This window comes from Rhodospirillales bacterium, from assembly GCA_023898785.1.
GTDB lineage: Bacteria > Pseudomonadota > Alphaproteobacteria > Micavibrionales > Micavibrionaceae > TMED27.
In genome coordinates this window covers 747,847-804,605 of sequence record CP060239.1, presented here as the reverse complement: position 1 = coordinate 804,605, position 56,759 = coordinate 747,847, and the positions used below count along the sequence as shown (strand labels likewise).

Annotated in this window: 58 protein-coding genes, 1 tRNA gene and 1 pseudogene; 26 read left to right on the top strand and 34 right to left on the bottom strand. The window is 49.7% G+C overall.

Features of this window, described 5'->3' with window-relative positions:
• Positions 1-542: 542 nt before the first annotated feature.
• Positions 543-971, top strand: a complete 429-nt coding sequence (gene tnpA, locus H6859_04200) for an IS200/IS605 family transposase (GenBank protein USO06394.1) — start codon at positions 543-545, stop codon at positions 969-971.
• A 51-nt stretch (positions 972-1,022) separates the two neighbouring features.
• Here the strand turns inward: tnpA and H6859_04195 are convergent, their stop codons facing one another.
• Both H6859_04195 and H6859_04190 read right to left on the bottom strand, forming a co-directional pair.
• Positions 1,023-1,466 (bottom strand): hypothetical protein, encoded by a 444-nt coding sequence (locus tag H6859_04195; GenBank protein USO06393.1) that lies wholly within the window; start codon positions 1,464-1,466, stop codon positions 1,023-1,025.
• Between the two features lie 73 nt (positions 1,467-1,539).
• Complete coding sequence (locus H6859_04190; GenBank protein ID USO06392.1) at positions 1,540-3,399, bottom strand: cobaltochelatase subunit CobT; 1,860 nt, start codon at positions 3,397-3,399, stop codon at positions 1,540-1,542.
• On the opposite strand from H6859_04190, the gene H6859_04185 reads away from it, so the two are divergent.
• Positions 3,398-3,877 (top strand): hypothetical protein, encoded by a 480-nt coding sequence (locus H6859_04185; protein ID USO06391.1) that lies wholly within the window; start codon positions 3,398-3,400, stop codon positions 3,875-3,877. The two genes, H6859_04190 and H6859_04185, sit on opposite strands and share 2 nt — an antisense overlap.
• On the opposite strand, the gene H6859_04180 is transcribed toward H6859_04185, so the two are convergent.
• Positions 3,874-4,887, bottom strand: a complete 1,014-nt coding sequence (locus tag H6859_04180; GenBank protein USO06688.1) for an AAA family ATPase — start codon at positions 4,885-4,887, stop codon at positions 3,874-3,876. The genes H6859_04185 and H6859_04180 overlap by 4 nt on opposite strands.
• A gap of 49 nt (positions 4,888-4,936) precedes the next feature.
• On the bottom strand, positions 4,937-5,542 hold the full coding sequence (locus H6859_04175) for a J domain-containing protein (protein ID USO06390.1): 606 nt from the start codon (positions 5,540-5,542) through the stop codon (positions 4,937-4,939).
• A 94-nt stretch (positions 5,543-5,636) separates the two neighbouring features.
• On the opposite strand from H6859_04175, the gene H6859_04170 reads away from it, so the two are divergent.
• Complete coding sequence (locus H6859_04170; protein USO06389.1) at positions 5,637-5,897, top strand: BolA family transcriptional regulator; 261 nt, start codon at positions 5,637-5,639, stop codon at positions 5,895-5,897.
• A gap of 89 nt (positions 5,898-5,986) precedes the next feature.
• On the top strand, positions 5,987-6,463 hold the full coding sequence (locus H6859_04165) for a ribbon-helix-helix domain-containing protein (GenBank protein USO06388.1): 477 nt from the start codon (positions 5,987-5,989) through the stop codon (positions 6,461-6,463).
• Between the two features lie 32 nt (positions 6,464-6,495).
• Here the strand turns inward: H6859_04165 and H6859_04160 are convergent, their stop codons facing one another.
• Both H6859_04160 and H6859_04155 read right to left on the bottom strand, forming a co-directional pair.
• Entirely contained in the window at positions 6,496-7,446 is a 951-nt protein-coding gene (locus H6859_04160) for an acetyl-CoA carboxylase carboxyltransferase subunit alpha (protein ID USO06387.1), read from the bottom strand.
• Between the two features lie 141 nt (positions 7,447-7,587).
• The gene (locus tag H6859_04155; protein USO06386.1) at positions 7,588-8,580 is read right to left on the bottom strand and encodes a site-specific tyrosine recombinase XerD; all 993 of its coding nucleotides are present in this window, start codon (positions 8,578-8,580) and stop codon (positions 7,588-7,590) included.
• Between the two features lie 310 nt (positions 8,581-8,890).
• Between H6859_04155 and H6859_04150 the strand changes: the two genes are divergently transcribed.
• The 4 genes from H6859_04150 to H6859_04135 all read left to right on the top strand — a co-directional run bounded on the left by H6859_04150 (position 8,891) and on the right by H6859_04135 (position 12,146).
• Positions 8,891-9,118 (top strand): hypothetical protein, encoded by a 228-nt coding sequence (locus tag H6859_04150; protein USO06385.1) that lies wholly within the window; start codon positions 8,891-8,893, stop codon positions 9,116-9,118.
• An 86-nt stretch (positions 9,119-9,204) separates the two neighbouring features.
• Positions 9,205-9,705, top strand: a complete 501-nt coding sequence (locus H6859_04145; GenBank protein ID USO06384.1) for a shikimate kinase — start codon at positions 9,205-9,207, stop codon at positions 9,703-9,705.
• Positions 9,706-9,729: 24 nt separating this feature from the next.
• Positions 9,730-10,902, top strand: a complete 1,173-nt coding sequence (locus H6859_04140) for a 3-dehydroquinate synthase (protein USO06383.1) — start codon at positions 9,730-9,732, stop codon at positions 10,900-10,902.
• Positions 10,875-12,146 carry an HlyC/CorC family transporter gene (locus H6859_04135; protein USO06382.1) on the top strand — a complete coding sequence of 424 codons (1,272 nt, stop codon included), beginning with the start codon at positions 10,875-10,877 and terminating at the stop codon, positions 12,144-12,146. The genes H6859_04140 and H6859_04135 overlap by 28 nt, the downstream gene beginning before the upstream one ends.
• Here H6859_04135 and H6859_04130 read toward each other — a convergent pair.
• From H6859_04130 to secA, 4 genes are read right to left on the bottom strand one after another with little or no spacing between them, the layout of a single operon-like run.
• Positions 12,124-12,891: an aldo/keto reductase gene (locus H6859_04130; GenBank protein USO06381.1), complete on the bottom strand. Its 768-nt coding sequence runs from the start codon at positions 12,889-12,891 to the stop codon at positions 12,124-12,126. The two genes, H6859_04135 and H6859_04130, sit on opposite strands and share 23 nt — an antisense overlap.
• Entirely contained in the window at positions 12,873-14,036 is a 1,164-nt protein-coding gene (locus H6859_04125) for an FAD-dependent oxidoreductase (protein USO06380.1), read from the bottom strand. The genes H6859_04130 and H6859_04125 overlap by 19 nt, the downstream gene beginning before the upstream one ends.
• Before the next feature lie 50 nt (positions 14,037-14,086).
• Positions 14,087-14,974, bottom strand: coding sequence for an alpha/beta hydrolase (locus H6859_04120; GenBank protein ID USO06379.1), 888 nt, complete (start codon positions 14,972-14,974; stop codon positions 14,087-14,089).
• 38 nt (positions 14,975-15,012) lie between these two features.
• Positions 15,013-17,745 carry a preprotein translocase subunit SecA gene (secA, locus tag H6859_04115; protein USO06687.1) on the bottom strand — a complete coding sequence of 911 codons (2,733 nt, stop codon included), beginning with the start codon at positions 17,743-17,745 and terminating at the stop codon, positions 15,013-15,015.
• Between the two features lie 163 nt (positions 17,746-17,908).
• Here secA and H6859_04110 point away from each other — a divergent pair, with 163 nt between their 5' ends.
• The 3 genes from H6859_04110 to H6859_04100 all read left to right on the top strand — a co-directional run bounded on the left by H6859_04110 (position 17,909) and on the right by H6859_04100 (position 20,221).
• Positions 17,909-18,943: a peptidylprolyl isomerase gene (locus H6859_04110; GenBank protein ID USO06378.1), complete on the top strand. Its 1,035-nt coding sequence runs from the start codon at positions 17,909-17,911 to the stop codon at positions 18,941-18,943.
• A 68-nt stretch (positions 18,944-19,011) separates the two neighbouring features.
• The gene (locus H6859_04105; GenBank protein ID USO06686.1) at positions 19,012-19,458 is read left to right on the top strand and encodes a (deoxy)nucleoside triphosphate pyrophosphohydrolase; all 447 of its coding nucleotides are present in this window, start codon (positions 19,012-19,014) and stop codon (positions 19,456-19,458) included.
• Positions 19,459-19,468: 10 nt separating this feature from the next.
• Positions 19,469-20,221 (top strand): methyltransferase domain-containing protein, encoded by a 753-nt coding sequence (locus H6859_04100; protein USO06377.1) that lies wholly within the window; start codon positions 19,469-19,471, stop codon positions 20,219-20,221.
• A 17-nt stretch (positions 20,222-20,238) separates the two neighbouring features.
• Here the strand turns inward: H6859_04100 and H6859_04095 are convergent, their stop codons facing one another.
• Entirely contained in the window at positions 20,239-21,294 is a 1,056-nt protein-coding gene (locus H6859_04095; protein ID USO06376.1) for a homoserine O-succinyltransferase, read from the bottom strand.
• Between the two features lie 71 nt (positions 21,295-21,365).
• Here H6859_04095 and H6859_04090 point away from each other — a divergent pair, with 71 nt between their 5' ends.
• Positions 21,366-22,307 carry a prephenate/arogenate dehydrogenase family protein gene (locus H6859_04090; GenBank protein USO06375.1) on the top strand — a complete coding sequence of 314 codons (942 nt, stop codon included), beginning with the start codon at positions 21,366-21,368 and terminating at the stop codon, positions 22,305-22,307.
• On the opposite strand, the gene H6859_04085 is transcribed toward H6859_04090, so the two are convergent.
• From H6859_04085 to H6859_04065, 5 genes are read right to left on the bottom strand one after another with little or no spacing between them, the layout of a single operon-like run.
• Complete coding sequence (locus H6859_04085) at positions 22,228-23,769, bottom strand: 1-acyl-sn-glycerol-3-phosphate acyltransferase (protein USO06374.1); 1,542 nt, start codon at positions 23,767-23,769, stop codon at positions 22,228-22,230. The genes H6859_04090 and H6859_04085 overlap by 80 nt on opposite strands.
• 3 nt (positions 23,770-23,772) lie before the next feature.
• Positions 23,773-24,381, bottom strand: a complete 609-nt coding sequence (locus tag H6859_04080; protein ID USO06373.1) for a YdcF family protein — start codon at positions 24,379-24,381, stop codon at positions 23,773-23,775.
• A gap of 12 nt (positions 24,382-24,393) precedes the next feature.
• Positions 24,394-25,353, bottom strand: coding sequence for a permease (locus H6859_04075; protein USO06372.1), 960 nt, complete (start codon positions 25,351-25,353; stop codon positions 24,394-24,396).
• Positions 25,353-26,051 (bottom strand): cell division ATP-binding protein FtsE, encoded by a 699-nt coding sequence (gene ftsE / locus H6859_04070; protein ID USO06371.1) that lies wholly within the window; start codon positions 26,049-26,051, stop codon positions 25,353-25,355. The genes H6859_04075 and ftsE overlap by 1 nt, the downstream gene beginning before the upstream one ends.
• 17 nt (positions 26,052-26,068) lie before the next feature.
• The gene (locus tag H6859_04065; protein ID USO06370.1) at positions 26,069-26,812 is read right to left on the bottom strand and encodes a hypothetical protein; all 744 of its coding nucleotides are present in this window, start codon (positions 26,810-26,812) and stop codon (positions 26,069-26,071) included.
• A gap of 105 nt (positions 26,813-26,917) precedes the next feature.
• On the opposite strand from H6859_04065, the gene H6859_04060 reads away from it, so the two are divergent.
• The gene (locus tag H6859_04060; GenBank protein USO06369.1) at positions 26,918-27,751 is read left to right on the top strand and encodes a zinc-ribbon domain-containing protein; all 834 of its coding nucleotides are present in this window, start codon (positions 26,918-26,920) and stop codon (positions 27,749-27,751) included.
• 3 nt (positions 27,752-27,754) lie between these two features.
• Here the strand turns inward: H6859_04060 and H6859_04055 are convergent, their stop codons facing one another.
• Positions 27,755-30,199: a DUF4175 family protein gene (locus H6859_04055; protein USO06368.1), complete on the bottom strand. Its 2,445-nt coding sequence runs from the start codon at positions 30,197-30,199 to the stop codon at positions 27,755-27,757.
• Between the two features lie 81 nt (positions 30,200-30,280).
• Positions 30,281-31,552, bottom strand: a complete 1,272-nt coding sequence (lysA, locus tag H6859_04050; GenBank protein USO06367.1) for a diaminopimelate decarboxylase — start codon at positions 31,550-31,552, stop codon at positions 30,281-30,283.
• A gap of 361 nt (positions 31,553-31,913) precedes the next feature.
• Here lysA and H6859_04045 point away from each other — a divergent pair, with 361 nt between their 5' ends.
• On the top strand, positions 31,914-33,212 hold the full coding sequence (locus H6859_04045; protein ID USO06366.1) for a pentapeptide repeat-containing protein: 1,299 nt from the start codon (positions 31,914-31,916) through the stop codon (positions 33,210-33,212).
• A gap of 102 nt (positions 33,213-33,314) precedes the next feature.
• Positions 33,315-33,851 (top strand): hypothetical protein, encoded by a 537-nt coding sequence (locus H6859_04040; protein USO06365.1) that lies wholly within the window; start codon positions 33,315-33,317, stop codon positions 33,849-33,851.
• 10 nt (positions 33,852-33,861) lie between these two features.
• On the opposite strand, the gene H6859_04035 is transcribed toward H6859_04040, so the two are convergent.
• From H6859_04035 to H6859_04025, 3 genes are read right to left on the bottom strand one after another with little or no spacing between them, the layout of a single operon-like run.
• Positions 33,862-34,791 carry an electron transfer flavoprotein subunit alpha/FixB family protein gene (locus H6859_04035; protein ID USO06364.1) on the bottom strand — a complete coding sequence of 310 codons (930 nt, stop codon included), beginning with the start codon at positions 34,789-34,791 and terminating at the stop codon, positions 33,862-33,864.
• Between the two features lies 1 nt (position 34,792).
• On the bottom strand, positions 34,793-35,557 hold the full coding sequence (locus H6859_04030) for an electron transfer flavoprotein subunit beta/FixA family protein (protein ID USO06363.1): 765 nt from the start codon (positions 35,555-35,557) through the stop codon (positions 34,793-34,795).
• Between the two features lie 27 nt (positions 35,558-35,584).
• A complete protein-coding gene (locus H6859_04025; protein ID USO06362.1) occupies positions 35,585-35,785 on the bottom strand; it encodes a twin transmembrane helix small protein in 201 nt (66 codons plus the stop codon).
• Positions 35,786-35,912: 127 nt separating this feature from the next.
• Between H6859_04025 and H6859_04020 the strand changes: the two genes are divergently transcribed.
• Entirely contained in the window at positions 35,913-36,131 is a 219-nt protein-coding gene (locus H6859_04020) for a hypothetical protein (GenBank protein USO06361.1), read from the top strand.
• 6 nt (positions 36,132-36,137) lie between these two features.
• Here H6859_04020 and ubiG read toward each other — a convergent pair whose 3' ends face one another.
• Positions 36,138-36,863, bottom strand: coding sequence for a bifunctional 2-polyprenyl-6-hydroxyphenol methylase/3-demethylubiquinol 3-O-methyltransferase UbiG (gene ubiG / locus H6859_04015; protein ID USO06360.1), 726 nt, complete (start codon positions 36,861-36,863; stop codon positions 36,138-36,140).
• A gap of 58 nt (positions 36,864-36,921) precedes the next feature.
• Between ubiG and H6859_04010 the strand changes: the two genes are divergently transcribed.
• The 8 genes from H6859_04010 (at position 36,922) to H6859_03975 (ending at position 46,537) form a co-directional block, all read left to right on the top strand.
• Complete coding sequence (locus H6859_04010; protein USO06359.1) at positions 36,922-38,154, top strand: aspartate kinase; 1,233 nt, start codon at positions 36,922-36,924, stop codon at positions 38,152-38,154.
• A gap of 18 nt (positions 38,155-38,172) precedes the next feature.
• On the top strand, positions 38,173-39,000 hold the full coding sequence (locus tag H6859_04005) for a DUF4115 domain-containing protein (GenBank protein USO06358.1): 828 nt from the start codon (positions 38,173-38,175) through the stop codon (positions 38,998-39,000).
• Positions 39,001-39,019: 19 nt separating this feature from the next.
• On the top strand, positions 39,020-40,084 hold the full coding sequence (prfA, locus tag H6859_04000) for a peptide chain release factor 1 (protein USO06357.1): 1,065 nt from the start codon (positions 39,020-39,022) through the stop codon (positions 40,082-40,084).
• A 26-nt stretch (positions 40,085-40,110) separates the two neighbouring features.
• Entirely contained in the window at positions 40,111-40,965 is an 855-nt protein-coding gene (prmC, locus tag H6859_03995) for a peptide chain release factor N(5)-glutamine methyltransferase (protein ID USO06356.1), read from the top strand.
• 186 nt (positions 40,966-41,151) lie between these two features.
• Positions 41,152-41,562: a DUF4167 domain-containing protein gene (locus tag H6859_03990; GenBank protein USO06355.1), complete on the top strand. Its 411-nt coding sequence runs from the start codon at positions 41,152-41,154 to the stop codon at positions 41,560-41,562.
• A 134-nt stretch (positions 41,563-41,696) separates the two neighbouring features.
• Positions 41,697-44,324, top strand: a complete 2,628-nt coding sequence (gene clpB, locus H6859_03985; GenBank protein USO06354.1) for an ATP-dependent chaperone ClpB — start codon at positions 41,697-41,699, stop codon at positions 44,322-44,324.
• Between the two features lie 114 nt (positions 44,325-44,438).
• Positions 44,439-45,125 (top strand): hypothetical protein, encoded by a 687-nt coding sequence (locus H6859_03980; protein USO06353.1) that lies wholly within the window; start codon positions 44,439-44,441, stop codon positions 45,123-45,125.
• A gap of 59 nt (positions 45,126-45,184) precedes the next feature.
• Complete coding sequence (locus tag H6859_03975; protein ID USO06685.1) at positions 45,185-46,537, top strand: UDP-N-acetylmuramate--alanine ligase; 1,353 nt, start codon at positions 45,185-45,187, stop codon at positions 46,535-46,537.
• 3 nt (positions 46,538-46,540) lie between these two features.
• On the opposite strand, the gene H6859_03970 is transcribed toward H6859_03975, so the two are convergent.
• The 11 genes and pseudogenes from H6859_03970 to gatC form a co-directional block, all read right to left on the bottom strand.
• Complete coding sequence (locus H6859_03970; GenBank protein ID USO06352.1) at positions 46,541-47,962, bottom strand: leucyl aminopeptidase family protein; 1,422 nt, start codon at positions 47,960-47,962, stop codon at positions 46,541-46,543.
• A 27-nt stretch (positions 47,963-47,989) separates the two neighbouring features.
• Positions 47,990-48,082: transfer RNA gene (locus H6859_03965), tRNA-Ser, on the bottom strand.
• Between the two features lie 274 nt (positions 48,083-48,356).
• Positions 48,357-49,462, bottom strand: a pseudogene (locus tag H6859_03960) (IS3 family transposase).
• Positions 49,463-49,501: 39 nt separating this feature from the next.
• Positions 49,502-49,714 (bottom strand): hypothetical protein, encoded by a 213-nt coding sequence (locus H6859_03955; protein USO06351.1) that lies wholly within the window; start codon positions 49,712-49,714, stop codon positions 49,502-49,504.
• Positions 49,714-49,947, bottom strand: a complete 234-nt coding sequence (locus H6859_03950) for a hypothetical protein (GenBank protein USO06350.1) — start codon at positions 49,945-49,947, stop codon at positions 49,714-49,716. The genes H6859_03955 and H6859_03950 overlap by 1 nt, the downstream gene beginning before the upstream one ends.
• Positions 49,944-50,171, bottom strand: a complete 228-nt coding sequence (locus H6859_03945) for a DUF4177 domain-containing protein (protein USO06349.1) — start codon at positions 50,169-50,171, stop codon at positions 49,944-49,946. Before H6859_03945 ends, H6859_03950 begins: the two co-directional genes overlap by 4 nt.
• Positions 50,168-50,983, bottom strand: coding sequence for a TerD family protein (locus H6859_03940; GenBank protein USO06348.1), 816 nt, complete (start codon positions 50,981-50,983; stop codon positions 50,168-50,170). Before H6859_03940 ends, H6859_03945 begins: the two co-directional genes overlap by 4 nt.
• A 4-nt stretch (positions 50,984-50,987) precedes the next feature.
• Positions 50,988-52,439 (bottom strand): Asp-tRNA(Asn)/Glu-tRNA(Gln) amidotransferase subunit GatB, encoded by a 1,452-nt coding sequence (gene gatB / locus H6859_03935; protein USO06347.1) that lies wholly within the window; start codon positions 52,437-52,439, stop codon positions 50,988-50,990.
• A 36-nt stretch (positions 52,440-52,475) separates the two neighbouring features.
• Positions 52,476-53,189, bottom strand: a complete 714-nt coding sequence (locus H6859_03930) for a hypothetical protein (protein USO06346.1) — start codon at positions 53,187-53,189, stop codon at positions 52,476-52,478.
• A 17-nt stretch (positions 53,190-53,206) separates the two neighbouring features.
• A complete protein-coding gene (gene gatA, locus H6859_03925) occupies positions 53,207-54,691 on the bottom strand; it encodes an Asp-tRNA(Asn)/Glu-tRNA(Gln) amidotransferase subunit GatA (GenBank protein ID USO06345.1) in 1,485 nt (494 codons plus the stop codon).
• Between the two features lies 1 nt (position 54,692).
• The gene (gatC, locus tag H6859_03920) at positions 54,693-54,989 is read right to left on the bottom strand and encodes an Asp-tRNA(Asn)/Glu-tRNA(Gln) amidotransferase subunit GatC (protein USO06344.1); all 297 of its coding nucleotides are present in this window, start codon (positions 54,987-54,989) and stop codon (positions 54,693-54,695) included.
• Between the two features lie 113 nt (positions 54,990-55,102).
• Between gatC and ruvX the strand changes: the two genes are divergently transcribed.
• Together ruvX and H6859_03910 are read left to right on the top strand one after the other, a co-directional pair.
• Positions 55,103-55,564 (top strand): Holliday junction resolvase RuvX, encoded by a 462-nt coding sequence (gene ruvX, locus H6859_03915; GenBank protein ID USO06684.1) that lies wholly within the window; start codon positions 55,103-55,105, stop codon positions 55,562-55,564.
• A 61-nt stretch (positions 55,565-55,625) separates the two neighbouring features.
• Positions 55,626-55,937, top strand: coding sequence for a hypothetical protein (locus tag H6859_03910; GenBank protein ID USO06343.1), 312 nt, complete (start codon positions 55,626-55,628; stop codon positions 55,935-55,937).
• Between the two features lie 54 nt (positions 55,938-55,991).
• Here the strand turns inward: H6859_03910 and H6859_03905 are convergent, their stop codons facing one another.
• A complete protein-coding gene (locus H6859_03905; GenBank protein ID USO06342.1) occupies positions 55,992-56,690 on the bottom strand; it encodes a M48 family metallopeptidase in 699 nt (232 codons plus the stop codon).
• Positions 56,691-56,759 lie beyond the last annotated feature (69 nt).

Genomic DNA, 56,759 nt, shown 5'->3' with positions numbered 1-56,759 from the left:
TCAAGCACAATGTTCTTGTTGCTTTTGCCAACATCGCCCAGCGCGCCAAGCAATTTTGGCAGAGTACCGTTTGTAGCCTTAAAGACGGACACAGTACCCTTTATTCCTCCCGGGGTAACGTCAGGCATAGAAAGCATTTTGTCGCCATAGCTCTTAATTTGTCGAGCAAAATATTTGGTACCCGTATGAGGTGTGCGCGGTCTAAAAGCTGTTCCTCCCGATGCGGATTCTGGATCCAGTGAAATGAAGGTGTTTGTTTTTTCATTGTAAAATATCATTTTACTGCCATCAGCGCTGGCAGCAAATCCTCGTGTTTCTGGATCGTTTAATGTATCAATAATATGATTTTTTAAATCTTCATGTGTTTCAATGCCCAGAACGAGGCCGTTTTTTTCTTTATTAAAACTGCTAAAATGCTGTTGTTCATCAGAATGATGAATAATTTTGTTAATAAGTTCGTTTTCTTTATGCGGTCCGTAGGACAGAACACCACGGGTTTACCCGTGGATGAATGAGCCCGGAGGCGGTATGTTGTTTCCGTTATGGAAGTTATTACGACTGGGCACAGCGCTTACCGCCTCGAATATCACGTGGTTTGGGTCTGCAAATACCGCCGGAGGGTCCTGAAGCCTGGTGTCTGTGCATACGTGCACAGGGTTCTTCTCAAGCTGTGTCGAAGTATGCCCGGCGTCACGATAGAGACGATTGGCTTTGGTCAGGATCACCTGCATATGGTCATGGTGATACCCCCGAAATACGCAATAGCGTCTGTTATGGGCACGATGAAAAGCCAATCGGCGAGCGCCTTGCACAAGCGGTTTGATTTTCTTGCCAAAGTTTACTGGAAGGAAAATATTGTGTGGTCGCCGGGCTACTTCGTAAGCAGCGTAGGCGTTGATGAGCACGTTATTCGCCGTTATGTAGAACGTCAAGGACACCGGGATTCAGGTCAATTCCGCGAGGAATTGTAATGCGCAAAGCGCGGCGCAGCCCCATAGAACCACGGGTTTACCCGTGGGTATCTATGTTGGGGGTGAGGGGATCGCTTCATTGCGAATTTTCCACATTTGATCCACCATCTCTTCAGCCTTTTCATCTGTGATGCCTTTTTCAAGCAATGAAGGGAAGTGATCTTCCATACACATTACATCTGAAATGGTTTCTAAAAGCATGGAAAGGTGCCGGAGATTTTTTTCTGTCAGGGTAATGTGAACAGGTTCATTTGTACCATCATTGTTGTTGTTTCGCAGCTCTGCAATGAGTTCGTCAAAAGAACCGGTAGGGGGGGTATCGTTCATCCCCACAGCATCATCTAACGCATAGTCATTCTTGTCTTTGGCAGCACCGATGATCAGAAAAATGTCATTAAGTATTTGTTGTGGCATAGAAATCACCACATGCTTTTTGTCTGGTTTAATATCTATAAGCCGCATTGCGAATGTTTCTCTTAGATTTTCTTGTCCCATTTTTGACCCTCGCGTCTATTCTAAGGCATAGAATACCAAAAAACCGTTAATGAAGGAAATAACCGGGCAGGGGCTATTTGCTCTCCTCAAACAACCCTTCAAGCTGGCCGATCAGCGCTTTGGCCAGTTCATCCGCATCGGCAATTGTCATCGCTCTGGTATAATAGCGTGTTACGTCATGGCCAATCCCTATCGCGCTAATTTCAATATCACTTTTCTCCTCAATCCAGCCGATCACATTGCGCAAATCCGCTTCGAGAATATTCGATGGATTCACCGACAAGGTCGAATCATCGACCGGCGCGCCGTCGGAAATCACCATCAAAATCTTGCGCGCCTCAGGCCTGCGCGCCAGCCGGTTATACGCCCAGACCAGGGCTTCGCCATCAATATTCTCTTTTAAGATGCCCTCTTTCAGCATCAGCCCGAGATTTTTACGCGTCCGGCGCATCGGCGCATCGGCCGCCTTATAGATGATATGGCGAATATCATTCAGCCGCCCCGGTTCCGGTGGACGGCCCTGATCCATCCATAATTCCCGCGCTTTACCGCCTTTCCACGCCCGTGTCGTAAAACCGAGGATTTCAGAACCCACCCCGCAACGCTCTAACGTGCGTGAAATAATATCTGCACTCATAGCCGCCAGCGCAATCGGGCGCCCGCGCATAGAGCCGGAGTTGTCGATCAGGATTGTAACAACGGTATCACGAAAATTTGTCTCTTTCTCAGCTTTGTATTGCACCGGCACAGTCGGATTGGCAATAATGCGTGCCAGCCGCGACGGATCAAGAATGCCTTCATCCAGTCCAAACTCCCAACTTCGGCGCTGTTGCGCCATTACCTTGCGTTGCAGCCGGTTGGCTAGCTTGGTGATAATCGCCTGATGCGCGCTGAGCTGCGTATCGAGCATCTGGCGCAGGCGCGTAAGCTCACCCGGATCAGCCAGTTCCGCTGCATCAATTTCTTCATCGAACTGCGTAGTATAAACATGGTAACGTCCGCGCGCGCCTTCCAGAAAATCTTTGCGCTTTTGCAAGGCTGGATCGCTTTGCTCCTGCCCGTAATCATCGGGCACGTCATTCATCTCGCCCATGTCATCGCCGGGGCCATCGATATCCTGCGGCTTATCGTCACCTTCATAGGTATCATCCATACCGGCCTCGGCGCTGGACTCCTCACCCGCTTGTTCCTCGCCGTCTTCATCCTGTTCCTGATCTTGCGGTTGATCGGCTTGGGGCGCACTTTCGGTTTCTTCGCCGTCTTCACCGGGATTATCACCGCGCCCATCCACCGGCATATCGAGAGTTTCCAAAAGCTGCATCGCTTGCGCGGCAAAGACACGCTGATCATGAAGATTGTCTTTCAGTACTGTGAGCGTTGTCTGCACTTGCGACGATTGTAGGGTTGGCTCCCAAAGCTTCACCAATGTATCCGCAGAATGCGGTGCATCTTCACCGCTGAGCGCCAGCCGCGCCAGCACATGCAGCGCATCACCGAGCTGGGCTTGGTCTTTACTGGTCAGCGTATCAAACCCGGCGCGTTTGCATTTTTCATCCAAAACAGCCGACAAATTGCCTGCCACCCCGCGCATCCGTGCCATCCCCAGCGCCTCGCATCGCGCCTGTTCCAGCGCGTTAAATGCTTCTTGTGCCTGTGCATCACGGAGGCTAAGGCGGCGGTGTAGAGCCTCATCATGATGGGCGATATACAGCGCCTGCGCATCCGCACACCCGCGCAATAGACGCTTTTCCGCTGGCGGCAGATTATGGCCCGGCTCCGGAAGACGGGGATGCCCGCCCAGCGGCGCTTTACCGACAGGTTTCTCCGCTGCGGAATAGGTGACCTCTAAATCCTTTTCCCCGGCCAGTGTGCGCAAAGCCGCCGCTGTGATTTGTTTAAAGGTTTCGTTATCGAGTGTCGGGTTGTTATTCATGAGTGTTTTTACCACAACGTCATTGCGAGGAGAAGCTTCAGTGTCGACGAAGCAATCCAGTGCGGTGTTGTGGATTGCTTCGGGTGCTATACACCCTCGCAATGACAAAGGGGGCAAAATACTTCATTTTTTCATAATTGCGTGTTACCGTAAATTTGGAGAAACAAAAATGACCAAAGAAAAGATGTTCCGGGTTATAGGTGCTAAAGGTGAAATACCTTGGGAATTAATTGCACCCCATGAAAGACAGGCGCAAATAAATCACGGCCAATCCTTAGAGCGACTGAATGGTAGAGGTGGTTTGAATCCTGAAGAAATGGTTGCTGTGCTGGAGGATCGGCCTTGGAGACAAATGAACTCAAAAGAAGCGATCAATCGGATAAATGAACTCTGGGATGAGTTTGAAGCGAGGAAAAAGCCAGCCCACGATTTTCTTGGAAGATCGCCTACTGGTTCCACGACAGACGGGCCAGCCTAACTCACCGCCACATTCCGTATCGCACTGGCGGGCAATTCAACATCAAAACAGCGCTGGTAATACTCTGCAATCAAAGGGCGCTCGGCTTCGTCACAGCGGTTCATGAAGGAAAGCTGAAACGCAAAATCGCGATTGCCGTCAAAAATCAAAGTGTTTTCAATCCAGGCCAGCACGGTGCGCGGGCTCATCAATGTTGATAGATCGCCGTTTATAAAGCCCTCGCGGGTAAGATCAGCCATGCGCACCATTTTATCGACCATATCACGGCCTTCACCGGTTTTAAGCTCAGGGAATTTGGCCAGCATAATGTTCATCTCATCATCATGGGGCAGGTAATTCAGCGTTACACAGATATTCCAGCGGTCCATCTGCGCTTGGTTGATTTGCTGCGTCCCGTGATAAAGCCCGGACGTATCGCCAAGCCCCACCGTGTTGGCTGTCGCAAACAGTCGAAAAGCCGGGTGAGGGCGGATCACGCGGTTCTGGTCGATCAGGGTCAGCTTTCCTTCTTGCTCCAGAATACGCTGGATCACGAACATCACATCCGGGCGCCCCGCATCATATTCGTCAAACACCAGCGCCACAGGGTTTTGAATCGACCACGGCAGCAGGCCTTCTTTCCATTCGGTAATCTGTTTGCCTTCTCTCAAAACGATGGTGTCTTTGCCGATTAAATCGACCCGGCTGACATGCGAATCGAGGTTGATCCTCACACACGGCCAGTTCAGCCGTGCCGCAACCTGTTCAATATGTGTGGATTTCCCCGTCCCGTGATACCCTTGAACCATTACGCGGCGGTTATGGGCAAAACCTGCCAAAATCGCCAGCGTCGTATCGTGATCAAACTGATAGCTCTTATCAATCGCCGGTACATTGGCGCTATCCTCGCTAAATGCCGGAACTTGCCAATCAATATCAAGGCCGAATACATCACGCACATTAACCTTAATATTCGGAATTGAGGAATATTTGCCCTCTTTGGCCTTGATCGTCGTGATGTCGAACGACATCCCGGCGGCTTCTTTTTCCTTATCCAGTTCTTCTACTGATTCCATGATGTTAATTTCTTTCCGGCAAATTCTCAAATTTCTCATAGGCGAGTTTAAGAATGGTATAGGCCATATTGATCTGTTTGAGAAGCTCTTCGGATTTCAAGCAGCCCTTATTCAAATCCGGGTGGTGCTTTTTCGCCAGCAGTTTATAGCGCGCCTTAATCGCGCTCAGCGTAACGGGAGGCTCCAGCCCCATAATCACCAAAGCTTCATATTCCGGGGTGAGGGCGCTGGGTATGTCTTTGCGTGCGCGGTCCTTGCTACGTGGTGGCGGTTCGTTATCGCCGTTATACATTTGCCAGGCCTTACGATATAAAGCCTCCTGCGCATCACCATTAACCCCATACTGCCAGGTAGGCCGATCGCCATACAGGCTATTGATCATGTGTTCTTCAACTTCGCATGCAGCCATACCTTCAAAAAAATTCCAAGCCTTGTTGTATTCGCGGATATGATCCTGACAAAACCAGTAATGCGTTGATAAGGACCGGTCTTTGGGTGCACGGAAACCACCTTCCTCTCGGCATCCGGGCATATCACAGCGATGATGACGCGTCTGAGCCTGATGGTCTTGAAATTCAGGCGATTTGGGCCGTAAAGAAATTTTTGGCATTAAAGTCTATCAATAATGTAAATGTTAACCCTATATAATCATGATACAGAATTTCTTCACAAAGTGCCATGAAAGGGCAGGTAAGGACTAAGTTATGCATATGGATGAATTGATCAAGCGTCTTGTTGAAGAAAATTTACACCCCACCCATATGGAGTTAATCAACGAAAGCCATAAACATGCAGACCACGCCGGTGATAATGGTTCAGGTCAAACACACTATAAACTCATAATTGTGTCTGAGGCCTATAAGGGTTTGTCCAGAATAGAGTGCCATAGAATAACGATGGTTATATTAGATGAAGCTTTTAAAGATGGATTACACGCGCTATCCCTAAAGTTATCCACCCCTTGAATAAAATAGCAAAAAATATATTTGCACCCAGAAGTTGCATTGATATATACCATAGGGTGTATTAAGTGACGTAATGCAATTTGAAAAATATGGGGGATGTTATGCAAAGCTCTTTTGTTAGATCAAACGTTACGGAAGAACGTACGCTCAACAGTGAGGCTAAAAGCACGTTGTTGAGCCGCAATATCACAGTAGCAGGACGGCGTACATCCGTACGTCTGGAGCCGGAAATGTGGATGGCGCTTAAAGAAATTTCAAAACGTGAAAAATGCACCATGCACGATATTTGCAGTTTAATTAATGCTCGCAAAAATCAAAATACTTCATTAACTGCGGCAATTCGGGTGTTTCTGATGCTCTATTTTCGTGCATCATCCACGGAAGATGGGCATAGCCGTGCTGGACATGGCGATTTTGAACATATGAAAATACGTGCAAAAATTATGATCAAACCCGCAGCGAATGCCATGGGGCAGGGAGGCAAGAATATTGATTATGAAAGAATACAGCTTGAAACGAATAAAATACCTGATGAGGATAGCCGCCACATGGAGCGGGCGCTATAGCGCCTTGTAGGGATTCACAAAATTAAGCTGAATTATAAGGATTCACGCCCGAACGCAAGGAATTTCTGGCGTCTGGCTTTGATCAGTTCGGCGCCATCCCAGGGTGTAAGCTCTTTCAAGCCTTGCTGCAGTTGTCGTCCAACGCTGGCTGTTGTTTCTTCGTGATGCCGATGTGCGCCGCCTAGCGGTTCTGCAATAATAGCGTCAATCAACTTCAGTTCATACAAATCTTGTGCCGTAAGTTTGAGTGCGCTGGCTGCTTCTTGAGCATAATCACCGCTCCGCCAAAGAATAGAAGCACACCCTTCCGGAGAAATAACGGAATAAATAGAATGTTCCAGCATGTAAATCCTGTCTGCCACGGCAATGGCCACCGCGCCGCCGGAACCCCCTTCACCAATCACCACAGATATGATCGGCACATCGGTGCGCAGGCATGATTCAATCGACTTGGCAATCGCCTCGGATTGACCGCGTTCCTCTGCGCCCATACCCGGATATGCGCCAGCTGTGTCAATGAACGTCAAAACAGGAAGCTGGAATTGTGAAGCCATAGCCATAAGGCGCTGGGCTTTACGATAGCCTTCCGGACGCGCCATGCCAAAACTATGATAAATACGGCTTTCGGTATCATGGCCTTTTTCTTGTCCTAAAATTACACAAGGCCGCCCCTGAAAACGTCCCAGCCCCCCTATCAGGGCATGATCATCGGCAAAGTTACGATCACCGGCCAGTGGCGTAAAATCCGTAATCAACGCATCGAGATAGTCCTTAAAATGCGGACGGTTTTGATGCCGGGCAACTTGCACTTTTTGCGCCGGATTAAGCTTGGCATAGGCCTGCTGAAGCAACTTCGAGGATTTATCCTGCATCCGCTTAACTTCATCGGCAATATTTACTGCGCTATCGCTGCTGACATTGCGCAATTCCGCAATTTTTGCTTCTAGTTCCAAAATGGGTTTTTCAAATTCAAGCTGACTCATATGAGTATTCCATGTTTGGTGCGCACGTAATGATGCGCTCATTTCATTATTGTGGGACTTGATAGCAAATCAGGCGCCCAAGTTCAATGAAGAGTGTTCAGTGAACATCGGTCGCCTGATGGAAATTTGGTTAGAAATTTCTTACTTCGCGCCGGCTTTTTTCGACAGAGGATGCTTGTCTTTAACGGTCTTTTTAAGGTTTTCACCAACAATATGCGTGTAAATCTGAGTAGTAGCAATATCCGCATGCCCCAGCATTTTCTGCACACTGCGCAAATCAGCGCCGCGGCTCAGCAGGTGCGTCGCAAACGCGTGACGCAAAATGTGCGGGCTAACACGGTCTTCGTCAACTTCAGCATTACGCGCCAGATCTTTCAAAAGCTGTGCAAAACGCTGACGGGTCAGGTGACCGCTGTCAGATGTGCGTGATGGGAACAACCACTGTTCCTGATTGGCTTGACTTTCCGTTCCAATGAAACGCTTGCGTGTGTCCATGTAATTTTTTAACGCTTCTTGCGCAGGATCGGACAAAGGCACCATGCGCTCGCGCCCGGCTTTCCCGGCGACAGTCAAAAACTCACTGTCTTCGCCAATTGCCGACATCGGCAAGCCCACAAGCTCGGAAACACGCAAGCCTGTAGCATAAAGCATCTCCAGCAGACAAACTAGACGAACACTCTCCGGAGTACCCGGCTCAGCCGCAGTCGTGATCAACTGTGTCACCTCAGCTTCGCTGAGTGTTTTTGGCAAAGTGCGTCCCTGTTTAGGACTCTCAATTGTTGAAGTGGGATCATCGCTGCGTGTCCCTTCGGACACCATAAAGCGGTAGAATTGACGCAGGGCCGACAAGCGCCGCGCTACGGTACGCACGGCGATCTTGGATTTGTTTGCGCCTTTAATGTGCGTCTTCTCACTCAGATCTTTAAGATACGCTTTCAGTTGATCGGTCGTGGCTCTGTCGATGTCGCTGTTTTTACTGTTACGCAAATACGAGCTGACATCAGCGAGGTCACGCCAGTAAGCTTGACGGGTGTTAAGCGCCGCGCCGCGTTCCGTCGTTAACATATCTAAAAATGCATCCACAGAAGGGTGGAGGTTTGGTTTGGGCATTGCTGGACGGCCTGGACGTGCCATAATATTTCTCCTTTAAATTCTATTGTCTTAAAGCCTTGGTAGGCATCAAGAACATCTTTATCCCACACAGTACGTACCTCTAGAGGCCTCACGCAACGATCTGGTTTTTCCTTAAATTCAACCTTAGTATGCGTATTTTGCAAAACTTCATAGCAGCTTTTTAAAGCCAGACCCACATTAAAATGGAGTTTAGAAGTTAGGCATTACATAATACACAAGCCACTTGAGCGTCAAGCATTTTCATAAATTATTTCTGTTTTGTCAATGCGGTGACTAATATTGACATAATTATCATTAATAAAGGTATTTTATGATGCGAAAACACTATAATCCGGTAGCTGGAACTTCGATGATGACTGGTTCCTGTTCGATAGTGACAGGTACAAAAGCCAAAAAAATGAATCCCCCGAAAATAAGCAAAGCAAATAAAACGCCAAGTGAGAGTAAAAATTTTGACATCGTTTGGGATTTCTCCGTTAATGTTGAAATTTGGAACGACAATAAGGGCTTACTCTGGGCGTTGCAATGCAAAAAATGAAAAATGGACTATAGACGTTGGCTGTTGAGGAAAATTTAAAGTCTGGCATTCTTTCAAGTCTCACAAAGCCCATAGCATTGGTTGGCATGATGGGAGCAGGCAAAAGCCACGTTGGCCGAGAACTTGCTGAAATCCTGGGGCTAAAGATTTACGATTCCGATAAAGTGATTGAAGACAAGGCAGGTCAAAGCGTTGCTGATATATTCAAGAATTTCGGTGAAAAAAAATTCAGAGGCGCCGAGCACAATACGATCATTGAATTACTGCAGCGCGGCCCATGCATAATAGCCACAGGCGGCGGCGCACTGAGCAATCCCGAAACGCTCGAAGTTTTGAAAGAGGGCAGTATCATGATTTGGCTGGACGCGGATTTTGAAACGCTGTGGGAGCGCGTACAAAAGTCGCAAACACGTCCGTTGTTACAAACAGATAATCCCGAGAAAAAACTGAAAACCTTGATGCAAGACCGCCATCCGCTCTATGCGCAGTCTCACATTCATTTCAAAATGAATGCCGGGAGCCAGCAACGGGCCCATGAGGCGTTGATAAAAGCATTGTATGAATATCTGAATATCGATAAGGTTTGAGGCTGTTTTATACGCGAAGAAGGCATGGAAACAAAAATCGTTACGATCAATCTGGATGCAAGAGCCTATGATATTTTCATTGGCCATTCGCTGCTGTTCAGAATAGGAGATTTTATTCCTCAGAACCTTGAAGGCCGTAATGTCTTTATCGTTACCGATAAAAATGTTGAGCCTTATGCGGCGCGTGTGCGCAGTCTCATCGCTGACAGCGGCACGGGAATCTGTGATCTTAAGGTTTTGCCCGCTGGCGAAAAAACTAAATCTTTCAAACATGCTCAGGAGGTTTGCACCTGGATGCTCGCTGGTGGCACCAATCGTGATTCGCTGGTATTGGCCATTGGCGGCGGCGTAATTGGAGATCTCACAGGCTTTTGCGCCTCCATCGTTATGCGCGGCGTACCCTATGTGCAGGTCCCCACAACACTTCTTTCACAGGTCGATAGTTCCGTTGGCGGTAAAACCGGCATTAATACCGCCGAAGGCAAAAATCTGATAGGCTCATTTTACCAGCCCACCGCCGTAATTGCCGATATTGAAACGCTTGAAACTTTGCCACGCCGCGAGTTGCTGGCCGGGTATGCAGAAGTTGTTAAATACGGTCTTATTGAAGATGCAGGATTTTTCACCTGGTTGGAGGCGAATGGCGAGCGTGTTTGCAATCTTGATCAGGATGCTGTCGCCCATGTTCTCGAGGTCAGCTGCAAAGCCAAAGCCAGAGTAGTGCAAGCCGATGAATTAGAGCATGGACGCCGTGCTTTACTCAATTTGGGCCACACCTTCGGTCATGCTTTAGAATCTGAAGCTGGTTACAATGGTGCGCTTCTGCACGGTGAAGCCGTTTCAATAGGTATTGTGATGGCTTTTGACCTGTCTTATCGGATGGGGATGTGTTCACAGGCCGATGTTGAACGTGTTGAACAGCATCTCTCCGCCATGGGGCTGCCAACACGCGCTGCCGCGATCGAAGATTTAAGCACCAGTGTTGATGCATTGGTTGTCGCCATGAGTCATGATAAGAAAATTAAGGACGGCAAGCTGACTTTCGTTTTAGTTAGTGGCATCGGCGAGGCGTTTTTAAGCGACGATGTTACGCTGGATTTAGTGCGCGATGTCTTGCGCGAATCCCTCGGCGGAGAAACCAAAATCACACAGAAAGGTATTAAAGAAAGATGGAAATCGGCATTCTCCTCTCTGTAACTGCAATCATTGTTTTGATGTTGCTTTCAGCGTTTTTTTCTGGTGCAGAAACTGCTCTGACTGCGGCTTCTAGGGTTCGGCTGCTCAGCAAGGAAAGTGACGGTGACGTCCGCGCGGCGCTGGTCAATAAAATCAGAGATCAAAAAGATCGCATGATCGGTGCGTTGCTGCTCGGCAACAATATGGTCAACATCCTTGCTTCCGCATTGGCCACCAGCGTCTTGATCAAGATTTTTGGCGAAACCGGCGTTGTCTATGCAACGCTGATCATGACCATGCTTGTGCTGATCTTTGCTGAGGTCTTGCCCAAAACCTACGCCCTCCATCATGCAGAGGGCATGTCGATGCGCATTGCGCCCATAATCCGTATCGTGATTATGGTCTTCGCGCCCATAACAGAGACAGTCACCTGGATTGTACGCAATGTACTGCGCCTGTTCGGGATCGACATTTCCAAGGTTGCCGCTGGATCGCATCTGGAACTTTTACGTGGTGCGATTGAGATGCATCAGGGCCCAGAGCAAGAAACACAGGAACAGCGCGCTATGTTGCGCTCGATCCTCGACCTAGCCGATGTCGACCTCGAGGACATTATGACTCACCGTAAAAATGTCACTATGATTGATGCTGACCAGCCTATGGACGTGATCATCAAAGAGGTGCTCGACAGCCCGTTTAGCCGCCTGCCGGTCTGGAAGGACAATACCGACAACATTATTGGTGTCATCCATGTCAAGTTGCTTCTGTGTGAAATGCACGAACGTCACGGCAGCGTGGAATCAATCACATTGGAAAACATTATGATGGAGCCGCGCTTTGTCCCCGAAACCACAAATCTCTATGAACAGCTTCAGGCCTTTCGCGAGCGCTGCGAACACTTCGCAGTTGTGGTTGATGAGTATGGTGCCATGATGGGTATCGTAACGCTTGAAGACATTCTTGAAGAAATTGTCGGGGAAATCGATGACGAGCATGATGTCAGCGTCGCAGGTGTGCGCAAAATTGCCGGCGGACAACAATATATGGTCGATGGCACGGTCACAATTCGCGATCTTAACCGCGAATATGAATGGGGGTTGCCTGATGAGGAATATTCAACATTGGCCGGTTTGGTCTTGCATGAAGCGCAAATGATCCCCGAAGTCGGACAAAGTTTTATGTTCCACGGCTTTCGCTTCGACATCATCAAACGCCAGCGTCACCAGATCACCAAAATCCGCGTCACGCCGCCAAAACACGATTAATCGCCTCGATATTCGTCCGTAAATGCACAGGATTAATCGTACCCACAATAATTCCGCTGGTGCCGGGATGGACAAAGGCAAAACGGAACGCTGCTTCAACATCCGTGTTATGCCCGCTGCCCAGCACTTTCTTCAGCAAGACACCTTTGTTATGTTCCGCTGCGTAATCGAGCACTGGCTTTTCATCCGTATAATCGGCATTATAACATGCCATCACCACGTCCATCGTTTCGAGCGCGCGAAGGCCGCCCACTACAGTTTTGGTTGAGGCACCAATCGCCCGCACCAACCCGCGCGCTTTAAAGTCCTGCATCTTGGCGATCAAATCATCGGATAAATTCTCCACGTCATTGCCATCCGAATGCACCATCAGCACATCGATATAATCGGTATTTAGGCGCTTGAGGCTGCGTTCAAGACTCATTTCAAAATACTCAGGGTTAAAATTGTAAACGGACTTGCCGTCTTCAAATTCTTCCCCGGCCTTACCAACAATCACCCAGTCTTCCCGCCGGCCCTTCAGTAAATGCCCTAGCCGTTCTTCACTTGTTCCATAGGCAGGGGCGGTATCAAGCATATTGATTCCCAGATCTTTAGCCAGCGTCAGCAAATCCGCCAATGCCGCCTCATCGGGAATTTCAAAGCCTTGCGGATATTTCACGCCCGTATTGCGGCCAAACTTCACCGTCCCCAGCCCCAGCGGGGAGATGCCTATGCCGGTATCACCTAGTCGCCGTCTGTCCACTGCGCCTCATCCCACGGTGTTTCAGCGTAATCAATATCGGGCAGAAAGGCCCAGTCGCTTTGCGTCTTCGAAGGCTGAATATCCATCTTTTCCAGCAATCGTTCAGCCAAGAGCGGTGCAAAGGTCAGTTTTGTCGGCCAGCAATAATGGACGTTTTCATGGCTGTGGATGGTCGGCGTATCCGGTATCCACCCGTCAATCCCGGATTTTCCTTCAATCCGGTCTATGGGGAGCGCCGCCCATTGCACGGCGGAAAGATCGACAGCAGGCAGATATTTCGCAAAGCCTTTGCGCACCGCATCGTAGACTTCTTGCGGATCGGCTTCCTTCTTGCGTTCCGCTGCGCCGCCGCCCAGATACCATACCAGTTCGCCTTCACGCGTTGTATGCGTGGTGATGCTCGCCACAGGTTTGTCCGTATGCCCGACCAGATGCGCAAATAAAGGGTAGGGGGCGGGTTTAAGCATTCCCATCAACAAAGGACGTGCCTGCGTATGCAGACCGTGGTTGTGCCCTTCCTTGGCCGCAATCTGCGCATTGCTCGCCGCACCGGTAAAGATGATATGCTTGGGCTCGATATTGTGCTGCTTCAAAAATCCAAACGGATCGTCGGGCGTGTCAATCTTGCGAATCGAATCCTTGTAAGGCTCCGCCAAAGCCCGCAGAACCGAAGGAATATCCAGCACCGGCTCATCCATAAACACGACCTTGCCGTGAAACCCGCTACTCTTTATCTCTTGCGGCCAGTCCTCTGGCATAACTTCATGGACATTATTGCCCAGCGCCTGAGAGGTCACGAGCTTGATGATCTCGCCCATGATCTTGTTATTCATCATCAGATATTGCGAAGTCGAAAGTGTTTTCGCCGCGCTTAAGTCTACATCGCCTTCGCCGCGCAGCGCCGCTTCCCAAAGGTTTTGCATGGCGCTGATGCCTTGAGCCAGCTTGTTGATCTTGCCCGCAAAGGCATATTTGAGGCCGGAATGAACAATTCCCTGAGAAGCAATCGTCTGCCCGCCGCCAATACCGAAGGATTCGAGGAGCAGCGCGTCATAACCCATGCGTTTATAGCGATGAAACGCCCACAGCCCCGCAATTCCCGCGCCAAAAATCACAATGTCTGGAGTGTGTCTGGTCATACTCATTATTTATAGGTCATCCCGAGTGTAGTCGAGGGGTCTTTTCTTTATTTTTTTTACGAAGATAACAATGTTGTTTTAAGCCAGCCCCGCACAATTTCGATCTGATTATCCGCCATCAGGGACGGCACATGCCCGCAGCCTTCAAAGACGGTGAGATCAAACGAAGGCCCGCTTTTACGCATATCATCAAGAATTTCTGAAGTGAGCAGCAGCGAATCAGCCCCCTGTAAAACCATCGTTGGACAGGTGATTTTATCCCAACACGGCCACAAATCGACATCACCAATCGGTGCATGCTCAAATACCACCGCTATTTGCGGGTCATACGCATACGTAATCCGCCCGTCATCGGTTGCCCGCGCATTATATTTGGCCATATGCGCCCATTGTTCATCCGTAACCGGCCCCCAGGTAAGCCCCCGCGTTGCACGCATACGCGCTTCGAAATCGGCAACCGTATCAAAAACATATGTTTGTGAAATAACCTGATGAATAAAATTGAGTACCTCTTTCGGCACCATCGGCCCGACATCGTTGAGTATCAGCCGCTTGATCTGGCTGCCTTTCATCGTCGCCATCCGCATGCCGAGCAACCCGCCTAACGACACGCCAAGCCAGTCAACACCGCCCGGCGCCTGCAAACCAAGATGTGCCAGCAATTCATGCAAATCATTCATATATTGATCGTAGTTATAAAGCAGGGGGTTGCTAAAAAAGTCGCTGCGTCCGCGCCCCGGCAAATCAACAGCAATCACCCGGTGGCCGTTTTGGATTAGATCTTCGGCCAGATAATCAAAATCGTGTCCGTTACCGGTTAATCCATGGACGCAAACAACCGGGTTGGCGTCTGCATCACCCCAGTCGTTGTAATACAGCCGATGCTGCCCATCTTGCTCGCAATCTTTGTGAAAACTCAGATATGATTTTTCCTGATAATTCATAGGGCAACTTTAATCGTCATCCCGGGCGCTTGTCCACCCTAAGCCTTACGCGCCAATTGCCCGTGACAGTGCTTGAATTTCTTGCCTGAACCGCAAGGGCATGACGCGTTGCGCTGAACTTTGCCCCATGTCGTTGAATCGTCTTTATCAAATGCGCGTTTCTGCGTCATAGGCCGAACATTTCCCTCTGTACTTCCGCCGGCTTGCTGCCCTGTGCCCATAAGCGCCGGGTCTTGCCGCGTTTCACGCATTTCTTGCTCTTGACCCGGCATAAGGTCACCAGGACGCGCCTCAACATTAATTTCAACCAGACACAGCGTTTGCGTGATGGTTTCGTTCATCGCGCCGAGCATTTGTTCAAAAGCCGCGAAGGCTTCAGCCTTATATTCATTGAGAGGATCTTTCTGACCAAAAGCGCGCAAATTTATCCCTTGACGTACATGGTCGAGATTAAGCAAATGCTCTTTCCAGTGTTGATCAAGCAATTGCAACACGAAGGATTTTTCAAGTTGACGCCACATCTGCGCGCCGTAATGCGCAACTTTCGCCGCCATTTTCTTGTCCGATTCATCCATCACGCGTTCCATGATTTCGCCTTCCGCAATACCTTCCTCGCGTGCCCAATCCTGAACAGGTAAATCAAGCCCCAACACCCGCTGGCATTCCATATGCAGCGTATCCACATCCCATTTTTCGGCATAGCTGCCCGCTGGAATAGTGGCATTCACAATGTCTTCAATAGTCTGGTGACGCATATCAATGGCAAGATCTTCGATCGTTTCATCTTCCATGATCTCGCGGCGCTGCTCATAAATCACTTTGCGCTGATCGTTCATCACATCATCGAACTTCAAAAGATTTTTACGAATTTCAAAATGCATAGACTCGACTTTAGCCTGCGCCCTCTCCAGCATTTTAGAAATCAAGGGATGCTCCAGCGCTTCGCCTTCCTGCAGGCCAATTTTACGATTGGCCAGAAGCCCCTCAAGCTTGTCACCAGCAAAAATGCGCATCAAATCATCTTCTACAGACAGGAAGAACATTGATGCTCCGGGGTCGCCCTGACGACCAGATCGGCCACGAAGCTGATTATCAATCCGCCGCGATTCATGGCGCTCTGTACCGATGATATACAGCCCGCCTACATCAATAACGGTCTGCTTGTCAGCAGCGACTTCAGCTTCAATTTTTTCGATCGCTTTTTTATCTTTGACCGGGTCAACCGCCTCACCAATCTCTGCCTCAATACGCATCTCCGCATTGCCACCCAGCTTAATATCAGTTCCACGGCCCGCCATGTTTGTGGCAATCGTCACCGCGCCGGGGCGCCCGGCTTGCGCAACAATATGCGCTTCTTGTTCGTGATAACGCGCATTCAAAACATTATGCTTAATTTTCTCTTTCTTGAGGCGCTCGGAAAGCGTTTCAGATTTTTCAATCGAAACCGTTCCGACCAAAACCGGCTGTTTGCGCTCGTAACAATCCTTAATCAACGCAACAATGGCATCTTCTTTCTCATCCAAAGATTTATAAATCTTGTCGTCATAATCAATCCGTGTCACCGGCAAATGCGTTGGGATAGACACCACGCCCAGTTTGTAAATTTCGGCAAATTCCGCCGCTTCGGTTAGCGCCGTGCCCGTCATGCCTGAGAGCTTCGGATACATGCGGAAGTAATTCTGGAATGTGATCGAAGCCAGCGTTTGGTTTTCGGTCTGAATATCGACCCCTTCCTTTGCCTCAATGGCTTGGTGCAAGCCTTCGGACAGGCGGCGCCCCTCCATCATCCGGCCCGTAAACTCATCAATCAGCATCACGCGGCCATCCTTGACGATGTAATCCTTGTCGATCAGGAACAGCTTGTGGGCGCGCAAAGCCTGATTCACATGATGCACTAGCGAGATATTCTGAATGTCATACATGCTGCTGCCATCAAGCAAGCCGTTCTGCTCCAGCAAGCGTTCGATATGCTCTGTACCTTCATCGGTTAGCGCAACCGTCTTGTGCTTTTCATCCATGTCATAATCTTCGTTTTGCAAAGACGGGATGAGCTTATCAACGGCCACATAAAGGTCAGTCGCCGCCTCGGATGGCCCGGAAATAATCAGCGGCGTACGCGCTTCGTCAATCAGGATCGAATCAACCTCATCGACAATCGCGAAATTGAAATCACGCTGAACCATTTGCTTCAGGCTGAATTTCATGTTGTCACGCAAATAATCAAAACCAAATTCGTTGTTCGTGCCGTATGTCACATCGCATGCGTAGGCGCTCCGGCGCTCATCTGGATGAACATCATGAGTGATACAGCCAACGCTGAGGCCCAAAAAGTTATAAATCGCGCCCATCCATTCGGCATCACGCTTGGCCAGATAATCATTGACCGTAACAACGTGGACGCCTTTACCGCCCAAGGCATTGAGATAAACAGACAGGGTAGACATCAGTGTTTTCCCTTCACCGGTTTTCATCTCGGCAATGCGCCCGTCATTCAAAACCAATCCACCGATAAGCTGTACGTCATAGGGACGCAGGCCCAATGTACGCTTGGCCGCTTCGCGAACAACTGCGAAAGATTCATGGGTAAGGCTCTCAAGTTTTTCACCATTTTCAAGCCGCTGGCGAAAGACGCCGGTTTGGGCTTGCAGCTCAGTATCACTCATCGCTTCATAACGCGGCTCAAGCGCATTAATTGGCGCAATTTGTTTATGATACGCTTTTAAGGCACGCTCATTCGATGAGCCAAAAATTTTGGTGGCCAGACCTAACAACGGCATTCTCCTTAGATGTAAGTTGTTTTGATATAAAGCTCCGGGCGGGCGGCGTCAATGATTGTTGAAAAGCTGCGTTCAATCAGTTGCAAATAGCTTTTCCTTTCGTTAGTCTCCATTCATTCAAGCAATATCATTTTTGGAAGAAGAGAGAACCGAAACAATGCTTAAAGTTAAAAGCTCGAACGTAAGAAAAAATGAACGTGGCAGTGCGGCTATAATTGCTTTGGCGGTCCTGGTTGTGATCGCCATTGGTGCTGTGGCATTTCTGTCTGGTAAAATTGGCTATGATGATGAAGCAGCGACAACGCAAACAGCGTCTTCCGAACCTGCAAGTGGCGAACAAGCCGCATCGCAAGGCGAGACGAAGGCAGCCACCGCAGCGCAAGAAGCGCCAGCTGAACAGCCAAAGATGCCTGAAATTAAACCCGGCAATCCAGTTGTTGCCAAGATCGGTGATAAGGAAGTCAGCCGTTTGGATGTTTTTAATTTCATCCAGACCCTACCGCCCCAAACCCGTCAGATGCCGATTGATCAACTCTTTCCATTGGCGCTGGATCAAGTCGTAAACACACAAATTATTGGCAAGAAAGTCTCAACAGCAAAACTGGATGATGATCCAGCCGTTAAGCAGCAGTTGGATCTGGCAAAAGAACAAATCGTGCGCGGCGTGTTCATCCAAAAGCAGGTTGAAAAAGCCATGACGGATGAACGCCTGAAAGAAGTTTATGACGAATATGTGAAGAACTTTCCTGAAGTGCCTGAGGTTAAAACTGCCCATATCCTTGTAAAGGATGAAGCGCTGGCCAAAGATATTCTGAAGCAACTGAATGAAGGTGGTGACTTTGCAGTCCTGGCGAAAGAACACTCTATTGATGCGACGAAAGACAATGGTGGCAGCCTTGGTTACATCTCTCGTCAGGATCAGGTCATTCCGGAATTTTTGGAGGCGGCTTTTGCTTTAAAAGACGGAGGGATCAGCAAAGAGCCTCTGAAATCTGAATTCGGCTATCACATTATCAAGGTTGAAGATGAGCGCATGCGCCCGCCGGCAAGCTTTGAACAAGCCAAGCCGTTTCTGGCGTCTCAAATTCAGGCGCAAGTTTTGAACGAACTAATGTCATCATGGCGTGCAGATGCCAAAGTTGAAGTTTTTGACATCAACGGCGATGCGATCGAGCCTGCTGCTGGTGAATAAATTATATTAAGCAAATTAGAAAGGCCGTGAGCGCATATGCTTGCGGCTTTTTTATTGAAGGAAAAGCCATGCATTGTGACGAAGCTCTAAAGTTACCAAAGCCGACGCTGCCGAATCTTCCGATTATTCTGGTCACCGCAGCAGCGCTTATCAATCCGCGCGGCGAGATTTTTATTGCCCGCCGCCCCGAAGGCAAACCCATGGCCGGTCTGTGGGAATTTCCCGGCGGCAAGGTTGACGAGGGCGAAACCCCGGAATTTGCCCTGATGCGCGAATTGGAAGAAGAACTCGGCATAGAAACGCGGCCCACTTGTTATCACCCCATCGCTTTTGCCTCGCACAGCTATGATGATTTTCACCTTCTGATGCCGCTTTTTGCCTGCCGCAAATGGCGTGGAGACATCACACTAAACGAGCATCAAGACGGCGCCTGGGTAAAGCCCGTCGATATGCTGGATTATCCTATGCCTGCCGCCGATCTTCCCTTGGTGACAACACTGCGCGATTTGCTGTAGATTAACGCTTATGTATGAAAGCGTTTATGACTTCAAAACCTTTTACAATACCCGCATCGGGCGCATTGTCCGGCGCGTTCTTCAGGAACGTATCCGCGAGATTTGGCCTGATGTGCATGGCCTCTCACTCATGGGGATCGGCTACGCTACGCCGTATTTACGAATTTTCCGCGAGGAGGCAGAGCGTGTCTTCGCGATAATGCCAGCCGGGCAAGGCGCGCACGATTGGCCCCATGAAGGACCAAACTGTGTCGCGCTGGCCGAGCAGGCCGAACTTCCCATAGAAACCAACAGCGTAGACCGTATTCTGATGGTTCATAATCTGGAATTCACGGAATCCCCCAAGCCCGCCTTGCAGGAAATCTGGCGCGTTCTTAAATCCAATGGCCGCCTGCTTGTTGTTACGCCGAACCGCGCCGGCTTGTGGGCGCGCACTGAACATTCTCCCTTTGGTCATGGTACGCCATATTCACTCACCCAACTCACGCATGCCTTGCGCGATAATTTATTCGTACATGAAACGACCGAAGAAGCGTTGTTTGTTCCACCGCTTAAATATTCCACTCTGCTTAAATCCGCCGGTTTTTTCGAACGCTACGGACGTAGTATCTTGCCGGTTGTCGCTGGTGTTCACATCGTTGAGGCCAGCAAACAGATCTACGCCAGCGCCGATCGTAGCCCCGGTTCGACTGTGCGTATACGTGGCCGTGGAGTTTTTATGCCCAAACCTGTACCCAATAATTTCAATAAAGATAATGCCTGACATCTAGGTCTTGATTCTTAAAGCCCATCCAAAGGATGGTCCGGATCAACATTATTCATAAACGGCTTTGTACGATCCATATTGGTGATTTGATACACCAGCCCGATCCAGTTTGCGATAATGGAGCGTGCGCTATCCCCCCAGCTATTTTCAATGCTCTGGCGCATATCATCATCGGTGAGCGGCCAATCTGTTTGCCCGCGTTTCACTGCCGCCGCAAGCTGTTTCATCAGCTTTTTGAGATCATCATTAAAATAATGATCAGGAAAGGGAGGATAGTTAGCACATTCTTTCGCTATGAAGCGTTTAACCTCACGCTCATATTCTTTATACAGGCTGATCGTGTCATATTCCGGATGCCCCTGAAATAGGAGTTGGCGAAATCCGTCCGGGCTAACGGCCATATGCACATCACCATCATCACTCACGCTCAAAACCTTTAAGCCTGCCGCTTCAAACTGTTCTTGCGTGAGTTCGTTATAGCGCGAATGCGGGACATCAAAAACCGTATTCACCCCGCGCATTAGCGGATGATTGCGATCCAGCACCCGGTGAGGATAAACGCCCCAGAGTTTTTTATCCATCGGGGTTCGTGTCTGAGCATATTGAAATTGCATCACCGCATGCGTGGCAAGGCACGAACACAGCGTTGAAGTCACATTCTCCCACGCCCAGCTGATCACCTCTTGCAACGGCTCCCAAAAGGGGGCCTTACTCAAATCCGGATCACTGACATTTGCACCCGTAATAATTAGCCCGTCCAGGCCGTCGGTTTTGATCTGATCAAAACTTTCATAATATTGATCGATATAGCTTTGCGTCTCCGTGCTGCGCGCTAATTCCGGCAGCGTAAAAGGGTGTACATAAAACTGCGCAATCTGATTACTTTCCCCGATCAGACGAAAAAATTGCCGCTCTGTGGCTTGCAACGCCGCATCAGGCATCATGTTGAGCAAACCAATATGCAGTTCGCGAATTTCCTGACTCTGAGCCCGCTCCGGCGAAAGCACTGTACGTCCTTCTTTACGAAGCCGCTTAAATGCGGGTAAATCTTTATAGGCAACGAGCGGCATAGTTCCCTTTGATTTTTTAACATGCTATCTATATGTCTTTTGTACGCGAATATCCGCTAAAGGCAAAGAGTATGAGTACTGTAATGTTCGAAAAAATTACCATTATCGGCTTGGGTTTGATCGGCTCGTCACTGGCACGCGTAATCAAGCGGAAAGATCTAACTCAAAAGCTTGTTGCTGCGGATACAAGCGAAAGCGTTTGTACAAAGGTTCGTGAACTTGGCCTCGCCGATGTTGTCACCCCCGACATAACCAAAAGCGTGATTGGCAGCGACCTTGTGATACTGGCCGTGCCTGTCGGTGCAGTGCGAGCGGTTATTGAACAAATAGCTCCTTTGTTAATGCCCGGCGCTGTGCTCACCGACGTCTGTTCGGTTAAATCTGCCGTGATTGAAGCTGCCGCGCCATTTTTGCCAGAAAGTGCTGATCTTGTGCCCGCTCATCCTATTGCGGGAACTGAGCATTCCGGCCCCGAATCTGGCCTGGTCGATTTATTTGACGGGCGCTGGTGTATTCTTACGCCCCCACCGGAAACCTCAATCAAAGCCGTGGAAAAGGTTACAAAATTCTGGGAAGCTTGCGGCGCACAAATTGAAATTATGGATGCAGCCCACCACGATCTTGTACTCGGCATTACCTCACACTTGCCGCACCTGATCGCCTACACGATTGTCGATACCGCCGACCAGCTCGAAGATGATCTCAAGGCTGAAGTGATTAAATATTCTGCCTCCGGGTTTCAGGGTTTCACCCGCATTGCTGCATCCGACCCCATCATGTGGCGCGATATATTTATGAACAACAAAGAGGCCGTACTTGAAATTCTCCAGCGCTTTACCGAGGACCTTACCGCAATGCAAAAGGCAATCCGCCGTGGCGATGGGAGCTATCTCCAGGAGACATTTATCCGCACACGTGCCATCCGCCGCGAAATTATCGAGATGGGTGCAAAGGTTCTTCCAAATCCATCGCTGGTATCTCTTGAGGTTCCAAAGAAGCAGGATTCGGAGTAGGGGGTTTGGTTTTACGCCGGATATTTTTATTTTCTGTACGGATCGTCATAATCGGCAATGGCCCCGCATAAAGCGTCTCGCCTTTTTGCTGTAACGGCAGGCTGATAAGCCCGCTTTCATCAGCCAGAGAGCTTAGCCCTGCGCCTATAAACAGCGCCATGCGTGTTTCAATAATATCGCTGGCAACCAGACTTTGTAGCAAGCTCTGATGATTGGTGAATTGAATGATCATATCCAGCGCCGGTACGGGCTCTTGTTTTAAATCTGCCGTTCCGGTGAGTGTGCCCGTAAAATCACCCTGCACCAGTGCACTTTCATAAACGTTTAGAATATCGCGGTCATATTTGATCTTGGCAAACAGGGAGTCAAAATGCAAAGCGCTGCCCCATTTGAAATTCTGAATCTCGATTGGTCCGCTGGTCACGGTGATAGGCAAAAACGGCAAAGGCCAACCTATGGCACCTAAATCGTGAACCTTCACGCTCCCTTCATCGGTAACAATCATTTCTTCTGCCTTATGAAGACGGAGTTTACCAGGATAACCGGCGATCATGGGTGGCATAACAGGGGTTTGCGCATCCGTGAGATCACTAAGCGCGCCCACGTACTCATTCTTGATTTGATCTGCTGCCTTAAACCACACAAAACTATACAAGCCAAACGCCAGTCCCAAAATAAACAGCGCCCAAAATGCCGCCCTTCGACCGGCGGGTTTCGTATCCAGCGCTTTCTCTTTGGCTTCGTTCATCAGGCTTTGCACCACATTTTCCGTTTCTTTTTCTAACTTTGCCAACAGCCTGCCTCTTTCTAGTCCCGGTTTTATAGGTTTGAGAAATTCAAAGATAACGCAGCCCGAAGATTTGAGCCAGCTATTACGCGGCCAAAAAATTCCGGCATTGAGTGCCATCGGAATAATCGGCAAATCAGTAGCTTCCTGTAAGCGCGCTACGCCGACCTTGTATGGCTTGTCTGTCGCACTGGAATCAGTATGTACGCGCGTACCTTGCGGAAAAATAACAATCGGCCGGCCCAGCACCTTCATTCGCCGCGCGCCTTCTTGAATGGAGGCAATCGCCGTATCCGGGCTACTTCGGTCGATTGCAATTGGATCACTCTTTTTTAAGTAAAGCCCCCAAAGCGGAATCGAAAGAAGCTCTTTCTTCAAAATCACCGCCGGATCTTTAAACAGAATATGCAGCTTCATTGTTTCGTATGCTGATTGATGCTTGGCCGCAACGATGAACGAACCACTCTCCGGCAGATGTTTACTCCCCCGCACTTCGTAATCCAGCCCCAGAATAAACCGTTCTAGAAAATAGACCTTGTGAACAAAGAATTTCACTATGCCCATGAAATATCGCCGGGGCAGCGCCAGTGTTGGTAAACACAAAACGCACGCCAAAGCGGTCAGCGCATAAAACAGCACATTGAAAACGGATGAACGAATAACGGCGCGCTTCATGAGTTATTTTGCCAGTTCTGAGAAGTTTAAAAGTTCGATTCTGGGAGTGAAAAGCAATTGTAGCCAGCGATACATGCACTTGTGGTATTCGCTAAATAGCAATTCCCAGTAATGAAGCGTGTCGATGGTAAAATCAGTTTGATGCACCGGATGCGCGTAAATATCAACGCCAGGCAGGGCATGATGCATTTCCATAAGAGATCGCATCATGTGATAATCACCGGTCACCAACCGGATTGAACTGTAATCTTGTTTTTGAATCCACTTCCGTGTTTCGGCAGCATTCTGTGTCGTTGTTGTGGCTTCATATCCAAGGCTGACGCAGCATGGTGGCAGGGCGTGATCTCCATCCCATAATGCCAGAATTTCATATTTTTTTACATCCTCATGCACACCGCTGATGAACAGATGTAAAGCACGTCCCTGTGCAAATAGGGATAGCCCTTCCTGAATACGGTTTTTTCCACCTGTAAGCACGACAATGGCATCGGTTGTTTCCTCTTCAGACTGAGGCGTGGCCATAATGGCCGAAGCTGCAAAAACGCAAAACCCACCAATCCATAAAAGAATCAGCGCCATGAAGCTCAAAAAAACACGTTTAAATATTTGCATTACCTGTTTCTTTTACGGCATCTGCCCCAACACACGCAAGACTGTAACACGCGCTGTTTGTGATGCGATAAGAGCAATCAGCCCTGGCAAGAGCAGCAAAATTATGATTTGTGAAGTGCTTAGGTGCATACTAGGAATAGTTGCCCCTTCGCCAGAACCTCCAAAAGCTGAAAGCATAAGCAAAATCATTAATCCGCTGAGCACACCGATCAAAGCTCCTTTCAGTGTTAAGACCACCGCATGGCGCTGGAGTTGCTTGGTGATATACAGATCGCTCGCCCCCATCAAATGCAACAATTCAATATCGGCTTTATGCTCGGCCATGCGCGAACGAATTGCTCCAGCAATCGCCACAATCGTCGTCGCGCCAATAATCAGCGTTACAATTAACGCCGAAAGTTTCAATGTTCCGGCCAGGCGTAAAATATCCTCCAGCCAGCTTTCATGCGTATCCAGCCGAATATCGCCAGCGATTTCCGCCAGTGCTTTTTCAATGCTTTCCAGCTTATCTTTATTGCGCACATGCAGCTCCGCCGACACCAAGCCTGGCAGCGGCAACTCGTCCAGTACCACATCATCGCCCAACCAGGGCGACACTAAACCGTGAATATCGTTTTTCTCCAGAATATGAAGTGCCTTGATATTTGGATTGGCTGTCAAAAGAGCTTCAACGGAAAGCCCCAACTCCTTTATTTCTACTGCACTACGTAAGACACCGCCTGGCTTTTGCGCCGGGATTTCAATTGTAACCTTGTTTTTCAATCCCGAAGACCAGTGCCGCGTGACGCCGCCCAGCACCATTGTCGCGCTCAGAGCCATCATCGCCAAAAAGCTCATGAGACCTACCAGAAGCACCAGAAAATGCGACCCCGCGCTTTTATGCAGAGGCAAGTCATACCCACCCTTGCGTTCACCTACGCCAAGCTTGCGATTGCGGGAGAAAGTCGGCAGCAACAACGAAAAAATCTTCATCAATAGACCCCCGCAATATTTTTCTGCACCCAATTCGCATTATCATGCATATAAAGCCGTCCATCCTCCAGCACGAGGCGCGGATGGCCAAAACGTTCCATAATGCTCTGGCTGTGGGTTGCAATCACAATCGTCGTGCCCATCCGGTTGAGCTGTTCAAACAAATGCATCAACCGAAAACCAATATCATCATCAAGGTTTCCGGTCGGCTCATCCGCCAGCAAAAGCTTGGGCCGCGCAATCACCGCTCTCGCAATCGCCACACGTTGTTGCTGTCCGCCCGAAAGCGTCAGGGGCAGGGCGTTTTTATAATCACCCAGACCAACCCATTCCAAAAGCTCATCGACATTACTTTTCACTTCGCTTTCTTTATGACCGGTAATGCGCATCGGCAAGGCGACATTATCAAAAGCTGAGAGATTGGGTAGCAGGCGGAATTCCTGAAACACCACGCCGATTTTCTGGCGAAGTAAACCAAGCTGCGCTCGGCTCATATCATTGATATTTTGCCCAAACATACTCACAAGACCGCGCGTCGGTTTACGTCCAAGATACATCAATGTCATCAACGAGGTCTTCCCCGCACCCGAAGGCCCGGTAAGAAAATGAAATGATCCCGGTTCCAGCGTAAAATTAATGTCGGACAACACTTCCGGTCCCACACCATAACGCAAACCAACATGTTCAAACTTAATCAATGTATTAAATTACTTTCTTAATATTTTTTCTCAACTTCTCGAGGCTTTTGCACATCCAAAATATACTGCAAGGCCTTGGCTTTTTTATAAGGATTGGTGATCGTCATCGCTGCTGCCATCGCGCCGTCGAAATCTTTGCGATCTGCAAGAATTTTCGACACGATCGCATAGGCCTTATTCCGAAAGGCGATGCTATCGATAAAGCCGATGCTCTTCATCGCCGCATGCGCGTTGCCGACTTCCGCTTGAATCTCCGCTGTCTCACCATAGGCTTTGTGACGCAGGGCGTCATTTTCCATTTCACTAGCGGTTTTCCACGCCCCTTCATTATCCCCGGCAAAGGCCTGAGCCATTGCAATATAGGTAAGCGCAATCGCATAAGACGGCGGATGTTCAATCTTTTCAGCGCGTGTACGAAGCTTTGTAAACAGCGCATCATAGGCCGCTTTCTCAAGCTTCAAATCCGCCGCTGCCATGCCAATCCCGCGGATAGTCATGGCTTGCGTATCGGGCGTTTCAATCTTGTCGATCAGCGCGATCGCGCCGTCCATATCTCCATCCGCAGCCTTTGTTTTGGCCAATTCACGATAAGTTTGATCACGCCAGGATGTATTCTCGATTTGAGCTGATTCGGTTTCAATTTCCTTGAGTATGCAGGCACGATCTTGTGCCAAGCAGCCCGCCGCCCGCAGTGCTCCTGCTGCATACGGGAAGAGGCTAAGCGTAAGAATGCCAACGAATAAAAATATCCTGCCCGTCATTGTTTTTCCTCGAAATGTGATATCCTTGTTACGTCTACTTGTTCAAATCACTGTGTGCCCTTATAAATACTAAATTAAATTTCATATGAGAAGCTCCAGAAAAGAATGATTCTGACTTGTCCCAATTGTGCTTCACGCTTTTTGCTTTCCGCCCAGGTCTTGGCGCCGGACGGTCGGCGCGTGAGATGCTCATCCTGCGGCGAGGATTGGTTCGAAATGCCCGATCCTGACGAGCTGATCGAAAATCTGGAAGCTAAGATTGAGGGAATCCCGGAAAGCGTTAAACCGATTCCCGAAGGCTCTTCTGTACCCGCGCTTGCCAATATGCCTGAAGAGCGCGAAGAAACGCGCTCAGCTATTATGGCGGGCTATGTTGGTGCACTGCTGGTGTTCGTGGTTATTCTCGCCGCGCTGCTGGTGATGAAACAGACGCTTGTAAAAACGTGGCCGCCCGGCGCGGCCCTTTATGAATTTATGGGAATAGAGGTCAAATCGCCAGGAGAAGGGCTGGTCTTTGATCGTGTAAAAGCCAAAGTGACACCGACCGGGCGCATTATCATTGAAGGCAGTATCATCAATTTAATCAATGAAGATCAGATCCTCCCAGCAATCAAAGTATCCGTGCGTGACCAGGCTGGACAGGAAATAAAACAGCTCACAATCCAGCCGCCTTTTGAACAAATGAAGGCGGAAAGCACGCTACCGTTCAAAACCAGCTATAAAGACGGATTAAACGGCGCCGATCATATCCAGCTTCGCTTCGTTCTGGGAGACCCTTTGCAAGAAAAAACTGTTGAACTTAAAGGGTTCGAAGAAGAGCATGCCGCAGAAATCGAAGGAAGTCATGAAGAAGGAAAACATGGTGAGCATACTTCAGAGCACACGCTGCCAGAACATACACCGCAGGAACACAACCCAGCTCCAGAATCTCACCACTAAGATTTAAAACCGTTTTAATAACCGCCGATAATAATCCAGCTCTTCCTGTGGACGGCGGCGGTCACTCGCACGCCGGCGCAGCTCATTCAAAATCTCCTGCACCCATTTCCTTTCCGCTTCACTCGGAATTTTAACCTGATCGCCAAACGGCAAGCCGTTTTTGCCATCATGCCCGCCATAGGGTCTCCCAAGCGGGTCCAACTGCATCGGCATGCCACCAAATGCCAGTCCGGTCATTTGCTGCATCCATTGTGCCATCATTTGCGCCATTTGCTGCTGAGACTCTTTAAGTTGTTTAATCGCTTCATCCTGAAACGGAAGCGAAAGATCCGGGCGGCTAAGCCCCAGTTGCTCACCGGAACTGTCCATTGCCTGTGCGGCCAATTCAAAATTTTCCGGAATTTCTCCCAGCGCCGTTTCGGCCTCTTTCATCAACTGCACGAGCGTCATATACAGCGCTTCCTGCTCAGTATGTTGAACAACGGTATTGATAAAAGGCGGCGGTTGATCTTCAAAGCTGCCATCAACACCTAGCCCCTCAAGCTTCTCATAGAGCTCTGCTTGTTTAGCCGTTTGCTCGCGCAAGGATTCCTGACGTTCAATCAGCTCTTGCAAGTCTTTGATAGCTTTTTGCATCATCTGCATATCCGGCGGCATTGTAAAGTTTTTTGACGGGCCAGCCATATCCATCAATCTCTGAAGTTTGGAAAGCATCTTTTGTGCGGACGTCCGATCACCCGAAAGCATATCCTGCTCCATCTGGTCCATCAGACCGGCCAGATCATTCATATTTATCATCTGCGCCAGGACTTCTGGCGGCAATTGTGTCGGCTGCATTTCTTCTCTTTGCACGGATTTCTGCCACTCACGCGCTAAAGCCTGTATATATTCGGCCATCGCCTGACGAAGCCGTTCCATCAGAATTGCAATCTCAGCGTCACTGACCTCAGGGTTTTGCAGGGCTTGCTCCAGTTTCTTTTGAAGCTCACGTAAATCACGCGCCGCCAGACTAAGATTGCCATCCTCCAGCCGCAGCGCGATGTCCCACAGCAAGCCAATCACACTGCGTGCAACCATTTCCGACGGTTCATTATAATAAAGACGCGAAGCCGCTACCCGCAGCGCCAGAAACACCCGTAAATCATGGCCGTATGTGTGCGGTTGATAGAGTAGTTTCTCCAGCGCCAGCCCCACCTCTCCATAAGGCTGGTCAGGGTTCCAGATCAGATATTTACGCATCTCGATCAACTGACGCGCCACCGGATGTGAAAAGCTGCGTTCCGGTAATTGCAGCCGCAACGGCAATGTTTGCGCGATTTGATCAAGATGGTCATGCGCACTGAAGGTAAAGACGACCGGAAGTCCCGCCCATGGATGCGCGGCCAGATCATAAACCGGCGCCATCTGAAACTCGGTTTTCGCTGGCGACATAACCGAGCGCTCTTCCTGCGCGGCCCAGCCCATCGGGGCTTTGTCTACGCTGGGGTCCAACGTCATGCGCATATGGAGGGTTTTAACGCCATAATCATCGAGCATCGTCAGTGCAAACTGGACTTGACCGTTCTCAAGCGCGTGCGGGTCCTCTGTAATGCCTATGCTGGGTGGCAAATCTTCAATGAATTCATAATCCCAAACCGGCCCGCCCCACAGCCCCGTGCGCAGGCGTAATTTATGCCCCACCGGAATCTCCATTTCCAGCGTGGACGCGCCATCTTCACCACTTTCAAAGGGGTAAGCTTTTCCATCCACCAGCAGGGCGGGCATACGCAGGGCATGCAACAGGCTGCGCGTTGCAATCGCCTTGGCGACAGAACCTTGCGGAATGTGCAAAACTCCATCTGTTTCCGGCGGAAAAATGCGCGGTTGAGTGGTATATTCGGGCGGCGTAATCCAAAAGGCGATTTCCGGCGCTTGGCGCTCAAATATCTCCAGCCCGCCGACCGGCCATAGCCCGCTTAAAATCCGCCGCTTACCGTCCGCACCTGCAACGATAACCCCGCAGATAAGCGCAATCAGTAAGCCTAATCGCAATGCCCGCAGGTCCCGCGCCGCCAGCAATGCGCGGGGGAGAGCAGGGCGCAGTTTTGCAAGCATCTGCATTTTTCGGCTTTGCTCCCATGCCCACAGCGCATTTACGCCTGCTTGTACAGGGCGGTCTCCTAATGTGCTTAAAGGACGATGGTGTACGCCGCTTACTTGCTCAATGCGCCGCTGAACTTCCGTACGTTTCGGCCAGCGAAAAGACCTGATGTCTTTGCGAATAAAATGCACCAGTCCAATGAAGAAAATTAGAGTGGTAATTGCAGAGACAACGGCGCCCAGCCCTTGCGGAATTTCAAACAGCCACAGCGCGCCAAACCCCATGCACCAGCTTGCCAGCCGCCAGAGGGCCATGCCAAGCCTTTCAATCATCAGCGCCGCACGGCTGATAAAGTGCAGCCATGCCAAATTGACGCCCTTATTTCGCAAAAATTCTGGATTTGCACTCATAATATTGAGTGTAAGCGAGTCCTTCAAAAAAGCCAGTTTCTAAACCAGCCAATCAGGAATTATATCTGCACCAAGCAGGTCTTCATAGCTTTGCCGCGCGCGAATAAGTGCAATCTTGTCCCCGTCAACCAGAATTTCTGGCGGCAAGGGGCGCGTATTATAATTTGAGGCCATACAAACCCCATACGCCCCGGCTGTACGAATAACGGCCAGGTCTCCGGGCTTCATTTCCGGCAGGTTTCGTTGCTTGGCAAATACATCACTGCTTTCACAGACCGGTCCGACGATATTGTAGGGGTGCAGCGCGGCATCCCGGTTTGCTACGGGCTCAATCCCATGCCACGCGCCGTAAAGGGCAGGGCGCATTAAATCATTCATCGCGCCGTCCACAACCAGAAAATCCTCCCCATATGATTCTTTTTCATACAGCACTTTGGTGAGGAGCACGCCGGCATTGCCCACCAGATAGCGCCCCGGTTCCATAATGATTTCCGTATCCAGCGGCAGGATATGCTCGCGCACGGCATTGGCGTAGGAATCAAGATCGAGCAAATCTTCATCCTGATATTGAATCGGGAATCCTCCGCCAATATCCAGCCGCGAAACTTCGTACTCTTTGCTGCGCAAAAGACCGACAAAATCAGCAATCTTTTTGAACAGAGCCTCAAAACTGCCAGTCTCAGTGATTTGCGAGCCGATATGCGTAAAAATACCCAGCGCCCGCACATGTTCCATGCTCTGAGCGCGCGCGAATCCCTCCAAGACCCGCTCAGGCGCCAGACCGAATTTATCGCCCTTACTGCCTGTGCTGATTTTCTTATAAGCTGCCCCGCCCACATCCGGATTCAGACGAAACACCACATCGGCGAGTTGCTTTTCCTGCCCGGCTAAACGGTTGATCAGATCCAACTCGCCAAAGGATTCGATGTTAAATTGATGCACCCGTGCGCGCAGCCCCGCCAGAATTTCCTCTTCGGTTTTGCCAACGCCTTCCATTACAATTTTTTCCGGCGCAAATCCGGCTTTCAGGGCGCGCTTCAATTCTCCACCAGAAACAACTTCAATGCTGGAGCCTAAAGATTGCAGCAGCTTCAAAATGCCTAAATTGCTATTCGCTTTACAAGCATAACACAGTAAAGGCTGACGATTCGCTGGTAAAGTTTTTTGTAGCGCTCCGGCTAATGCATCATACTGATCACGAATAACACGAGCCGAATAGACATACGCCGGTGTGCCGTATTTCTTTGCAATATCACTCAAAGGTACTGAATCGAGGCAAAGTACGCCGTTTTGTTCGTGAAAACCACTCATCGTCTTAACTTTCAGGTCTTGGATCTGTACTCAAATCGGGGTATGTGCGCGGAAACTTGCTATCCTGAGCGCCTTCCGATGGCAAAACTTCTCCCGGCTTCACACCACATCCGGCCGTTATCAGGCATAAACTAAGCAACAATAATGACCAACTTCTTATCATACGGGATCTGCCCTTATTTCTAAATTTGAGCAATTTTTCAATGTTTATAAGATAATAGGGGCCAAAATACTATCAGCAATATATAAAAAACTGCGTATAGCACTGGCGAATTTCTTAAAAAAATGTACACTTTTATCCAGTAGACTATTTAAATGACTATCTGTTTATAAGCCATTTCAAGAACATAAATAGCCACATATGCAGGAACAGAACGCGCAATCGCCTACGCTGGAGAGCATCTCCCAAGATCAGCTTGATGCGTTGGTCAAACTCCACAACCGCTTTTTGGATGGGCGTTTGGGCGGTCGCCGTGCACTTTTAAAAAATACGGATTTAACGGGCTTGTCTTTGCGGGCGCAGGATCTCCGTCAGGCCAGCTTTATGGGTTGCATTATGGTCGGCATGGACTTATCACGTGCCAATTTCCAGGAAGCCTCTCTTTATGCTTGCGATCTCAGCAATTCGAATCTGAACGACACGCGCTTTGTCCGTGCTGATTTGCGCGGTGCGCGAATCGAAAACGCAACACTGCAGGGCGCCGACCTTGAAAAGGCGGATTTGCGCGTAGGTGGTCTGTCCGATGGTCAAAGTTATGACAGCGGCCAGGCAGTAAATTTCCGTGGCGCAAATCTAAGTGGAGCAAAACTCGCTGGTTCCATCGCTTCAAAAGCCAATTTTTCCGATGCGATTATGACCGGTGCAAACATGTCTAAAGCTGATTTGCGTGGCGCTCAGATGGAAGGCGCCGATCTGAGCGGGGCAGATATTGATGGGGCACAACTCAGCGGGGCAAATTTCAAATCTGCAATTCTCACAGGCGTAGAAGTCAAAAAAATTCGTGAGACCTTGGATATAGACCTTTCTGATGCAATTACGGATGAAAATATCGGTGCATCGGTCGCCGATCTCGATGAGCCGTTAGCCAAGCTGATTGAAGATCATCGCGGCTGGGTGGAAACCGCAGGGGCGAAGGGGCGGCAGCTTGATCTTAGTGATATGGATATGCGCAGCTTAAGAACACTCAAGATGGAAAGAATGACCGCGATTCGCGCCATCGGTACGAAGTTTTTAGGGATGAATCTCTACAAGATCGAACTGCAAAGCGCGGTTTGTGACGGGGCGGATTTCCGCAACTGCGATATGGAGGAGGCAGATCTACGCGGCTCCAGCTTCGCAGGTGCAAATTTTTCCCATACAAAAATGAAAGGTGTAGACGGCAGCCCACTGATGTTTGGTGCCGAAGGGGTGAGCAAACGCTTTAGCCCCTGTAATTTTGAAAATGCCAAATTACGCTATGTGGACTTAAGCGGCGCACAGCTCAAAAGCGCCGTGTTCAAAGGCGCCGATCTATCCTACGCAGACCTTTCCGGCGCGGATTTACGCGAGAGTGACTTCACGGATGCCAACGTCACAGGCACAAATTTTGATGGTGCGCAGACCGAAGGCGCCAACATCCCGAAAGCCGATAAGCCCGTGTTTCAGATGAAACGGGACTGAACAGCCGTTCAATTTTGTTTTTAATAAGGCTTCTCCTCTCCATTATTAGGTTAATGAAATCTTAAATTTTGCATTCCATAATGTAAAAAACGAGAGGTCGGAATGACTGTGAACTACGAAAAGGCAGAAAATAAAGCCGGTGACAATGATGCCGAGGCAGTTGTCGAAACAGTCACGGAGGTGGCGGCAGGTGCTGTAACTGTCTCAGTTCCGGCTGGAGGCGCTCTCGTCTCTGCATTCAAGGACGTTGATAATCTTCCATTAAACCTTATAAAAAAAATGGGTTCTAAAAGACTGCCATGGCTGTTGGGTACTGCAGCCACTGCCGGTTTTGTCGTCGATGAAGTCGAAGCGCATTGGGAAAAGGGAGATGTATGTAAGGCTTTTGGTGCGGCTTTGGCAGGAATAGCTGAGACAGGGGGAAATTTTGTGCCTGGTGGAAACTATTTGTTACTCGGTGACACGTTTCACAAAACCGTACGGACGGCCTATATCGGGGTAACGGAAGGAGTACTCGGATTTGAAGAAGGGCAATGCACGCCAAACGAAACAGATATTGTGGCTGCGGTTGATTATTTATCCTCGGACGGTGCACCCCGCATGGTGATGAACATAAACGATGAAAAATTGGCGCCGTAACGCACTATTTTTACAACTTCTCGCTCAACTCCGGCACGGCGTCGAACAGGTCGGCGACCAGCCCGTAATCGGCTACGGAAAAAATCGGCGCGTCTTCGTCTTTGTTAATCGCTACAATCACTTTGGAATCCTTCATCCCGGCTAAATGCTGGATCGCCCCGGAAATGCCAACAGCGATATACAGGGCAGGGGCCACAACCTTACCAGTTTGCCCGACCTGATAATCATTCGGCACGTATCCCGCATCCACGGCTGCGCGTGATGCGCCCACAGCCGCGCCGAGCTTATCGGCCAGTTTTTCAATCAACGCGAAATCTTCTTTTGAACCAACGCCGCGCCCGCCGGAAACGACGATATTCGCCGATGTCAGCTCAGGGCGGTCGCTCTTGCTCACTTCCAGATTGACGAAAGAGGACAGCCCCGCATCGCCCTTGGCCGCAATATCTTCAATCGCTGCGCTACCGCCCTCAGGCGAAACCGCGTCGAAATCTGTGCCGCGTGCCGTGATAACCTTGATTGCATCTGAAGATTTCACCGTCGCAAGCGCATTGCCCGCATAAACTGGGCGTTCAAACGTATCGGCATCAATCACTGCGGAAATATCGGAAATCTGCTGCACATCCAGCAAGGCCGCCACCCGCGGCAGAATGTTCTTCGCATAGGTTCCGGAAGCTCCAATAATGTGCGAATAGCCAGAAGCCAGTTCGACAATCAGCGGCGCAACATTTTCCGCCAGCCCGTATTCCAGTTCCGGCGCATCCGCCTTCAAAACTTTACTCACCCCTTCGGCCTTGGCTACTGCTTCAGCAACGCTCGCGCAGTTCGCGCCCGCCACCAGCACATGGATTTCTCCGCCAATCTTCTGCGCCGCCCCAATCGCGCTCAATGTTGCAGGCTTCAATTCAGCATTATCGTGTTTAGCTAAAACAAGTATGGTCATTTTAAATCACTTTCGCTTCATTCTTTAATTTATCGATCAATTCATCAACCGATGAAACCTTACCGCCGCCTTGACGTACGGGCGGCTCAGCCACCTTTACGACCTCCAGCCGTGGAGTAATATCGACGCCCAGTTCATCGGGGTTTGTTACATCCAAAGGCTTCTTTTTCGCCTTCATAATATCGGGCAACTTGGCATAGCGCGGCTCATTCAATCGTAAATCCGTCGTCACGACCGCAGGCATCTTCAAAGCCACGGTCTGTAAACCGCCATCAACCTCACGCGTCACGTTAAGTGAGTCCTCATCAAGCGTTACCTCAGAAGCAAAAGTCCCCTGCGCCCACCCCAACAGCGCGGCCAGCATTTGTCCGGTCTGGTTGGAATCATCATCAATCGATTGCTTGCCCATAATCACCAGATCCGGGTTTTCTTTCTCAACCAAAGCTTTGAGCATCTTGGCCACCGCCAAAGGCTCCACCCCGCCCAGATCAATCGGCGCATCGGTCTGCACCAAAATCCCGCGATCCGCACCGATCGCCATCGCCGTGCGCAGCTGTTCCTGCGCTTTTTCCGGGCCGATCGATACGACGACAATCTCGTCAGCTTTGCCTGCTTCCTTCAGTCGCACAGCCTCTTCAATCGCAATTTCATCAAACGGATTAACCGACATTTTGACATTGGCCAGATCAACCCCACTGCCATCCGCCTTAACACGCACCTTAACGTTGTAATCAACAACCCGTTTAATCGGGACCAGTATTTTCATTATAATATCTCCACTTGGAACTGTGGTTTAAGAACTCTGAGAAGCATAGTATGCCAGCGCCAGCAGGCTCAAGGCAACCCCTTGCAGAACGACCCGCGCCTGCATCAAACGATTGCCGTATTTTTTATTAAATTCTCCGCCCTTGATCATGGCGAATAATCCAATCGCCAGCACCGCCAGAACGCAAAGCATGGCAAAAACAATTGATGTCGCAAGAAGTCCGTTCATAGCTCTAGGCTAATTGAGAGAAGGGGGCTTGACCAGAGTAAAATATAGGAAATTATTTGACATAATACACAAAATTGGTTAATATTAGCTTAAATTAAACAAGCGTTAACTGTTAAGAAGATAAAAAATGCAAAGCAAACACCACGAAAATTGGACTTACAAATGGTCAAACACCAGTATGGGCAACAGTTTTGCGATGTTTAACTGTCCTGAAATCGGAACGAATATACTCTACACTTTTGAACAAATTAAAGAAATTCTACTCAATAATAAAACGACCAACATTCCCTACAGCGTGTTGGCTGAAGCAGCAAACGTATATCTTGGTGTTAAATCAGTAGCTTAATGATTTTTAAACCGCCTTTTGAGTACTCATAAGATAGTTAACGTCCAAATCACTTTCCGATAGCTCAAATTCATTTTTAAACGGGTTAAAGACAAGGCCGGTAAGATTGCAGGCTTCCAGGCCCGCTTTCTCTACCATTTTAACAAGTTCGGATGGTCTCAAAAATTTTTTCCAGCTATGCGTCTCACGCGGAACCCAACGCAAAAGATATTCTGCCGTCACAATCCCCATCAGAAACGATTTCGGATTGCGGTTCAGAGTCGAAAAAATCACTATCCCGCCGGGTTTTACAAGATTCGCAACATTTTGCACGAAGGTTTCAGGAGACGTCACATGTTCAATAATTTCCAGCGCCATGACAACATCGAATTTCTGCTCAATAGCCTCAGCCGGTTTATTGAGATAAGCGATTTTTAAACCGCTGGTCTGTGCATGTCTCTTGGCGGTTTCAATAGCCACTGCATCCGCATCCGCCCCGCTAACCGTTCCCCCCATTCGTGCCAGAGGCTCACAGACAAGTCCGCCGCCGCACCCGACATCAAGAAAGCTTAACCCCTCAAAAGGCCTCAAGCTTTCCACATCGCGCCCGTAATGACGGCAAATCTGCGACTTAATATAACGCATGCGCACAGGATTGAGGCGGTGCAATGGCTTAAAAGGGCCGTTTTCATCCCACCATTGTTCCGCATCTTTAGAAAAATTTTCAATTTCTTGCGTATCTATACTGGACATAAGCTTTAGCTTCCTTATTAATACGAGAGTTTTTTAACCGATTTCGAAAAAAAAAGATATGGCTTTAATCGTTGCAAAATTTGGTGGGACCTCCGTTGCCGATGTTGAACGCATCCAGCGCGCTGCGGGTAAAATCGCCCGTGAAGTCGAGGCGGGACATCAGGTTGTGGTTGTGGTCTCGGCCATGTCCGGCGTGACCAATCAGCTTGTAGGTTACTGTAATGATATTAGTGAGCTGCACGATTTGTATGAATATGACGTCGTAGTTTCCAGTGGTGAGCAGGTCACTGCCGGACTTATGGCGATGGCGCTGCATAAGCACGGCATCACCGCGCGCAGTTGGCTCGGCTGGCAAATTCCGTTCAAAACCGATGAAATGCACTCCAAAGCCCGTGTGCGCGACATTGAAACAGCAGGACTCCTTGAAGGTCTTAAAAAAGGTGAAGTCGCCGTTGTGCCGGGATTTCAGGGAATAACAGCCGCCGGGAGAATATCAACGCTGGGACGCGGCGGTTCGGACACTTCAGCCGTTGCACTGGCCGCCGCTTTGAATGCAGATCGCTGCGATATTTACACCGATGTTGATGGTATCTACACGACCGATCCGCGAATTGTATCAAGTGCGCGTAAACTCAAGAAAATTTCATTTGAAGAAATGCTGGAACTGGCCTCGCTCGGCTCAAAAGTTTTGCAAACCCGCTCTGTTGAAATTGCCATGAAGCATGGGGTGTCTTTGCAGGTTTTATCCAGTTTTGAAGATCAAATTGGCAGTGATATGCCAGGAACGCTCGTTGTCAATGAGGAGAAAAATATGGAAGAAGAACTCGTCAGCGGTATCGCCTGTAAGCGCGATGAAGCTAAAATCACGCTGCTGCGCGTGGCAGATGTGCCGGGCATTGCAGCAAAAGTTTTTAGCCCCCTCGGCCGCGCCGGGGTCAATGTCGATATGATCGTGCAGAATATTTCAGCCGACGGCAAAGCCACCGATATGACTTTTACCGTGTCGCGCACCGATTTACCACGCGCCTTGGAAGCTTTGAAAGATATTGATATCGAATATGAAGAAATACGCTCGTCAGGTAATGTTGCAAAAATTTCTATTGTCGGTGTAGGGATGATCAGCCATCCTGGTGTAGCTGAAAAAATGTTCACCACACTTGCAGAAAAAAACATCAATATCCACGTTATCTCGACGTCTGAAATCAAAATCAGCGTCTTGATAGAGGAAGACTACGCAGAGCTGGCTGTCCGCGCCTTGCATAATGCCTATGGACTGGAAGAGGCGGCATAAATAAGTTACTCTGCCTATATGATGGCCAACCCCGCAACCGAGCTTCAAGATACTACTTTTTTTACCGATATGCCTGTCGGCGAAATCCTGCGCCGCACACGTACGCACTACAAACGCTCAATCGAAGATATTGAGCATGCCTTAAGGATTCGCACAGAACAAATCGAAGCGATTGAGCAGGGTAATCTTGAGATGCTTCCCGGTCGTGTTTACGCCATAGGCTTTGTCCGTAGCTATGCTGAATATCTTGGCCTGGATGGTGACAAAATGGTTGATCTTTACAAACAGCAGGTCATGGCTGCTAAAGGGCCAGAGCCGGAGCTTTATTTCCCCATTCCTGCATCTGATAATCATCTGCCGCCCTGGTGGATTACACTCTCATCTATTTTCCTTGCCATTGCCCTGCTGGCTTTCTGGTTTGGAGAGAACCGCGCTGGCCGCAAGGCCGTAGAAACCATTCCTCCCGTGCCTGAAGAAATACAGATTGCTGTCGAAGAACCCACACCGCCCGTTGCCAGCAAAGTTGAAATCGAAGAGCCTGAAGAGGCCGTAATAGAAGACAAGCCTGTTGAAGGCATTATTCTGAAAATACACGAGAACAGCTGGGTTGAAATCCGTGATAAAAAAGGCAAGGCCATGCTTTCGCGTGTCCTTAAGGCAGGCGATCAATATTATGTACCTGACCGCCCGGATTTAACAATATCAATCGGCAATGCAGGCGGCGTCGAGATTGAGGTTGACGGCCAGCCTTTGCGAAAACTTGGCGAAAAAGGCAAGGTGTTGCGGCGCTTGTCGCTTGATGCGGATTACCTGAAAAGTAATTTTGCAGTTGAAAGAGCACAGTAAACCACTGTAAATCATCACTATGTCTTTAGAAGAAAAACTCGTATCCATCAAAAACCGCCACGCAGAGCTTGCTGCTCTCATGTCGGAAGGCGGCCTCAGCGGTGAGAAGTTTGCCAAGCTTTCGATGGAGTATGCCGAGATTGATCCGGTTGTGGAAGCCATTACCACGCTGGCAGAGGCCAAGGCCGAACGCAAAGACTTGCAGGAAATGCTTGCCGATCCTGAAATGAAAAACATGGCCGCCGAGGAGATTTGTGCATTGGACGCGAAAATGCCAAAGCTGGAGCATCAAATTCGCCTTGCTCTTATCCCTAAAGATGAAGATGACACTAAAAACGCTATTGTTGAGATCAGAGCCGGAACCGGCGGCGATGAGGCTGCGCTGTTTGTTGGTGACCTGTTTGCCATGATCAAAGGCTACGCCATTAAACAGGGCTGGAAACTGGAGGTAATAGAAACTTCCCAATCCGATGCAGGCGGCTATAAAGAGATTGTCTGCGAAATTAGCGGCCACAACGTCTTTTCCAAGTTAAAATATGAATCCGGCACTCACCGCGTCCAGCGTGTTCCTAAAACCGAAAGCCAGGGCCGCATTCATACCTCCGCCGCCACCATCGCCGTGTTACCCGAGGCCGAAGAGGCTGAAGTCAACATCCACAGCGATGATCTACGCATTGATACATATCGTTCCCAGGGTGCAGGGGGGCAGCACGTCAACACCACCGATTCTGCTGTGCGTATCACGCATATTCCTACCGGCGTGGTTGTAGAGATGCAGGAAGAACGCTCTCAGCACAAAAACAAGGCCAAGGCGATGAAGGTGCTATCAACCCGCATCTACGACATACAACGCCAGAAACTTCACGATGAGCGTGCACAGGACCGTAAGAGCCAGGTCGGCTCCGGCGATCGTTCGGAACGCATCCGCACCTATAATTTTCCACAAGGACGCGTAACCGACCATAGGATCAATTTAACGCTCTATAAACTCGAAGAGGTGCTCAGCGGCGAAACTTTAAGCGAAATCACCGAGGCCCTGATCGCCGAAGATCAGGCAAGCGCCTTGGCCTCGGTGGAGAATTAACCTACGGCGCAGCCGCTATAAAACAAATGAAACTCAATATTCTTTATAAAACTCTGCGCCAAAGCCTTTCTGAATCCGACGCACACTACGTCATCCAAAAGCGCACAGGTCTGAACCGCGCTGATATGATTTCCAATCCTGATCAAATCGTAGACAAGTTACAAATTCTTAAAGATCTTCAACGTCACCAAAATGGCGAACCACTTTCACGTATTTATGAAGAGCGTGAATTCTGGAGTTTATCATTTTCGCTGTCTCCCGATACGCTTGATCCTCGTTTTGATACAGAAACGCTGATTGAGGCAGTGTTGGCACGTTACAAAAGCGCTCCTCCAAAACGCATTCTCGATCTGGGTACAGGCACAGGATGCATCCTTATCGCCCTGTTATCGGAGTTTCCCGAGGCTACTGGAGTAGGTGTAGATCTATCCGAAGGCGCGCTTAAGACAGCCCGCTCCAACGCCGAAGCCAACAAAGTCGAGAATCGCGCAGCATTTATACAAAGCAATTGGGCCGAATGCATCGACGAATCTTTTGATCTGGTGGTTTCGAATCCCCCTTATGTTTCTCCAAAAGCGATTCAGAATCTTGATAAATCAGTCCAGAATTACGATCCGATTCTGGCTTTGCATGGAGGCGCAGATGGTTTGCAAGCCTATAAAGAAATTTTTTCCGATCTTTTTCGCCTGTTAAATCCCGGCGCACGGGCTTTTTTTGAGATCGGATTCGACCAGCATGATTCTGTAATGCGACTCGGCGAAGAATCGCGGTTTTTGGTGGAAGGCTTATATCTCGATTTAGCAGGGCACATAAGGGTTTTAGAGCTAACGCCACAAAACAGTGATGGGGATAAAGTCAAAAATAATTTGCCGGACGGTTGATTGAAAATACCTATCGGCTGTAGGTTAAAAATCATCAACGCAGACAAACGCAAATATGGTGTTTGGTGTTGAGTGAATAAACCCTAGATATAGTGTGTTTGAGCCTCAAGGGGCTAGCCATACGTACGCAAATAATGTATGGTGTACGTGTATGTGCAAAAATAAATATGAACGGAAAATGAAAAAATGAGACACGGAACTTCAAATAGACGTCAGCGCGGCAGAGGGAATGGTCAGCGTCGAGGAAATAATCAGCGGATGCAGGTTTACGACAGCAACGGCCCTGACGTACGTATTCGTGGCACCGCCCATCAGGTGACGGAAAAATATACGGCTTTGGCAAAGGACGCCGCTTCCGGCGGCGACCGCATCTTGGCCGAAAGCTACCTCCAATATGCCGAGCATTACCAGCGCATCATAAACAGCTGGGAAGAAGGCGTACAGGATGATAAGCTTCGTACTTCGGAAACACAGGAAAATAGCCAGAAAAAATCCAAAGTGAGCGATAATGACGATGATTTATCATTGCCTTCCAGTATATTAGGAGAAAAACATAATATAAAATCTGAGGAGTACGCAACAGAAGCATCTGCGTAATACACAGGTTGTATGTGTCTGATTTAAAGGCGGTTTTTTGACCGCCTTTTTAATGTTTAACGCATAAAAGTTCTTCCTTTCAAAACTTGACTAAAATCATTGAAAAGTTGCGGTAGAATCCTATAATCCCTCCTATGAATTTTGAAAAATTTACAGAGAAGTCAAAAGGGTTTATTCAAGCAGCGCAGACACTTGCGATGCGCTATGGGCACCAATCAATTGAGCCGGAGCATCTGCTTAAGGTTATGCTTGATGATTCAGATGCTTTGGTTTCCAAGCTTGTGAAAGCCGCTGACGGTAATCTTGCTCGCCTCAAAGCGGGTCTGGAAACCGCGATTGCCAAATTCCCGGTTGTTGAAGGCTCCGGCTCACAGCTCCGGATTTCAACCGATTTTGCAAAAACACTTGATAGTGCATTGAATTTAGCTGAAAAGGCGGGTGACAAATATGTCACAGCAGAGCGCATTCTGCAGGCCATGGTGCTGGCCAAAAAACTCGATATTGCCGGCTATCTCGAAGATGCAGGCCTCAGTGACACAAAGCTCAATCAGGCCATTAACGACATGCGCAAAGGCCGCACTGCCGATAGCGCCAGTGCTGAAGACCAGTTCGACGCGCTTAACAAATATGCTCATGACCTCACAGCCGCCGCGCAAGACGGCAAAATGGACCCTATCATTGGCCGTGATGAGGAAATCCGCCGCACGGTGCAGGTGCTCTCTCGGCGTACCAAAAACAACCCCGTTCTCATTGGTGAGCCCGGTGTTGGTAAAACCGCCATCGTTGAGGGACTGGCTCAACGCATCGTCAATGGTGATGTGCCCGAAAGCCTTAAAGGAAAACGCCTGATGTCGCTCGACCTTGGCGCACTGCTGGCCGGTGCGAAATTTCGGGGCGAATTCGAAGAGCGTCTCAAAGCCGTGCTGGATGAAGTCAAAGCCGCCACTGGTGAAATCGTTCTGTTTCTCGATGAGCTTCACACGCTCGTTGGTGCAGGCAAGGCCGAAGGCTCAATGGATGCCGGCAATATGCTCAAACCCGCTTTAGCGCGCGGTGAGCTGCATATGGTTGGCGCCACAACGCTGGATGAATACCGTAAACATATCGAAAAAGATGCCGCGCTCGCCCGGCGTTTCCAACCGGTTTTTGTTTCCGAACCAACGGTTGAAGATACCATCTCCATCTTGCGCGGGCTGAAAGAAAAATACGAGCTTCACCACGGTGTACGCATCACAGACACGGCCATTGTTGCTGCGGCCACGCTGTCCAACCGCTATATCACCGACCGCTTCCTGCCCGATAAGGCGATTGATCTGGTTGACGAAGCCGCCAGCCGCATTCGCATGCAAGTTGATTCCAAGCCAGAAGCGCTCGATGAGTTGGACCGGCGCATAATCCAGCTCAAAATCGAACGCGAAGCGCTTAAGAAAGAAAAGGATAAAGCCTCCAAAGAACGCCTCATAAAGCTTGAGGAAGAGCTAAAATCTCTCGAATCTCAAAGCGCCGATCTGAGCGCGCAATGGGCGGCTGAAAAGGAAAGCCTGAATGCCGGACAAAAACACACAGAATCTCTAGATAAAGCGCGTATAGAGCTGGAAAAAGCTGAACGCGACGGCGACTGGGCCAAGGCCAGCGAACTGAAATATTCCACTATTCCGGAACTGGAACAAAAAATCGCGGAAGCTGTTGAAAATGGAAGCGGACAGGGCGAATCTAAGACCACCTCCAGCCTCATTAATGAAGAGGTTACCGAAGATGATATTGCTGGTGTGGTCAGCAAATGGACCGGTGTGCCTGTTGATAAAATGCTCGAAGGCGAGCGTGAAAAGCTTCTTGAGATGGAAAATAAACTCCGCCAGCGCGTTGTGGGGCAGGATGAAGCTGTTACGGCCGTGTCCAACGCCATTCGCCGCGCCCGCGCAGGGCTGCAAGACCCGCGCCGCCCGATGGGTTCATTCCTGTTTCTCGGCCCCACCGGCGTTGGAAAAACCGAACTAACCAAGGCTTTGGCCGAATTTCTGTTCGATGACGACAGCGCGATGATCCGCATGGATATGTCAGAATATATGGAGAAACACTCGGTCGCTCGCCTCATAGGCGCACCGCCGGGTTATGTCGGCTATGAGGAAGGCGGCGCACTGACCGAAGCCGTTCGCCGCCGTCCATATCAGGTTGTGCTCTTCGACGAGATTGAAAAGGCCCACCCGGACGTATTCAACGTTCTGCTGCAAGTCCTTGATGATGGCCGCCTGACAGACGGGCAGGGCCGTACGGTTGATTTCTCTAACACGCTACTCATCATGACCTCGAATCTGGGAGCAGAGCATCTGGTCGCGCAAAAAGACGGGGCTGATGTAGAAGAAGTTCATTCCCTGGTAATGGAAGCCGTGCGTGCCGCCTTCCGCCCAGAATTCCTTAACCGTCTCGACGAAATTCTGCTGTTCAAGCGTCTGGATCGGGAGCAAATGACAGGCGTCGTAGAAATACAGCTCCGCTATCTTCATGCTCTGCTGGACGGTCGCCATATCACGCTGGAAATTGACGACAAGGCAAAAACATGGATCGGGGATCAGGGCTACGATCCAGCCTATGGCGCCCGCCCGCTCAAGCGTGTAATTCAAACCGCGCTGCAGAATAAACTTGCTGAGATGATTCTCGCCGGGAATATTATGGATGGCTCAAGCGTAAAAATCTCCGTGAAGGGCGACGCTCTCGATTTCAAGGTCGAAAATCCGGCTGGGGCCAAGAAATCTGCTGCATAACGCGAATGGCTCGCTGCGCTTGTCCTCTCATGTTGCCTCGCGCGCTGATTTCCGGTAGATTTATCAAGACACTCGAGCGTCCCGCCCTTTGCTTTATATGTAAGTCCAGACCCTATGAAAAAAACATTATTACTTCTATCCGTTTTATCCACTGGCGCATGTGCCTACGCCATAGATGATTCAATTCAAGACGTAAAAATTGTCACGCCCGGTGCCAGAGGCGCTGCCTGCAACGCCTATGTTGAAGGGCTGAAATATCGTGTAAAGCCGCCCCAAATAATCAATCTTTATAAATCCAAAGAGGATTTGGTGGTTGATTGTAAGGCACCGGGCAATCGCCGGAAGGTCGTTTATATCAAGCCATCCATTGAGCCGAGTGCGGCGTGGAACATTACCAATGCAGGCGTTGGTTTAACTTGGGATTACGCATCCGCTGCGCTCTTCCGTTATCCTGATGTGATTGAGGTAAACTTCACTGATACCCCGGTAACCGACCCGCCGCTGCCTGCGCAAAATAGTCCTGATATTCGCCAGCCTGAGGAATACCAGCTTGAGGAATTTTCGCCATCTGCACCGCGCATGAATGCAGATCGTTCTGCGCCGCCTGTGGAGATTCTCCGCCGTGAAAGAGCCTCTCGGACTATGAGCGGCTATGACAGCTCAGCGGCTTTCTCAGAGCCAAGCGCTTTAGATGGCGGGAAAGGTGATCTCATGGATATAATTCAGGATATGAGGAGCGATTTGAATCCCGCATCAGACAATAGTGCAGATGCGCCTATTTCGCTTTTGCCTGGGCAGTAGGCTCCGTGAACGATAAGCTATCCAAAAGCTATTTTTTCTGCGGTATTGGTGGATCTGGCATGGCGCCTTTGGCAGCAATTATGGCTGCGAAGGGGGAAAATGTCAGTGGTTCCGACCGCGCCTATGATCGCGGGCAAAGCCCCGAAAAATTTGAAAAGCTGCAAAAGGCTGGTATCACACTTTTTCCTCAGGATGGCTCCGGTCTAAGCGCTGCCACAGACACGCTTATTGTCTCCAGCGCCGTCGAAGAAACCATCCCCGATGTTAAAGCCGCGCTTGATCAAGGCATTCCCATCCAAAAACGCGCCGAATTGCTCGCCAGCCTGTTTAACAGCTATGAATCCGGCATCTCCATAGCCGGAACCAGTGGCAAATCCACTGTCACCGGCATGAGCGCCGTAATGCTTGCTGAATTGGATTTAGACCCAACAGTTATGAATGGCGGCGCGATCCGTAATTTCGAAACCATGCCGGAAGGTGGCCAAAGTCTCCCATCCATGCGTATTGGCACCAGTGACATCTTCGTCACCGAAACCGATGAAAGCGATGGTTCAATCGCGCTGTATGAACCCGCCATTGCCGTTGTGAACAATATCGCTCTCGATCACAAGCCTGTGGAAGAACTCACAGCGCTCTTCAAAAGCTTCATCGGCAGGGCGCGCCACGCCGTTGTGCTGAATTTCGATGACCAGGCCCTGCGGGATATGACCCCTTATGCCAGCGCGCCGGTTTATAGCTACGCTATCACTGACGAATCTGCGGACCTCACTGCGCACAATATCAAATACCAATCTGCTGGCGTGCGTTTCACCGCAAAGTGCGACGGCCAAAGCCACAACGTTACGCTGCAAGTTCCGGGTGCGCATAACGTCTCCAACGCGCTCGCTGCGCTCAGCATCGCCCGCGCCATGGATATCGCACTACAAAATGCTATTCCCGCCCTTGAAAAATTCACCGGAATCGCCCGCCGTTTGGCCGTAACCGGCATTCGCGCCGGGATTACCGTAATCGATGATTTCGCCCATAACCCGGATAAAATATCCGCCAGCCTCAAAACACTCAAAGCTTTCGATGGGCGGTTGTTGGTGGTGTACCAGCCCCATGGCTTTGGTCCCCTCAAACTCATGGGCCGCGAGATTATCGAGAGCTTCGCTGTGCATCTTACCTCCGGCGATCAACTCCTCATGCCCGAAGTCTATTACGCTGGCGGCACCGCCGATCGCAGCGTTACTTCCAAAGATGTTATCGGCTGGGCAAAAGAGAAGGGAATAGATGCGCATTGGTTCGCTATGCGCGATGAAATCCTGCCTTATATAAAAGACCATGCCCGCGAGGGTGATCGCATTATTGTGATGGGTGCGCGTGATGACACACTCACCGACTTTGCCTATAAAATCTTAGATCAGGTCTAGCACTTACCCAAACCGTCCCTGCAAATACGCAAAGACCGTGCGCAGACCAGTATCTGCCGCGCCTTTGGGGCGGCCCGGACGACCTGACATTTCCCATGAAAAGCAATCCAGATGCACCCAATCTGTATCTTTTTCAACAAAAGTTTCAAGGAATAACGCGCTGTAAATTCCATCACCTGCTTGCCCTGTGCTGTTGATTATATCAGCATTCGAACTGTCTAGATATTTACGATAAGGCTGCCACAAAGGCATATTCCAAACTGGATCTTCGGTTTTTTTCGCCAGCTTTTGAATATCTTGAGCAACTTCTTCATTATTCGAAAACATCGCCGGAATATCCGGCCCCAGCCCTGCGCGCGCTGAACCCGTCAGCGTCGCGTAATCCACTACCAACTCCGGCTTGTCCTCGCACGCATAGGCCAGCGCATCAGCCAGAATAAGGCGGCCTTCCGCGTCTGTATTAGTATTTTCGACAAAAACCCCCTTGCGCGATTTTATAATATCGCTTGGGCGGTAAGCCGCGCCGCCCACGACATTTTCCACCGCCGGAATAAGCACCCGTAGGCGAACCGGCAACCCGTGATCCATAATCAGCTTGGCCAGACCGATAACATGCGCCGCACCGCCCATATCCTTTTTCATAAGAGCCATTGAGGATGAAGGTTTTATATCCAGCCCGCCGGTGTCAAACGCCACGCCCTTGCCGACCAGCGTCACTTTCGGATGTTTCGCATTGCCCCAGACCATCTCAATCAGACGGGGGGCGCGCGGACTGGCTTTACCCACCGTATAAATCAGCGGAAAATCTGTTTCGAGCTGCTTTTGATCCTTGATCACTGTGACCTTGGCTTCATGCGCCTTGGCCAGTGCCTTAACAGCGGCTTCAATCTCTTCCGGGCCCATATCATTGGGCGGCGTATTAACCAGATCACGCACCAGATCAACGCTCTCAACCTGACTGAGGACGTCTTCTTTATCAACGCCTTTGGCCCAGACGAGCAGGGGAGTTGCAGCTTTTTTCGACTTGTAAACATCAAAGCTGTAACACGCCCAGCCCCAGCCAATATGCGCCCGGTTTAGTTCATCGCCGCTTAAGCCCTCAATTTCAAAGCTCGTTTCCTTTAAGGCTTCCTGCGAAAAAATTTTACCGACCATCTCGCAAACAGCTGCCATATCAAACAGCTTAATCTTGTTATGCACGCTTGCATAAACAGCGCTCGCTGCACTGCTTTCAGAATCGTGGATAACCATAGAGCATACACCTTCAGGGCCAAAACCACTGCGTTTGACCAAGGCTTGTACACGCTTAGGTTGTCTGCTCAGCCACGCCCCATACTTGCCTTCTTTCACGGCAATAACAGGGATATGGTTTTTTTTTGGCTTGGCAATAAAAGCGGATGTTTGAGAAAGAGAACGGAAAGCCATGGTCTAAAACTCCTTAAAGCAGGAAACTGGCGGAGACGGAGGGATTCGAACCCTCGATAGAGCTATAAACCCTATACACCCTTAGCAGGGGCGCGCCTTCAGCCACTCGGCCACGTCTCCTTACGCCAGAACTGAAATTATTAGAGCCAAACCCGCCCTTTGGCAAGGGCCGCAAGCAAAGAATTGCCTAAATATAAGATTTTAACGCATCAGCCCAATGACATCAGAGGTGGTCTCGGTTCTTCGGCCAGCTTTGCGGCGAAGTTAAGCTACGATCGGTTGGTTATTGTCATGCCGCCTGCCTGTGGTTTTGTTTCTCCGGGTGAAGGGCGCGGCCGCCGGAGCCGTTAGGCGGAGGCGGCAAGCCCGAGGCCGGAGAAACAAAATTTCGTTCATCATAAACGTCGTCCGGGGTTTGTCCATCAAATACCGAATGCGGCCTCTGCGCGTTGTAAAACGCCAGCCAGCGCCCGATATCCCGCCTGGCTTGCAGGCCGCTCTCGAACGCGTTCAGATACACGCATTCATATTTCAGACTCCGCCACAGCCGCTCGATGAACACATTGTCCATCCAGCGGCCCTTGCCGTCCATCGAGATCGCGATCCCGTTTTCTTTCAGGACGCCCGTCCACGCGTCCGCCGTGAACTGGCTGCCCTGATCGGTATTGAAGATCTCCGGCGGCCCGTAGCGGGCGATGGCTTCCTCCAGCGCCTCCACGCAAAAGCGCGTTTCCATCGTGTTCGACAGCCGCCAGGCCAGCACCTTCCGGCTGGCCCAGTCCATGATCGCTACCAGATACAAAAACCCGCGTTTGACAGGGATGTACGTGATATCCGCGCACCATACATGGTTCGGGCGGGTGATCGTGAGCCCCTTGAGCCGGTAGGGATAAATCCGGTGGCCGGGATGCGGCATCGAAGTGCGCGGCCTTTGATAGACCGCCTCGATTCCCATCAGGCGCATCAGACGCCGCACGCGGGTGCGGCCTACCTCGTACCCCTGACGGCGCAGATGCCGGGCCATCTGACGGGACCCGTAAAACGGGGTTTGCAGGAATTGCGCGTCAATCAGCCGCATCAGCGCCAAATTGTCCGCGCTCTCCCCGCGCCGCTCGTAATACCAGCCAGAGCGGCTGATCCCCAGCAACCGGCACTGCGCCGCGATGCCGATATTGTCATTGGACGGGTCTACCATTTCCTGCCGCCCCCGGACCGCAACCGGGCGGAGGCATCGGCTAAAAAATCACGTTCCACTGTCAGCTGTCCGATCTTGGCGTGCAAGTCCCTGACCTCGGCGTTATGCGCGTCCGCTCGCGATTCCAGCTTGCCCGCAAAACCCGCCTCCAGCGCAGCCAGAGCCTCCTTCTTCCAACGGTGAATGACCGTCGCATGCACCCCGTAACGGGATGACAGCTCCGTGATCGGCGCGTCCTCCCGCAACGCCGCCAGCGCAACCTGCGCTTTAAACTTCGCCGGGTAGTTCTTCCTTGTCTTGCTCATAATCCATGACCCTCCTTCGGTCATAGATCGTAGCTTAACTCACTGTCCGAATTCTTGGGACCACCTCTCATAGAGATAGCAAGACAGATCAAGGTCGTGATGAATGTCTTTAAGGCCAAGCTTGCTTAGCGCCTTGTCTTTAATGCTGGCACCCTCATTAGGATCCCAGCCCAGCCCGACAAAAATGCGCTGACGACCTTCCTGTGTAACGTTAAGAGGGGCCGACTGACCTTTTGGAATGCGTGGGGCCATTAATCGAGGTAGTTCTCGTCTTTGAGTTTTTTATGAATGCCAAAATCCGAATTGGCGACCAGCAAAAACCCGAACAGCAAAATCAGCACGCCGATAGTTGCCAGAATTTTAAAGAACAAATCATCTGGCAGCGCCACATCCCATATTTTGAGGATCACCAGCCCCGCGCTGGCGCACACCAGGGCGATCAAGCCATAGAAAAACGGTTTGTGAAGTTTATCAATCATACTCATGTGTTAATCTCCCTTTGCAAGACAACAAGAAAGGCTTCGCGGTCGAAGAATAAGAGCATACGCCGCGACTCCCGCTCCATCGTTTTGACCTCCCAGCCCTGCGCGCCATTAGCATTCAAAAACTCCGAAAACTTAATTGGATCAACCTTCGATCCCCCAAGGAACAAAGACCCCAACATGCTTTCGCGATAAATCACGACTTTATATTCGAACTTCGCGCTCACGCAGCCTCCTTTTTAATGTATTTGGCAAGTTGAGTTTTCCAATCCGTGTTGAAATCCACAAAATCGGTTATGTTATGCACATACCAGTGCTCTCCATCACGATAAATATGAGCGCACACGCATGCATAAGCATCAAGATTAACGGCGGGTTTTATCGATTGAGTAAAATAATTGGTGTTGTTTTTACTCTGTGCAATGCGCAAGAAAGGATCATTGGTTTCATCAAGGCTGAACCGGCAATCGCTCGTAACAACAATAAAGAAATGCGCGTATGTATCAGGCACGTCTTGGGTATTAATAAAAATTTGTTCATCATCTGGTCCTGCATGACCAGTAGAGTCATCGCCACTGTGATAAACGCTTCCCGAAGCGTCAGAAGCTTCGTAGGCGCCTGGGCCTATTTCCACCTCAAACTGAGCTTGTTGATTAAAAACATAACAGGACAGATCCAAATCTAGATCCGGATAATCTTTTTCGCGCCCAGGGCCATCCAATTGCTTACCACCATGCGTTAAATAACGAAATACCCCCCCCGTTTTGAAATGCCACCAGAAATTCTTCTTCATTTGCTCGCTTTTTTTACCAGCGAGTTTGAAAATATCGATAGTTGCTTCGGGAAGGTCTTTTATCGTTTGAAACGCAACTTCTCCAGAACTGGCGTCTTCACGCAAGAAATTGGGATCGCTGGAAGCAGATTTATTTTCGCTGTCTTTTGTATCCCACGACAGCCCGATCAGTATCCGGCCTGAACCCGATTCAAATTGTTCCAGCTGTAAAGTTTGACCTTTTTGCGGCCCCAAATACACTGTCATGCGTCTACCCCAACTTCCTCTTCAACAATTCATTCACAGCAGCCGGATTGGCTTTGCCTTGCATTTTCTTCATCACTTGCCCGACAAAGAAGCCAAACAGCTTGTCCTTACCGCCTTTATAGGCTGCCACATTATCGGGGTTCTCTGCAATCACTTCATCAATAACCGCCTCAATCGCACCCGTATCGGTAACCTGCTTCAGACCCTTTTCCTCAACGATCACAGCGGCATCTTTGCCGCTCGCATACATCTCGGCAAACACGTCCTTGGCGATCTTTCCAGAAATTGTATTGTCAGAGATAAGTCCAATCAAGCCAGCCAGTTGCGCGGCTGAAACAGGGGAATCGGCCAGAGGCGTTTCATTCTTGTTCAAAATGCCCAAGAGCTCATTAATCACCCAATTCGCCGCCAGCTTCGCATCATTGTCATTGGCAACGGTTTCATAATACGCTGCGCGGGTCTGTTCAGCGATGAGCACAGATGAATCATACAGACTCAATCCATATTCATTCATGAAACGGTGCTTTTTCTCATCAGGAAGCTCGGGCAGGGTGGCCCGAATGCGTTCAATCTGGTCATTGCTCACATGTAACGGCAATAAATCAGGATCAGGGAAATATCGATAATCATGAGCCTCTTCTTTCGAACGCATTGAACGCGTCTCCTGCTTTACCGGGTCCCACAGCCGGGTTTCCTGCACGACTTCACCGCCATCTTCGAGGATTTCAATCTGGCGCGCGACTTCATAATCAATCGCCTGTTGCACAGCCTTTACAGAGTTTACATTCTTGATTTCCGCGCGAATACCAAGTTTATCACCAGGTTTTCGCACAGATATATTCACATCCGCACGCATCGAGCCTTCTTCCATGTTCCCGTCACACGTGCTGAGATAGCGCAAAATCATCCGCAGCTTCGACAGATACGCCGCCGCTTCTTCCGGCCCGCGAATATCCGGCTCCGAAACAATTTCCATCAATGCGCAGCCAGAGCGGTTCAAATCAACAAACGACTTCGTCGGGTGCTGGTCGTGGACGCTCTTGCCTGCATCCTGCTCAAGATGCAAGCGCGTAATACCGATCTCTTTGGTTGTACCATCGGACAAATCAATTTCGATTGTCCCCTCACCAACAATAGGAAATTCAAACTGCGAAATCTGATAGCCCTGCGGCAAGTCGGGATAGAAATAGTTTTTCCGCTCAAACACCGAAGTGTTGTTGATTTTTGAATTCAGCCCCAGCCCCGTTTTAATAGCCTGCTGCACGACATATTCGTTGAGAACAGGCAGCATTCCGGGCATAGCCGCATCCACAAGCGAAACCTGCGTATTCGGCTCCGCGCCGAATTGCGCCGATGCGCCCGAAAACAGTTTTGACTTGGCGACCACCTGCGCATGAACTTCCATGCCGATCACCATTTCCCATTCACCTGTTTTACCTTGAATTAATTTTGCCATCGTTTCTGTCCTGTTTGAAATGCTGGTGTAAATCTTTTATTGACCGTAAACATGTTTTTGAATGCAGCGTTGAAGATAATACCGGCTTTCCTGTTCATAAGCTTTGCTCTTCATGAGCATCCCCAACGGATCAAGTGTGTCAGGGTTTCTGTTGAGAGCTACCTCAACATATTTAGGGGCCTTTTCTCGCATGAACTGCGCCATGCCATCGCCCAGACACGTACAAACGCGCTGATAATTCTTTATAGTATTTTGAACATCAGGAGTATTAAGGCATTGATTTATAATTAAAGCGCGCGTTGGATATTCAATACAAGGCGTATAGACGAACAAGAGCATGCGGGATCGCTGCAATCGTCCCTCATCGTCGTCATTTTGCATTGCGCGCATGTCCTTAACGCTCATGACTCCGGGGATCTTGGCTGCCGTACATGCGCAAAGCGTCTGGAGATTTTCGCTATCTAAAACAGGGTGTTGTTTGTTCATACAGTTTTTGTAATACGCATTGGCAAATTCATTAATTGTTTGAGGGACGGCTTCCGGGGCCTGAACGGGCGGTGCTTTATCCAATAGTTTTAGAAGAGCATCATCCTGACCTTTCTCAGGCAAGATGGGGTCTGCAGGCTTTTCTTGTACCGGCTGTTTGGATTTTGGTTTCACAAAAAGATCAGCAGCCATGGCCGATTCTACGCCCCAAGCCATAAGCGCAATGCTCAAAAAGACAATCTTTATAATTTTGATATGAGCCATGATCCTGTAATCCTGCTCTAAGCGGCTTTCTTCATTATTGCTTGAGGAATAGCGCTAAACTGCGCGGCCGTCTCGACCACACCGCCAACCTTAAACACGGTTTCCTCATCCCATGCACGTCCCAGAATTTGCAGGCCAAGCGGCAGGCCGTTGGCATCCAGCCCCGCAGGCACAGACATCGCCGGAATCCCAGCCAGATTAGCTGTGACGGTGAACACATCGTTAAGATACATTTTAATCGGATCGTCCTCATTCTCGCCGATGGCAAACGCCCCCGACGGCGCAGTCGGCGTCAAAATCGCATCAACTGTTTCATATGCCTTCTCAAAATCTTGCAAGATCAGACGGCGGACCTTCTGCGCCTTGATGTAATATGCATCGTAATACCCGGCGGATAGCACATAGGCGCCAATCATAATTCGACGTTTAACTTCATCGCCAAATCCTTCAGCGCGGGTTTTCTTATACATGTCATCCAGCGTTTTACTCTCAGTTGAACGATGGCCGTACCGTACACCATCATAACGCGCCAGATTCGATGAAGCTTCAGCCGGAGCAATGATATAGTAAGTCGGTAGTGCGTATTTTGTGTGGGGCAGGGAGATCTCAACCAGTTCAGCGCCAGCCTCTTTCAGCCACGCCATGCCTTGTTCCCAAAGCTTCTCAATTTCGGGGGGCATGCCATCCAGCTTAAATTCTTTTGGAATACCTATTTTTAGGCCTCTAATATCGCCCGTGATTGCACTGGCAAAGTCAGGTACATCGCGATTGGCCGATGTGCTGTCTTTTGCATCATGCCCGGCCATTGAAGCCAGCAATAGTGCATTATCTTTAACCGTGCGGGCGAGGGGGCCTGGCGTGTCCAGTGAAGAGGCAAACGCCACCACCCCCCAACGTGAGCAGCGCCCATAAGTCGGCTTGATCCCGACAATACCGCAAAAAGACGCGGGCTGGCGAATAGATCCGCCCGTATCTGTCGCCGTCGCGCCCATCGCCATGCGCGCCGCCACCGCCGCCGCAGAGCCGCCTGACGAGCCGCCCGGCACAAGATCTTTACCATCGGTTGCCTTCCATGGACTGATCACATTGCCAAATGCGCTGGTTGTGTTAGAAGAGCCCATCGCGAACTGATCGAGGTTAGCCTTGCCCAGCATCACCGCGCCATCCGCAAAAAGCTTGCTTGAGACAGTGGATTCATATTGCGGAATAAAACCTTCCAGAATTTTACTGGCTGCGGTGGTTTGCACCCCTTCAGTGCAGAACAAGTCTTTGTTCGCAAAAGGAATACCGTCCAGCGGCTTCGCTTCACTTGCCGCATAACGCTTGTCGCTCTCTGCCGCTTGCGCCAGCGCAATCTCTGGCGTTTCCATGATAAACGCATTCAGATCGCAGTTTGCCTCCATTGCATCAATATGCGCTTGCGCCAGCTCCACTGCCGTAAAATCTTTATTATTCAGACCCTTTAGAGCCTCTTCAATAGTGAGATATGTTAGCTTGCTCATTTTATCCCTCTTGCTCCACCACTTTCGGCACCACAAAGAACCCTTGCGTTTCTTCCGGCGCATTGGCCAGCACTTTCTCCGAGCAGTTGCCATCTGTAACTTCATCTTTGCGCAAGGGGAGCTCAATATTCACAACGTTGGCCAGCGGCTCAACATTCTCGGTATCCACCTCGCCAAGCTGCTCCACCCAGTCCAAAATGCCGGAAAGCTCATGGCCAATCCGCTCAACATCATGATCCGCAATTTCGATATTCGCCAGCCGGGCGACTTTACGAACGGTTTTTTCATCCATAGACATTGCTATACCTTGTATTGTTTATTTGGGCGCTTTCTGTTTTAAACAGGAAGAGGCAAAGACACAATAAGGATTTTAAAGGATTTTAAGCTGTGAGCGTTGGTTTGTTAAAAGATATGGTTGAAAGAAGACCTTTGAATGTGGCGATGCTCGGCCTTGATGTTGGCAAAAAGACCATCGGATTGGCGCTGTCTGATCCCGGCCAGACGCTGGCTACGCCGTTGCAAACGATCCGGCGCACCAGATTTGCCAAGGATATGGAGTTTCTGAATGTCGTGATAACTGAATACGATGTTGACGGCTTTGTGTTGGGCTATCCGGTCAATATGGATGGCTCTGAAGGTCCGTGTGCGCAAAGCATTCGTGATTTCGCAATTGAGATGGAAAGAACGCTTGGCAATGATCCGTGGATTGCATTGTGGGATGAGCGTTTATCCACAGTTTCTGCGGACAATATTGTGGATAAAATGGTACAAAAACGAAAAACAAAAGTAAATGCAAAGGCTTCCGGGCTCATCGACAAGCTCGCCGCCCAGGTCATTCTCCAAGGCGCGCTTGATTTTATGAAAAAATATTGACAGGGCTTGATTCTGCTGTATATTACGGAAAATATACAGCAAAAATGGAAAAAATTTATAAATGAGTAATCTACGACAAGATATATCTAATTTAGACATATATGACATAGAGCTTATTTTTACTGCTTGCTCTTCCAATAATGTCCGAGAGGGAATTTCAACGGTCTCTTTTCCTGCCCTTGAAGAAATGAGGGCAAAAGAAGGCGTCTGGCTGAGTGAAGCTAGACCTAGATCACTAAGGGCACGTCTTTTTGATCTAGCCAGTAGAGGGCTTCTTGAAGTAGTTGGCTCCGATTCAGAGGAAAAACAGTTACAATACCAGGGAACAGCTTTAGGAGAAAAGCTCCTCCTGTTCACAGACCCATGCCTTTAGTTTTAAAAGGGCTTGGTTTCGTGCATTTTTGTATATTTGAGAATGATTAAAAAATCATCCCCCATAGCGCATCAGCTCATGGCCGTTTTCCTGCATCCAGTATTGCCCCTCGATGAAATTATCGGACAGCTCCCGGCACAGGTTCCAGAATGCGCGCGAATGGTCCATATATTTTAAATGTGCAACCTCATGCGCCACCACATAATCCAGCGCTTCATAAGGCGCAAAAATCAATCGCCATGAATACGACAGATTGCCATCAGAGCTGCAAGATCCCCAGCGGCTCTTGGTGTCGCGCGCACTCACGCCTTTAACGCGCTTACCAATCGCTTCCGATTTTTGTTGGGAAAGTGCCAGTAACTCCTCGCGCGCCCGTTTTTTTAAGCTGCGCTCAATTCTGGCCGTCGGATCTTCCTTGTTTGTTGTAACTATAAGTTCATTGTATTTCAAATGAATAGAGGTTGTTCTTAATGTCGAATCATAAAAAACATGCACCCGGCGGTTTTGCCCCAATATCGGCAAAATGCTGCCATCCTCAAACGGAATTGGTTCAGGAAGGTCGAGTAGCTTATCCTGCATCCAGCGATCATGCTCTTCGGCGAAGCGCTGGGCTTTTTTCACACTCATCCCCGCCGGAACCACCAGATGAAAGGTCCGGTCTTTGGGGTCGAGGCGCAACGCCAGCCGCCGCGCGCGTTTGGAGCGCTTGAGCGTGACATAAGGCGGAAACGCTGTTTCCTGTCTTAAAAGCATGAAGGGGATATTAGAGAGACGCAGCCTCAAATTCAATCCTTAAATTTTAAGAAAACCAGATAAATGTCT

Coding starts and splice junctions, on each gene's coding strand:
- tnpA (USO06394.1), top strand. CDS start 543: ATGGAAGTTATTACGACTGGGCACAGCGCTTACCGCCTCGAATATCAC.
- H6859_04195 (USO06393.1), bottom strand. CDS start 1,466: ATGGGACAAGAAAATCTAAGAGAAACATTCGCAATGCGGCTTATAGAT.
- H6859_04185 (USO06391.1), top strand. CDS start 3,398: ATGAGTGTTTTTACCACAACGTCATTGCGAGGAGAAGCTTCAGTGTCG.
- H6859_04190 (USO06392.1), bottom strand. CDS start 3,399: ATGAATAACAACCCGACACTCGATAACGAAACCTTTAAACAAATCACA.
- H6859_04180 (USO06688.1), bottom strand. CDS start 4,887: ATGTCGTTCGACATCACGACGATCAAGGCCAAAGAGGGCAAATATTCC.
- H6859_04175 (USO06390.1), bottom strand. CDS start 5,542: ATGCCAAAAATTTCTTTACGGCCCAAATCGCCTGAATTTCAAGACCAT.
- H6859_04170 (USO06389.1), top strand. CDS start 5,637: ATGCATATGGATGAATTGATCAAGCGTCTTGTTGAAGAAAATTTACAC.
- H6859_04165 (USO06388.1), top strand. CDS start 5,987: ATGGGGGATGTTATGCAAAGCTCTTTTGTTAGATCAAACGTTACGGAA.
- H6859_04160 (USO06387.1), bottom strand. CDS start 7,446: ATGAGTCAGCTTGAATTTGAAAAACCCATTTTGGAACTAGAAGCAAAA.
- H6859_04155 (USO06386.1), bottom strand. CDS start 8,580: ATGGCACGTCCAGGCCGTCCAGCAATGCCCAAACCAAACCTCCACCCT.
- H6859_04150 (USO06385.1), top strand. CDS start 8,891: ATGATGCGAAAACACTATAATCCGGTAGCTGGAACTTCGATGATGACT.
- H6859_04145 (USO06384.1), top strand. CDS start 9,205: ATGATGGGAGCAGGCAAAAGCCACGTTGGCCGAGAACTTGCTGAAATC.
- H6859_04140 (USO06383.1), top strand. CDS start 9,730: ATGGAAACAAAAATCGTTACGATCAATCTGGATGCAAGAGCCTATGAT.
- H6859_04135 (USO06382.1), top strand. CDS start 10,875: ATGGAAATCGGCATTCTCCTCTCTGTAACTGCAATCATTGTTTTGATG.
- H6859_04125 (USO06380.1), bottom strand. CDS start 14,036: ATGAGTATGACCAGACACACTCCAGACATTGTGATTTTTGGCGCGGGA.
- H6859_04120 (USO06379.1), bottom strand. CDS start 14,974: ATGAATTATCAGGAAAAATCATATCTGAGTTTTCACAAAGATTGCGAG.
- H6859_04110 (USO06378.1), top strand. CDS start 17,909: ATGCTTAAAGTTAAAAGCTCGAACGTAAGAAAAAATGAACGTGGCAGT.
- H6859_04105 (USO06686.1), top strand. CDS start 19,012: ATGCATTGTGACGAAGCTCTAAAGTTACCAAAGCCGACGCTGCCGAAT.
- H6859_04100 (USO06377.1), top strand. CDS start 19,469: ATGTATGAAAGCGTTTATGACTTCAAAACCTTTTACAATACCCGCATC.
- H6859_04095 (USO06376.1), bottom strand. CDS start 21,294: ATGCCGCTCGTTGCCTATAAAGATTTACCCGCATTTAAGCGGCTTCGT.
- H6859_04090 (USO06375.1), top strand. CDS start 21,366: ATGAGTACTGTAATGTTCGAAAAAATTACCATTATCGGCTTGGGTTTG.
- H6859_04085 (USO06374.1), bottom strand. CDS start 23,769: ATGAAGCGCGCCGTTATTCGTTCATCCGTTTTCAATGTGCTGTTTTAT.
- H6859_04080 (USO06373.1), bottom strand. CDS start 24,381: ATGCAAATATTTAAACGTGTTTTTTTGAGCTTCATGGCGCTGATTCTT.
- H6859_04075 (USO06372.1), bottom strand. CDS start 25,353: ATGAAGATTTTTTCGTTGTTGCTGCCGACTTTCTCCCGCAATCGCAAG.
- H6859_04065 (USO06370.1), bottom strand. CDS start 26,812: ATGACGGGCAGGATATTTTTATTCGTTGGCATTCTTACGCTTAGCCTC.
- H6859_04060 (USO06369.1), top strand. CDS start 26,918: ATGATTCTGACTTGTCCCAATTGTGCTTCACGCTTTTTGCTTTCCGCC.
- lysA (USO06367.1), bottom strand. CDS start 31,552: ATGAGTGGTTTTCACGAACAAAACGGCGTACTTTGCCTCGATTCAGTA.
- H6859_04045 (USO06366.1), top strand. CDS start 31,914: ATGCAGGAACAGAACGCGCAATCGCCTACGCTGGAGAGCATCTCCCAA.
- H6859_04040 (USO06365.1), top strand. CDS start 33,315: ATGACTGTGAACTACGAAAAGGCAGAAAATAAAGCCGGTGACAATGAT.
- H6859_04035 (USO06364.1), bottom strand. CDS start 34,791: ATGACCATACTTGTTTTAGCTAAACACGATAATGCTGAATTGAAGCCT.
- H6859_04030 (USO06363.1), bottom strand. CDS start 35,557: ATGAAAATACTGGTCCCGATTAAACGGGTTGTTGATTACAACGTTAAG.
- H6859_04025 (USO06362.1), bottom strand. CDS start 35,785: ATGAACGGACTTCTTGCGACATCAATTGTTTTTGCCATGCTTTGCGTT.
- H6859_04020 (USO06361.1), top strand. CDS start 35,913: ATGCAAAGCAAACACCACGAAAATTGGACTTACAAATGGTCAAACACC.
- ubiG (USO06360.1), bottom strand. CDS start 36,863: ATGTCCAGTATAGATACGCAAGAAATTGAAAATTTTTCTAAAGATGCG.
- H6859_04010 (USO06359.1), top strand. CDS start 36,922: ATGGCTTTAATCGTTGCAAAATTTGGTGGGACCTCCGTTGCCGATGTT.
- H6859_04005 (USO06358.1), top strand. CDS start 38,173: ATGATGGCCAACCCCGCAACCGAGCTTCAAGATACTACTTTTTTTACC.
- prfA (USO06357.1), top strand. CDS start 39,020: ATGTCTTTAGAAGAAAAACTCGTATCCATCAAAAACCGCCACGCAGAG.
- prmC (USO06356.1), top strand. CDS start 40,111: ATGAAACTCAATATTCTTTATAAAACTCTGCGCCAAAGCCTTTCTGAA.
- H6859_03990 (USO06355.1), top strand. CDS start 41,152: ATGAGACACGGAACTTCAAATAGACGTCAGCGCGGCAGAGGGAATGGT.
- clpB (USO06354.1), top strand. CDS start 41,697: ATGAATTTTGAAAAATTTACAGAGAAGTCAAAAGGGTTTATTCAAGCA.
- H6859_03980 (USO06353.1), top strand. CDS start 44,439: ATGAAAAAAACATTATTACTTCTATCCGTTTTATCCACTGGCGCATGT.
- H6859_03975 (USO06685.1), top strand. CDS start 45,185: ATGGCGCCTTTGGCAGCAATTATGGCTGCGAAGGGGGAAAATGTCAGT.
- H6859_03970 (USO06352.1), bottom strand. CDS start 47,962: ATGGCTTTCCGTTCTCTTTCTCAAACATCCGCTTTTATTGCCAAGCCA.
- H6859_03955 (USO06351.1), bottom strand. CDS start 49,714: ATGGCCCCACGCATTCCAAAAGGTCAGTCGGCCCCTCTTAACGTTACA.
- H6859_03950 (USO06350.1), bottom strand. CDS start 49,947: ATGAGTATGATTGATAAACTTCACAAACCGTTTTTCTATGGCTTGATC.
- H6859_03940 (USO06348.1), bottom strand. CDS start 50,983: ATGACAGTGTATTTGGGGCCGCAAAAAGGTCAAACTTTACAGCTGGAA.
- gatB (USO06347.1), bottom strand. CDS start 52,439: ATGGCAAAATTAATTCAAGGTAAAACAGGTGAATGGGAAATGGTGATC.
- H6859_03930 (USO06346.1), bottom strand. CDS start 53,189: ATGGCTCATATCAAAATTATAAAGATTGTCTTTTTGAGCATTGCGCTT.
- gatA (USO06345.1), bottom strand. CDS start 54,691: ATGAGCAAGCTAACATATCTCACTATTGAAGAGGCTCTAAAGGGTCTG.
- gatC (USO06344.1), bottom strand. CDS start 54,989: ATGTCTATGGATGAAAAAACCGTTCGTAAAGTCGCCCGGCTGGCGAAT.
- ruvX (USO06684.1), top strand. CDS start 55,103: ATGGTTGAAAGAAGACCTTTGAATGTGGCGATGCTCGGCCTTGATGTT.
- H6859_03910 (USO06343.1), top strand. CDS start 55,626: ATGAGTAATCTACGACAAGATATATCTAATTTAGACATATATGACATA.
- H6859_03905 (USO06342.1), bottom strand. CDS start 56,690: ATGCTTTTAAGACAGGAAACAGCGTTTCCGCCTTATGTCACGCTCAAG.